At 39.8% G+C, this 57,671-nt stretch carries 58 protein-coding genes and 1 pseudogene (1 of these 59 running past the window's edge); 13 read left to right on the top strand and 46 right to left on the bottom strand.

All coding sequences use genetic code 11. The features are described 5' to 3' along the window. Positions 1-76, bottom strand: the beginning of a protein-coding gene (locus HMPREF0501_RS00765; protein WP_040455515.1) for a MerR family transcriptional regulator. The gene continues 722 nt to the left of window position 1, outside the view; the window shows 76 of its 798 coding nt (coding positions 1-76); it begins with the start codon at positions 74-76; its stop codon lies beyond the left edge, outside the window. A 75-nt stretch (positions 77-151) separates the two neighbouring features. On the opposite strand from HMPREF0501_RS00765, the gene HMPREF0501_RS00760 reads away from it, so the two are divergent. Beyond that, positions 152-1,012 carry an arginase family protein gene (locus HMPREF0501_RS00760; protein WP_006915872.1) on the top strand — a complete coding sequence of 287 codons (861 nt, stop codon included), beginning with the start codon at positions 152-154 and terminating at the stop codon, positions 1,010-1,012. A 172-nt stretch (positions 1,013-1,184) separates the two neighbouring features. Here the strand turns inward: HMPREF0501_RS00760 and HMPREF0501_RS00755 are convergent, their stop codons facing one another. The 10 genes from HMPREF0501_RS00755 to HMPREF0501_RS00715 form a co-directional block, all read right to left on the bottom strand. Further along, positions 1,185-1,706, bottom strand: coding sequence for a DapH/DapD/GlmU-related protein (locus HMPREF0501_RS00755; protein WP_006915871.1), 522 nt, complete (start codon positions 1,704-1,706; stop codon positions 1,185-1,187). A 162-nt stretch (positions 1,707-1,868) separates the two neighbouring features. Next, positions 1,869-2,393, bottom strand: a complete 525-nt coding sequence (locus HMPREF0501_RS00750; protein WP_006915870.1) for a flavodoxin — start codon at positions 2,391-2,393, stop codon at positions 1,869-1,871. A 42-nt stretch (positions 2,394-2,435) separates the two neighbouring features. Continuing rightward, positions 2,436-3,158: an alpha/beta hydrolase gene (locus HMPREF0501_RS00745; protein WP_006915869.1), complete on the bottom strand. Its 723-nt coding sequence runs from the start codon at positions 3,156-3,158 to the stop codon at positions 2,436-2,438. Positions 3,159-3,302: 144 nt separating this feature from the next. Next, positions 3,303-3,668, bottom strand: coding sequence for a nitroreductase family protein (locus tag HMPREF0501_RS09225; RefSeq protein WP_050755727.1), 366 nt, complete (start codon positions 3,666-3,668; stop codon positions 3,303-3,305). Then, a complete protein-coding gene (locus tag HMPREF0501_RS09220) occupies positions 3,661-3,942 on the bottom strand; it encodes a nitroreductase family protein (RefSeq protein WP_050755726.1) in 282 nt (93 codons plus the stop codon). Before HMPREF0501_RS09220 ends, HMPREF0501_RS09225 begins: the two co-directional genes overlap by 8 nt. A gap of 13 nt (positions 3,943-3,955) precedes the next feature. After that, entirely contained in the window at positions 3,956-4,774 is an 819-nt protein-coding gene (locus tag HMPREF0501_RS00735; RefSeq protein ID WP_040455511.1) for an aldo/keto reductase, read from the bottom strand. Positions 4,775-4,795: 21 nt separating this feature from the next. Next, positions 4,796-5,428, bottom strand: coding sequence for an SDR family NAD(P)-dependent oxidoreductase (locus HMPREF0501_RS00730; protein WP_040455508.1), 633 nt, complete (start codon positions 5,426-5,428; stop codon positions 4,796-4,798). A gap of 56 nt (positions 5,429-5,484) precedes the next feature. Then, positions 5,485-6,225, bottom strand: coding sequence for an aldo/keto reductase family protein (locus HMPREF0501_RS00725; protein WP_006915865.1), 741 nt, complete (start codon positions 6,223-6,225; stop codon positions 5,485-5,487). 2 nt (positions 6,226-6,227) lie between these two features. Continuing rightward, the gene (locus HMPREF0501_RS00720) at positions 6,228-6,749 is read right to left on the bottom strand and encodes a flavodoxin family protein (protein ID WP_006915864.1); all 522 of its coding nucleotides are present in this window, start codon (positions 6,747-6,749) and stop codon (positions 6,228-6,230) included. 100 nt (positions 6,750-6,849) lie between these two features. Then, a complete protein-coding gene (locus tag HMPREF0501_RS00715; protein ID WP_006915863.1) occupies positions 6,850-7,758 on the bottom strand; it encodes a LysR family transcriptional regulator in 909 nt (302 codons plus the stop codon). Between the two features lie 85 nt (positions 7,759-7,843). Between HMPREF0501_RS00715 and HMPREF0501_RS00710 the strand changes: the two genes are divergently transcribed. Together HMPREF0501_RS00710 and HMPREF0501_RS00705 are read left to right on the top strand one after the other, a co-directional pair. Continuing rightward, on the top strand, positions 7,844-9,244 hold the full coding sequence (locus HMPREF0501_RS00710) for a cation:proton antiporter (protein ID WP_006915862.1): 1,401 nt from the start codon (positions 7,844-7,846) through the stop codon (positions 9,242-9,244). Between the two features lie 546 nt (positions 9,245-9,790). Next, positions 9,791-10,543: a sulfite exporter TauE/SafE family protein gene (locus HMPREF0501_RS00705; RefSeq protein WP_006915861.1), complete on the top strand. Its 753-nt coding sequence runs from the start codon at positions 9,791-9,793 to the stop codon at positions 10,541-10,543. Between the two features lie 32 nt (positions 10,544-10,575). Here HMPREF0501_RS00705 and HMPREF0501_RS00700 read toward each other — a convergent pair whose 3' ends face one another. The 3 genes from HMPREF0501_RS00700 to HMPREF0501_RS09285 are packed head-to-tail and all read right to left on the bottom strand — an operon-like array spanning position 10,576 to position 12,272. Beyond that, the gene (locus HMPREF0501_RS00700) at positions 10,576-11,739 is read right to left on the bottom strand and encodes an MFS transporter (RefSeq protein WP_040455506.1); all 1,164 of its coding nucleotides are present in this window, start codon (positions 11,737-11,739) and stop codon (positions 10,576-10,578) included. A gap of 1 nt (position 11,740) precedes the next feature. Next, positions 11,741-12,028 (bottom strand): MGMT family protein, encoded by a 288-nt coding sequence (locus HMPREF0501_RS09290; protein WP_318175562.1) that lies wholly within the window; start codon positions 12,026-12,028, stop codon positions 11,741-11,743. After that, entirely contained in the window at positions 11,949-12,272 is a 324-nt protein-coding gene (locus HMPREF0501_RS09285; RefSeq protein WP_318175561.1) for a hypothetical protein, read from the bottom strand. Before HMPREF0501_RS09285 ends, HMPREF0501_RS09290 begins: the two co-directional genes overlap by 80 nt. 106 nt (positions 12,273-12,378) lie before the next feature. Between HMPREF0501_RS09285 and HMPREF0501_RS00690 the strand changes: the two genes are divergently transcribed. Next, entirely contained in the window at positions 12,379-13,242 is an 864-nt protein-coding gene (locus HMPREF0501_RS00690) for an AraC family transcriptional regulator (protein WP_050755725.1), read from the top strand. Positions 13,243-13,277: 35 nt separating this feature from the next. Here HMPREF0501_RS00690 and HMPREF0501_RS09060 read toward each other — a convergent pair. The 3 genes and pseudogenes from HMPREF0501_RS09060 to HMPREF0501_RS00680 all read right to left on the bottom strand — a co-directional run. Continuing rightward, positions 13,278-13,460 (bottom strand): annotated as a pseudogene (locus tag HMPREF0501_RS09060) (GNAT family N-acetyltransferase); the annotation flags it as partial. Between the two features lie 26 nt (positions 13,461-13,486). After that, the gene (locus tag HMPREF0501_RS00685) at positions 13,487-13,927 is read right to left on the bottom strand and encodes a GNAT family N-acetyltransferase (protein WP_006915857.1); all 441 of its coding nucleotides are present in this window, start codon (positions 13,925-13,927) and stop codon (positions 13,487-13,489) included. 46 nt (positions 13,928-13,973) lie between these two features. After that, positions 13,974-14,552, bottom strand: a complete 579-nt coding sequence (locus tag HMPREF0501_RS00680; protein ID WP_412047818.1) for a YdeI/OmpD-associated family protein — start codon at positions 14,550-14,552, stop codon at positions 13,974-13,976. A 192-nt stretch (positions 14,553-14,744) separates the two neighbouring features. Here HMPREF0501_RS00680 and HMPREF0501_RS00675 point away from each other — a divergent pair, with 192 nt between their 5' ends. Both HMPREF0501_RS00675 and HMPREF0501_RS00670 read left to right on the top strand, forming a co-directional pair. Continuing rightward, positions 14,745-15,533, top strand: coding sequence for an SDR family NAD(P)-dependent oxidoreductase (locus HMPREF0501_RS00675; protein WP_006915855.1), 789 nt, complete (start codon positions 14,745-14,747; stop codon positions 15,531-15,533). Between the two features lie 8 nt (positions 15,534-15,541). Then, positions 15,542-16,525, top strand: coding sequence for an AraC family transcriptional regulator (locus tag HMPREF0501_RS00670; RefSeq protein ID WP_006915854.1), 984 nt, complete (start codon positions 15,542-15,544; stop codon positions 16,523-16,525). A gap of 126 nt (positions 16,526-16,651) precedes the next feature. Here HMPREF0501_RS00670 and HMPREF0501_RS00665 read toward each other — a convergent pair whose 3' ends face one another. Together HMPREF0501_RS00665 and HMPREF0501_RS00660 are read right to left on the bottom strand one after the other, a co-directional pair. Further along, on the bottom strand, positions 16,652-17,140 hold the full coding sequence (locus HMPREF0501_RS00665) for a MarR family winged helix-turn-helix transcriptional regulator (protein WP_006915853.1): 489 nt from the start codon (positions 17,138-17,140) through the stop codon (positions 16,652-16,654). A 39-nt stretch (positions 17,141-17,179) separates the two neighbouring features. Next, entirely contained in the window at positions 17,180-17,863 is a 684-nt protein-coding gene (locus tag HMPREF0501_RS00660; RefSeq protein ID WP_006915852.1) for an FMN-dependent NADH-azoreductase, read from the bottom strand. A 180-nt stretch (positions 17,864-18,043) separates the two neighbouring features. On the opposite strand from HMPREF0501_RS00660, the gene HMPREF0501_RS00655 reads away from it, so the two are divergent. Continuing rightward, positions 18,044-20,191 carry a mucin-binding protein gene (locus tag HMPREF0501_RS00655; protein ID WP_006915851.1) on the top strand — a complete coding sequence of 716 codons (2,148 nt, stop codon included), beginning with the start codon at positions 18,044-18,046 and terminating at the stop codon, positions 20,189-20,191. A gap of 154 nt (positions 20,192-20,345) precedes the next feature. On the opposite strand, the gene lepA is transcribed toward HMPREF0501_RS00655, so the two are convergent. The 5 genes from lepA to hrcA form a co-directional block, all read right to left on the bottom strand. Then, a complete protein-coding gene (lepA, locus tag HMPREF0501_RS00650; protein WP_006915850.1) occupies positions 20,346-22,181 on the bottom strand; it encodes a translation elongation factor 4 in 1,836 nt (611 codons plus the stop codon). 113 nt (positions 22,182-22,294) lie between these two features. Continuing rightward, positions 22,295-23,446: a molecular chaperone DnaJ gene (gene dnaJ, locus HMPREF0501_RS00645; RefSeq protein WP_006915849.1), complete on the bottom strand. Its 1,152-nt coding sequence runs from the start codon at positions 23,444-23,446 to the stop codon at positions 22,295-22,297. 95 nt (positions 23,447-23,541) lie between these two features. Further along, positions 23,542-25,407 carry a molecular chaperone DnaK gene (gene dnaK, locus HMPREF0501_RS00640; RefSeq protein ID WP_006915848.1) on the bottom strand — a complete coding sequence of 622 codons (1,866 nt, stop codon included), beginning with the start codon at positions 25,405-25,407 and terminating at the stop codon, positions 23,542-23,544. Positions 25,408-25,438: 31 nt separating this feature from the next. Beyond that, positions 25,439-26,011, bottom strand: a complete 573-nt coding sequence (gene grpE, locus HMPREF0501_RS00635; protein ID WP_006915847.1) for a nucleotide exchange factor GrpE — start codon at positions 26,009-26,011, stop codon at positions 25,439-25,441. A gap of 10 nt (positions 26,012-26,021) precedes the next feature. After that, complete coding sequence (gene hrcA / locus HMPREF0501_RS00630; protein ID WP_006915846.1) at positions 26,022-27,071, bottom strand: heat-inducible transcriptional repressor HrcA; 1,050 nt, start codon at positions 27,069-27,071, stop codon at positions 26,022-26,024. Between the two features lie 111 nt (positions 27,072-27,182). Between hrcA and HMPREF0501_RS00625 the strand changes: the two genes are divergently transcribed. From HMPREF0501_RS00625 to HMPREF0501_RS00605, 5 genes are all read left to right on the top strand, one after another. Further along, the gene (locus HMPREF0501_RS00625; RefSeq protein ID WP_006915845.1) at positions 27,183-27,551 is read left to right on the top strand and encodes a hypothetical protein; all 369 of its coding nucleotides are present in this window, start codon (positions 27,183-27,185) and stop codon (positions 27,549-27,551) included. 27 nt (positions 27,552-27,578) lie between these two features. Beyond that, complete coding sequence (locus HMPREF0501_RS00620; RefSeq protein WP_006915844.1) at positions 27,579-28,265, top strand: response regulator transcription factor; 687 nt, start codon at positions 27,579-27,581, stop codon at positions 28,263-28,265. Further along, a complete protein-coding gene (locus tag HMPREF0501_RS00615) occupies positions 28,255-29,214 on the top strand; it encodes a sensor histidine kinase (RefSeq protein WP_006915842.1) in 960 nt (319 codons plus the stop codon). The genes HMPREF0501_RS00620 and HMPREF0501_RS00615 overlap by 11 nt, the downstream gene beginning before the upstream one ends. A 154-nt stretch (positions 29,215-29,368) precedes the next feature. Beyond that, positions 29,369-30,124, top strand: coding sequence for an ABC transporter ATP-binding protein (locus tag HMPREF0501_RS00610; protein WP_006915840.1), 756 nt, complete (start codon positions 29,369-29,371; stop codon positions 30,122-30,124). A gap of 2 nt (positions 30,125-30,126) precedes the next feature. Next, entirely contained in the window at positions 30,127-32,049 is a 1,923-nt protein-coding gene (locus HMPREF0501_RS00605) for an FtsX-like permease family protein (protein ID WP_006915839.1), read from the top strand. A gap of 55 nt (positions 32,050-32,104) precedes the next feature. On the opposite strand, the gene HMPREF0501_RS00600 is transcribed toward HMPREF0501_RS00605, so the two are convergent. From HMPREF0501_RS00600 to HMPREF0501_RS00495, 22 genes are all read right to left on the bottom strand, one after another. Then, positions 32,105-33,571, bottom strand: coding sequence for a UDP-N-acetylmuramoyl-L-alanyl-D-glutamate--2,6-diaminopimelate ligase (locus HMPREF0501_RS00600; RefSeq protein WP_006915838.1), 1,467 nt, complete (start codon positions 33,569-33,571; stop codon positions 32,105-32,107). 24 nt (positions 33,572-33,595) lie between these two features. Then, positions 33,596-34,366, bottom strand: a complete 771-nt coding sequence (locus HMPREF0501_RS00595; RefSeq protein ID WP_006915837.1) for an aspartate kinase, monofunctional class — start codon at positions 34,364-34,366, stop codon at positions 33,596-33,598. A 28-nt stretch (positions 34,367-34,394) separates the two neighbouring features. Further along, a complete protein-coding gene (asnB, locus tag HMPREF0501_RS00590; protein WP_006915836.1) occupies positions 34,395-36,269 on the bottom strand; it encodes an asparagine synthase (glutamine-hydrolyzing) in 1,875 nt (624 codons plus the stop codon). Positions 36,270-36,385: 116 nt separating this feature from the next. Next, positions 36,386-37,339 (bottom strand): riboflavin biosynthesis protein RibF, encoded by a 954-nt coding sequence (gene ribF / locus HMPREF0501_RS00585; RefSeq protein WP_006915835.1) that lies wholly within the window; start codon positions 37,337-37,339, stop codon positions 36,386-36,388. Positions 37,340-37,347: 8 nt separating this feature from the next. After that, the gene (truB, locus tag HMPREF0501_RS00580) at positions 37,348-38,247 is read right to left on the bottom strand and encodes a tRNA pseudouridine(55) synthase TruB (RefSeq protein ID WP_006915834.1); all 900 of its coding nucleotides are present in this window, start codon (positions 38,245-38,247) and stop codon (positions 37,348-37,350) included. 74 nt (positions 38,248-38,321) lie between these two features. Further along, positions 38,322-38,684 (bottom strand): 30S ribosome-binding factor RbfA, encoded by a 363-nt coding sequence (gene rbfA, locus HMPREF0501_RS00575; protein ID WP_006915833.1) that lies wholly within the window; start codon positions 38,682-38,684, stop codon positions 38,322-38,324. A gap of 11 nt (positions 38,685-38,695) precedes the next feature. Then, positions 38,696-41,011, bottom strand: coding sequence for a translation initiation factor IF-2 (infB, locus tag HMPREF0501_RS00570; RefSeq protein WP_006915832.1), 2,316 nt, complete (start codon positions 41,009-41,011; stop codon positions 38,696-38,698). Between the two features lie 4 nt (positions 41,012-41,015). After that, the gene (locus HMPREF0501_RS00565; protein ID WP_006915831.1) at positions 41,016-41,333 is read right to left on the bottom strand and encodes a L7Ae/L30e/S12e/Gadd45 family ribosomal protein; all 318 of its coding nucleotides are present in this window, start codon (positions 41,331-41,333) and stop codon (positions 41,016-41,018) included. Beyond that, positions 41,326-41,622: an RNase P modulator RnpM gene (gene rnpM, locus HMPREF0501_RS00560; RefSeq protein ID WP_006915830.1), complete on the bottom strand. Its 297-nt coding sequence runs from the start codon at positions 41,620-41,622 to the stop codon at positions 41,326-41,328. The genes HMPREF0501_RS00565 and rnpM overlap by 8 nt, the downstream gene beginning before the upstream one ends. 19 nt (positions 41,623-41,641) lie before the next feature. Further along, positions 41,642-42,799, bottom strand: a complete 1,158-nt coding sequence (gene nusA, locus HMPREF0501_RS00555; protein WP_006915829.1) for a transcription termination factor NusA — start codon at positions 42,797-42,799, stop codon at positions 41,642-41,644. A gap of 19 nt (positions 42,800-42,818) precedes the next feature. Beyond that, positions 42,819-43,298: a ribosome maturation factor RimP gene (gene rimP / locus HMPREF0501_RS00550; protein ID WP_006915828.1), complete on the bottom strand. Its 480-nt coding sequence runs from the start codon at positions 43,296-43,298 to the stop codon at positions 42,819-42,821. A 110-nt stretch (positions 43,299-43,408) separates the two neighbouring features. After that, the gene (locus HMPREF0501_RS00545; protein WP_006915827.1) at positions 43,409-47,755 is read right to left on the bottom strand and encodes a PolC-type DNA polymerase III; all 4,347 of its coding nucleotides are present in this window, start codon (positions 47,753-47,755) and stop codon (positions 43,409-43,411) included. A gap of 83 nt (positions 47,756-47,838) precedes the next feature. After that, positions 47,839-49,572: a proline--tRNA ligase gene (locus tag HMPREF0501_RS00540; RefSeq protein ID WP_006915826.1), complete on the bottom strand. Its 1,734-nt coding sequence runs from the start codon at positions 49,570-49,572 to the stop codon at positions 47,839-47,841. A gap of 15 nt (positions 49,573-49,587) precedes the next feature. Continuing rightward, positions 49,588-50,862 (bottom strand): RIP metalloprotease RseP, encoded by a 1,275-nt coding sequence (rseP, locus tag HMPREF0501_RS00535; protein WP_006915825.1) that lies wholly within the window; start codon positions 50,860-50,862, stop codon positions 49,588-49,590. 12 nt (positions 50,863-50,874) lie between these two features. Continuing rightward, the gene (locus HMPREF0501_RS00530; protein ID WP_006915824.1) at positions 50,875-51,663 is read right to left on the bottom strand and encodes a phosphatidate cytidylyltransferase; all 789 of its coding nucleotides are present in this window, start codon (positions 51,661-51,663) and stop codon (positions 50,875-50,877) included. A gap of 18 nt (positions 51,664-51,681) precedes the next feature. Further along, positions 51,682-52,449 (bottom strand): isoprenyl transferase, encoded by a 768-nt coding sequence (locus tag HMPREF0501_RS00525; RefSeq protein ID WP_006915823.1) that lies wholly within the window; start codon positions 52,447-52,449, stop codon positions 51,682-51,684. Between the two features lie 132 nt (positions 52,450-52,581). After that, positions 52,582-53,142, bottom strand: coding sequence for a ribosome recycling factor (frr, locus tag HMPREF0501_RS00520; protein WP_006915822.1), 561 nt, complete (start codon positions 53,140-53,142; stop codon positions 52,582-52,584). A gap of 5 nt (positions 53,143-53,147) precedes the next feature. Continuing rightward, positions 53,148-53,873, bottom strand: a complete 726-nt coding sequence (pyrH, locus tag HMPREF0501_RS00515) for a UMP kinase (RefSeq protein ID WP_006915821.1) — start codon at positions 53,871-53,873, stop codon at positions 53,148-53,150. An 85-nt stretch (positions 53,874-53,958) separates the two neighbouring features. After that, entirely contained in the window at positions 53,959-54,834 is an 876-nt protein-coding gene (tsf, locus tag HMPREF0501_RS00510; RefSeq protein ID WP_006915820.1) for a translation elongation factor Ts, read from the bottom strand. A 104-nt stretch (positions 54,835-54,938) separates the two neighbouring features. Beyond that, a complete protein-coding gene (gene rpsB / locus HMPREF0501_RS00505; RefSeq protein WP_006915819.1) occupies positions 54,939-55,721 on the bottom strand; it encodes a 30S ribosomal protein S2 in 783 nt (260 codons plus the stop codon). A gap of 153 nt (positions 55,722-55,874) precedes the next feature. Continuing rightward, on the bottom strand, positions 55,875-56,156 hold the full coding sequence (locus HMPREF0501_RS00500) for a GIY-YIG nuclease family protein (RefSeq protein ID WP_006915818.1): 282 nt from the start codon (positions 56,154-56,156) through the stop codon (positions 55,875-55,877). After that, entirely contained in the window at positions 56,146-56,898 is a 753-nt protein-coding gene (locus HMPREF0501_RS00495; RefSeq protein ID WP_006915817.1) for a tRNA1(Val) (adenine(37)-N6)-methyltransferase, read from the bottom strand. Before HMPREF0501_RS00495 ends, HMPREF0501_RS00500 begins: the two co-directional genes overlap by 11 nt. A 99-nt stretch (positions 56,899-56,997) precedes the next feature. Between HMPREF0501_RS00495 and HMPREF0501_RS00490 the strand changes: the two genes are divergently transcribed. Beyond that, complete coding sequence (locus HMPREF0501_RS00490; RefSeq protein WP_006915816.1) at positions 56,998-57,633, top strand: lysophospholipid acyltransferase family protein; 636 nt, start codon at positions 56,998-57,000, stop codon at positions 57,631-57,633. Positions 57,634-57,671: the final 38 nt, after the last annotated feature.

The following is a 57,671-nucleotide window of genomic DNA, read 5'->3' as shown; positions in this document are numbered from 1 at the left end:
AATTTAGACGGTCATATAAGCGTAGTGTTTGAACAGACGTCTGACCTAACTTGGCCATTTTCCCAATCGAAAACATAATTTTTCTCCTTGACTCTATTTTTACTATAGACTTTATCATGTACCCATAGGAAATTCAAAGGAGTTGACAACAATGGAAAAAACACTTCGATTAACTGTTCCTGATTGGCAAGCAGGACAAAATCCAGTCTATCGACTTGGTGCCGAAATTCTAACAACAATCGCACCAGAAAATTCTGAACAAGACTCTGCAACAGTTCGCATTCCTGACCAACCAGCCAAATTAGAAAAAGAAAATGGTGTCTTTGGGCAATCAATCGTCAAACAAAACGTGATTGATACAGCTGAAGTCATTCAAAAACACCATCCCAATAAAATTATTACTTTAGGTGGTAACTGTTTAGTATCACAAGCCCCCGTTGATTATTTAAATGGTTATTATAATGGTGATCTTGCTGTAATCTGGGTCGATGCCCATCCAGATATTTCAACACCTGAAATGTTTTATAACGAACATGCAATGGTGTTAGGAAATTTACTAAATGCTGGTGATCCCGCTTTAGCCAGCCTTGTTCAGCATCCAATTTCAGCAGATCAAGTCTTTTATCCAGCCTTGTCGGAACCATTACCGCATGAAAAGGACGAACTAAAGCGGCTCGGTATTTCATATCAACCGCAAGTCACTAATACAATTGACTTCTCCGCAACTGTAGACTGGCTTGAGAAGCATAATTTTAAGAAGGTCTTCGTTCACTTTGACATTGACGTAATGGATCCAAAAAGCTTTTATGCAACTTTCTTTAATGATCCAGCACTTAGCCAAATTGAAATTCCAGATAATGCAGCAATTGGTAAAATCACTCAGAAAAGCGCCTGGAACTATGTCAGCCAATTAAGTCAAAAATACGACCTAGTTGGTTTAACGATTGCTGAGTACATGCCCTGGAGCGCACTGCAAATGCAGAATTTAATGAAAAATATCCAAATATTCTAAATAAGACATCCAACATAATCTTTTTACGTTATTCATTGAAAATATGAACAGTTTGTTATATAAATGGACTCTAGCTCGCTTTTGTGAACTAGAGTCCATTTTGGTTTAAAGTTCAACAATCTCTCCGGATTATCTCTGCTTGTTGATTAAAGTAATAATGTCCTTAATTTTTCTAAATTCTTTTAATTACTTTTGCTGGTACTCCAGCGACAACCGTATTTGCAGGGACATCCTTTGTTACAACTGCACCAGCCGCAACTACTGCATTCTGTCCAACTGTCACACCAGGTAGAATCGTTGAATTAGCACCCAACCATGCATTTTTATCAATATATACCGGCTTCATTTCAACAGTGTGTCTCTTTTGTGGATCTAGCGGGTGGTTAACCGAAATAATCGTGGCATTGGGACCAACTAAAACATTATCGGCCAATTCAATCCCGCCAAGGTCGGTAAACATTACTCCACTATTGATAAAAACACCTTTGCCAATTTTCAAGTTTGCGCCGTAGTCACTACGAATTGGCAGACGAATTTCAACCGAGTCGTCAATTTTATGCCCTGTAATTTTACCAATAACTTCACGAATTTCTTCTTGAGTTGCTGCACTACTATTTAATTTTTGAAGGATGTCCTGCGTTTTTAATGCTGTTTTAGTAATCTCTTTTATTTGTTCAATATTTGCTTTCTCCATTTATATCCCTCATTTCATTGATTGTATATATCATACTTGCTCTCCTCAAAGATGTTAAATACTTATAATTTATGTTCAATAATAACTATAAGGAATGTTAAACTTTGAAATTATAAAAATAGGGCTACTGACCGAGAATTTACCGAATCAGTAGCTATCTACTTATTTAAAATTTAAGTTATCTACCCACGCATCAATTTGTCCAGCATTATTTAATACCGCTCCTTGATTAACATGTGTATCATAATTATTTTCTTTGACCGTTCGTTCAATAAAGCTTTGTGAACGATCATAGTTGGTCCCGCCAGAAGTAGCAAACATCGCCAAGTTCTTGCCATTTAAGTCCAACTTATCAACTAGATCCGCAATCATTCGTGGTGGGATCGCCCACCAGACTAGATCCGCAATCATTCGTGGTGGGATCGCCCACCAGATTGGATGACCAATCACGATATTATCATAAGCCGTGATATCAGGAAGATCATCTTTCACAGCGACCCGACTATTATGCTGATGTTGTTCAATCGATGTCCGGCTAGTCGGATCATGCCAATCTAAATCAGCCGCTGTATATGGTTGCGCAGCATGAATTTCTACAATATCTGCGTTCAGTTTTTGAGCAACCTTTTTTGCAATTTTCTTGGTCGTATTGGTCGCGGAATAATATAAAACCAGTGTCTTTGCCATTTGAATCACTCCTTTAAAGATTGATCTAACCTAATTTTATCATTAGATTCGTTTTAAAAATTCAACTATCTTTTGACTGACATCAGCTTGCGTCCGTCCACCATAAATGCCATGACCAGCTTTAACCATCACTAACTCACAATTAGGATAGAGTTTTGCTGCTCTCTTTGCATAACTAATCGGAACAATTCGGTCTAATGAGCCATGGATTAGTAAGACTGGTGTTTGATCATTTTTAATTTTTTGAAATGGATCAATTGATACTGCGTCAGTTAGATATTGATGTCCCAAAGTCATCCCCATCAATTGGAAAGTCGGTGCAGAGCCATACTGTTTCAAAAGCTCTTTCGCACTATCCTGAATCAAGAATGCCTGATAGAGTAATATTAACCCGGTAATGTCATTTCGCTGAGCCGAAACCATCGCTGCAACATAGCCACCCTGGCTTTCACCACCAATGATTATTTTTTGTTGAGGGTTTTTGCTATAAAAGTGGTCAATGACATCATTTAATTCGGCTATCTCGGTCTTAACAGTCATTTCTTTCATCGAGCCACCACTTAAACTAAAGTCTGACCCACCAATAAAATCAAAGGTAAATACATTGTAATTATTGTTACTTAAGTCGACACCATAGTTACTTAATAAACTGGCACTGCTCCCTAATCCGTGACATAAAATCACCAGCAGATTATTGTTCTCTGCTGAATAAAAGGTTCCTACCACTTCACCGTTGCGAGTTGGAATTGCTAAAGTTGTAGTCATGGTAATATGCCTCCTTCACTACTTAATCTAAACATCAAGCCATCAGCATGTAAAATACCTATTATTACTAATTATTGATACTTAAATTGAATAAAAATGATATAAATTAAGCCAACCACCTGACATCGGTAGTCGGCCTTTTTATTATCGGTGAATAGTCAAAATATCATCTAAATCCATCCGGTTTGATTTAATTGTGTTAACCAACGCACTATCATCAGGATAGCCTAGGCCAATGCCGATAATAATCTCTTCATCGTCAGCAATATTTAGTTCTTTACGTAACATGTCTGGATACTTAATGAATTGGTAAGCAGTCATTGAAGCCAATCCCTGGTTGGTTGCTGCTAATACAATGCTATTGCCAAATGAGCCCAAATCATACAGTGACCAAAGTGAATACCCCTTAGGCAATGTTAAATACAGGATTGCTTGGGCATTATAGAGCTTAGCGGACGCAGGACCCATTTCTTTACCGGCCGCACCAAGGCCATTCGTCCACTCAGCCATGTTTGCCTGCGGCTTGAGTTGGCCAATCTTTTCGTGACATCATTGGTAAATCAGGGTTCCCCTTAGCACCACTATTATCAAACTTTTCTTGTTGTGCGCGAACCTTTTCTAGGGAATCTCCCACTGCCAAATGAATATGATAAGGTTGGGAATTAACCCACGAAGGTGCTAACTGCGCTTCTTGTAAAACTTTCTTAATTGTCTCAAGCGCTATTTTTTGATCAGTAAATTGACGGGTTGATCTGCGATTTTTAATTACCTGTTCAAAATCCATTGCTATTTACCTCCTAGTAATTACGTTCAATTAACATTGTGCTTGGCCAACCACCTGCTTGTCTGCGGTCTTCATTTTGAATATCAGCAATGTCTTGATCGCTTAGCTCAAAATCAAAAATATCTAAATTAGCTTTCAAGTGTTCTGGATTAGTGGACTTTGGAATTGCCAGGATATTTTCTTGCACATAGAAGCGAAGCATTACTTGCGCAGGTGACTTACCATACTGTTGTCCAATTCGTACTAATGTTGGATTACTCAAAATATGGCCGGTTCCTTCACCAAGTGGTGCCCATGACTCATGAAGGATTCCATGTTCCTGCAAGTATTCGTGCATCCCCCATTGTTGCCAAAGGAGGTGGGTTTCAATCTGATCAACCGCCGGAACAACTTCACTATTGTTAATAATCTCTTGTACTTGCTGATGGTTGAAGTTGCTCAAACCGATTGCCCGCAATTTTCCTTCATGATATGCGTCTTCTAAGGCCCGGTAAGTATCAAGGTCATTACCATTTGGCCAGTGAATAATCATCAAATCAAAGTAATCAAGGCCTGCTGCTTTAAGTGAAGTATCAATACCTGCTTTTGTACTACGATAGCCGCTCGTTTGGGTCTTAGATGTCACAAAGATTTCTTCACGATTAATACCACTATTCCGAACAGCTGCACCAACTTCACGCTCATTTCCATAGTTTTGCGCGGTATCAATTAAGCGGTAACCAACTTTTAATGCTTGTGCAACCTCCTGCTCTGTTACCCGTGGTGAAGTAAGGTAAGTTCCATAACCAATTGCTGGAATCTTAACATCATTATTTAAAGTATAGTATTTCATTTTTCGTTCCTCCATCTTTACTTATTGATAATTAACTTCCCAAACATTCCGTTCTTGCGCTAACTCAACAAACTTTTCTGCAATTAAATCTGGTGCAAAATGGGTGTCTGGCTTAATCACTCCACCAACAGTGATAGTACCCGCAAAAATTCCACTAGTCTTCAAAGTAGTATTCAGTAGTTGAACCATATTACGTAAGCCTGCCTTGGCAACACTGAGCCCCATAAACCCTGGAAATGGCGTAACTCCAGCAATCCCACCAGTAAATAGTGCAAAACCCTTTGTTGCTACTAGATTATCGTGTAGAGCAACTACTGTTTGATAAGCACCAGCAACATCCGCTTGGAAATGCTTTTCTAAATCATCACGGGTGAAATTATCATTATCCGGCGCCGTAATACCAACATTGTAAATAAAACCAGAAATTTCTTCTTGCTGAATAATAGTTAAAACACGTGCATAGTCTGCTTCATCAGTTACATCCGCAGCATATGTTTGGATGTCAACTCCAGTATTAACTTCAGCAGCTATTTTCTCAAGATTTTCCTTTTGCCGTGCAATAAGAATTAAGTCATTTCCTTCTTGTGCAAATTTAGTAGCAAGGCTTTTACCTAATCCACTACCTACACCGATAATTAAAACTTTTTTACTCATAATAATCACCCCTCGTACTAAATACTAAGTTTTTTCAAGTTTTTTAGGCCATCGCTTTAAATTGAGAAGTCTATTTGCCAATTTTCAATCATGTGGTCAGCATTGGTTGTTTGCCGCCAAACTGCTAATCCCTGTTGAACAACATACCATATACACAATTGGTTAACTGACACCTGATATTTTCTAGCGAGTTGTCCTACTATTGGTGCCCGTAACAGTAAGCCATACATTACCGGGGAATATGCTTCAACCGTTATATTATGTTCTTTGCAAAAGTCTAATAATGAAGACGGTGTATTGCCAATTTTTACAATATATTGGTCAATCATTGGTGTTTCATCGGTCGAATTCATTAGTTTCTGTAATTCATCTTGATTGAAATCAACAACCCCAATTGCTCGAGCTTGCCCTTTCTGTAAAACTTGAATCATTTTATGCCATGCTTCAATATTTTTACCTGTTGACCTCAGATTTCTCATTAATAAAGCATCCACATATGATGTTTCAAGACTATTTAAAAGTCTGTCAATTGTTTTCTTGATTCCATAATGCTTAACAGCTTCTATACTGAGCTTACTAGTTATGAATACTTGTTCACGATCTAAACCAGCCATATGTATCGTTGAATTAACTCCTGCAATCCCTGCAAAATCCTGATCTACAGCAACATGACGATATCCGATTTGAAATGCCGTTACGATTGATTGCCTAACAACTTCAGGATCATCAAAAAATGCGGTCCCAATTGCTAACTGTGGCATCAAACAGCCATTACGTAGTTTAATATTTTGTGGCATCTTTAATCACCAAATTCCAGCAGTTGGTTTAAGCTTTGTTCTAGATGTTCTGGATTATCTGAAATTTCAGAATCAATGCAAAGATCTTTCCGATATTTAGCATCAGCTGGCAGTAATGACTTAAAGTCTACTTCATAGTTGTAATCAGTATTCACACATGTCCAATAAGCGTAGACATCCTTCCCAGATAAGTTGGCAGAAGTCAAGAAGGTCATAATCGGGTTCGCCATCGTCCAACCCCAAACTGGCCCACCGATGATTACCCGCTGATAGCCAGCTAAATCAGGCAATGATCCTTTGAGCTGTGGTGCCTTGCTAATATCTGGTAGTGGCTGTCCGTGCTTAGGGATAGAACCAACGCCACGCCACTTCCGCACAATGTCCCAGCATGAATACATTGCTTTCGGGTAGTTAAAATCTGGTTCTAGCTTAACTACATCAGCGCCAGTTTTCTGTCGAACCCGATCTGCAATTACATCATTCAAACCAGTTAAAGAATAATAAATTAGTACTGTGTCTGCCATTATTGAACCTCCTCATCAACTTGTCGATTTTATTATAGGAGGCAGTGACCATTGACAGAAGATAGTGTTTAGTTAAGTCAGTTTTAACTTTAAGTTAATTCTAATTAGCTCGTTGGTTTAAATACTCCTGACCGACTAAGCTGATAAATTCCTTTACTTGTGAATTGGCATGGCTTGACGATAAAATTCCGTAACTAATTGCATAGTCCCAATCCATCGGGATGCTAATCATTGAGGGATGAACATCATGCCACTGTTCGAGTGCTTCCATTAAATAATTATGGTGAACACAATAATTAAACGTATCAATATCATAAAAATAATCAGTGTTAACAATGGTAATGTCTGGATGGTGGTTGACAATTTCATTCCTTAATTCATCAATTTTAGGTGACAAGCCTGGCCGAATTAATAATATTTTTTGCCCTGCTAGATCCGCCCACGTTAATTTTTCCTTACTGGCAAGCTTGTTTTGCCGTGAAACCATAATATTGCAGCGTTGATCGCCGAGATTAAAGAAATCAAACTCATTATCCATTAAATAATTAGCATTGGTTGGCCCTACAAGTAAGTCAACTGTCTTACCAAGTTGATTGGTAATCCGCCGCAATGAAGCCGCATCATCATTAAAGGGTACAATTTGTAGTTGGTAATCTTTTTGTTGTTTACCCATCCGCTCCCAGACCTCCATTAATGGTCGCGCTGACCGTAACATTGATGTCGCAATCCGAATAGTTGTCTGCCCTTTCTCAGCGATCGCTTGGGCAGCACTGATCGCCTCCCGTGAATCGCGAATAATTTGTTGAGCTGAATCGTATAATGCTTTCCCTGCTGGGGTTAGGATAATTCCCCGTGGCGAACGATTAAAAATTTTGAACCCTAATTCACTTTCAAAATTATTCATCTGTTTCATGACGGAAACTGCAGACATGAAGAGACTACTAGTTGCTTTAGAAAAACTTCCTTCACGAACAACCGCAATAAACGTATCTAACACTTGACCATACATTTTTAAACCACCTTTAACTAATTGTTAACTCTCAAATCTATTATATAATAATCAAAAATAACATTGCTAAAAGGAGTGTCTTCTAATGTCAATCCTCATTTCTACAGTAATTATTCTTTTGGCAGTGATTCTAAGTATTGTAGCCAGTCGCTGGATATTTACTAAAATCTCTGTCAACTATGTTTATATCTTAATGGGAATGATCGTTGCTGTGATCCCGTTTCTTAACCAAAGCATCATTAGATTTAACGCTGACTTTTTTATGGGAATTATCGTTGCCCCCTTACTATTCTTTGAGGGTCAGAATACACGAATGAATTTGGTGTTACGCAACATTAAAACTATCCTTAGCTTAACAGTGATGATGGTCCTTTTAACTACTATCTTTGTCGGTTTCTCAACGTCCGTAATTTTAGGAGTAAGCTTGCCACTCGCTTTTATTTTAGCGGCAATTAGTACCCCAACCGATGCAACAGCTACTGAATCAGTTACTAATGGTTTAATCATGCCTGACCAACAGAGTACCAATTTAAAGCTCGAATCCCTTTTTAATGATGCTTCTGGAATTGTTCTTTTAAATATGGCAATCCTGTGGTACGTTAATGGGACCATCAAATATGGTGCTACTCTTGGTAACTTTGCCTATTCAGCAGTGGGTGGCGTCATTACTGGGATCGTAATTGCTGGAATTCTTGTATCAATCCGGCAAGCAATGCTTCATTCCAAAGTTAACTTTATCGGTAATACTTACAATACCGGGATCCCATTAAAATTAATCTATCTTTTAACTCCTTACTTGATTTATTATCTTGCAGAAGCGATTGAAGTCTCTGGAATTATTGCAGTAGTCTTTGCGGGCTTGGTTCATAATGCTGAAAGCCAGCGAAGCGAATTGAGTAATCCACGGTTGGCCTATGACACTATTCACTTAACAGCCCTAATCAATAGGGCCTTAAACGGAATTGTTTTTGTAACATTGGGAATTATGTTTGTTCGTGTGATTAAACAACAAATAATTGGCATCCATGATTCTTACATTTGGCTTGTCATTGGAATCATCCTATACTTGGGTAACTTACTTGTTAGATATCTTTATGTTCGGACCATTCACCATCAGAATAATAAAAACGCTTGGTTATTTTCACTGGGTGGTATCCATGGGGCAGTGACATTTGCTTTAGCAGTTACCGTTGCGGAAGCGGCTGTTCAGACACAAGACTTTCGAACAATTGTTCTAGCTGAAAGCACCTTAATCATTCTCAGTATGATTATCCCAACAATTCTTTTCCACTTTTTACTACCAGCTAAACATACGGATAATGAACGCCAACAAAAAATTGCTAATATGCGGCAAGAAATGGTTAACAATGCAATTAACATAATTCACCACAGTAACATCCCAGCAGAAATTAAAGCAGCAGTGATTTTCGATCTCCGTGTGCTCATAAAAGCCCCGGGAAGTCGGGTTTTGTTCATTCACCGCTAATTCGTTCGCTCTCTAAACATGGGCGAACCGGACAAAATTATTTGATAAATTTTAAATTATCTTACCACGATTAAAGAGCTAGCCGATAATATATCACTAGGAATTGTAGTAGCTTCGAAAATAATTTAATGAAAAGATACCTACTAAAACAACAAGCGTAATAATTAGGAATAGGTCTTGACCACAAAGTACCAGGCAGACGATAGCGGTTAGCATCCTAATAAAAGCATTCAGTTTAGACTGGGCAGTAGTTAACTACTCGACAAAGAGAAGAACAGAATTAGCATTAGATATATAGTTTCTTATCTCCATATTGTTTAAACATCTAAGTCAATATCACTCTTTGTATGCCTTCCGGAATGATGCAGAGAGCTAGCACCTGAAATTGAATCGCCTTGTCAACGCTGGTTATCGAATATTTAAAAAGTAACGGCAAACTTGACCGTTAAGATGATAATATTTTGATATTTTTTGATTGATTAGTCATACAATAGCCTTCTTTATGAATCTAATATAATACTCAGTAAGCATAAGGGAGGAATCTTAATGACTATTAGTCTCGGGTTGTTGATATTTATTGGTGGGATTATCGGTGGAATCATTTCCTCAATCGCCGGAGGTGCTTCAATTGTTTCTTATCCGGTATTGTTGTTCTCCGGAGTTCAACCACTTTTTGCTAACATTACTAATCACGGAGCCTTGATTTTTGATTATGCTGGAGCAATTGCGTCTTCCAAGCGAGAACTAAGAGGCCACTGGAGCCAAGCTGGTTTTTACGCCACTTGTTCAACCATTGGTGCCATACTGGGAACTTATCTTCTATTAGCCTTTCCTGCTAAGGTATTTGAGCGAGTTGTCCCAATTCTCTTATTAGTCTCTGGTTTGTTATTTATTTTCGGTAAGAAAAAGTCAGCACACCAATCAGCCACAAGAAAAGAGCTACCAAAGACTTTAGTAGCAATTATTATGCTCTTAATGGGCTGTTATACGGGCTATTTTGGTGGCGCTAATGGTGTCATTGTCTTGGCCGTATTACAATACATGACTCGAAATGATTTCTTGGTTGATAATGCTATTAAGAACGTTATTTGTGGCTGCGGAAATCTAGTCGCCTTTATCATCTTTGTTTTTCGCACAAAAGTATATTGGACTCAAGGAATTATCCTAGCAATCGGAATGCTTATTGGTGGTTATCTTGGTCCCATGTTACTACGTCATGTTTCAGTCAAAGCAGTGCGACTAATCGTTGGTTCACTGGCTTTTATTCAGGCAATTTACTTCTTTATTACTGCTTATTAAGTAAAAGAGCTCGCATCAAGGCGGGCTCTTTTTTATTTTGGTTCACGAATAAGAAACGAGAAAACAAGCGGAATCAAACCGATCCCTGCTAATATTTGGAAAACCTTGACTAAGTTTGTGGCATCCCCAATGTAACCTAAAAATGGCGTGGCAATTCCCCCAATACTAATGGCTAGTCCTAACGTTACACCTGAGGCGAAACCCATATTATTTGGTAAATAACGCTGACCCAAAATAACGATGGCACTATACGGTAAAAAGATTAGTAAGCCAATCGGTAACAGAAACAAAGACCCGATTAAAACATTTCTAGTTAAAGAAAGAGCTAAAATCAGGAATGGCAAAATACAAAAGGTGAGCCGGATTACTTTAATTGAACCAATATTGTCGGCTAAGCGACCACCAAGTAACGTTCCTAAAGAACCAATGACAAAGAGAACACTCAATGCAATACTACCGTTAGTGTTGCTTTGCTTTAGAATATGCATCCAATACAGGGCCAAAAAGGTATTTAATCCATAGAAAATAATTGAACGTCCAAATAACACCATTGAAAGCAGCGAAAAATGAAACCAGTCATTGTGACCATGGACAGCTATTTTGGAATTGCGGTCCTTTTTTGAACTCGACCAAAAGGCGACCGATTGACGATGCATGATTGGGTAAAGTTTCAACAAAATTAACATGATAATAATCGCAATTATCAAGAAAATACCAATTCCATGAATGCCAAAATGATTAACAGCCAAAGTCAACGTAATCGGTCCAATGGCAAAGCCGATATTCCCACCAAATGAAAAAATACTCATCCCTTGCCCAGGATTATATCCAGCAAGGCCATTAACCAATTTAGCTGCGTCCGGGTGATAGGCCGCAATTCCAATCCCACAAACTAAGCATCCCATAACTAATAGTGCATAAGTTGGCACATAGCCCAAAGAGCTAAAACCAACCCCCGTAATTAAAACCGCCAAAATAATAATCCAACCGGTATTGTACTTATCTGAAAGAAAGCCAAATAAGGGCTGGACAACAGAAGATACCAGATTCATCGCAAAAACTAAGGTTGCCGCGATAGCATAATTGTAATGGTGTTGCGTAATCAGGGTTGGCAATAAGGCCGCTAATGCTCCCTGACTGAAATCAACAAATAAATGTCCCAGGGATAAGCTATAAATATATTTTGATACTTTCAAACTAATTCTCACTTTCTTTTGGGATTCTGAACTTACTCACATCAATTTTTTCTAGCTGCAATAATTTCTTCTTAATTAATAACCCTGCAGCGTAACCTGTTAAGCTCCCGTTAGAACCAACTACCCGGTGACACGGTACAATAATTTCAATATGATTACGACCAACCGCCCCGCCAACTGCTTGCGCTGACATATGCTCTTTATGAAGCTTAGTAGCTGCAATATCGGCAATTTCTCGGTAAGTCATTACTTGCCCATAAGGAATAGTTAGCAAAATTTGCCAAATCATTTTTTGAAAATCGGTTCCCATTAAATGGAGGGGGGAGCATAAATGAAGGCTGACGTTGCGAAAAGTATTCATCTAACCATTGCTTAGTTTGCTTTAAAATTGTTGTTTCCATCGATATATTCTCCACTCCAAGACTGTCCGCATAATATTTATCATTTTCAAACCATAATCCAGTTAATCCTTGATAATCACTCGCCAGTAGTATTTTTCCTAAAGGTGACTGATAGCTAGTGGTATACTGCATAAATCAACGTTCCTTTCTTTCACTATTATGATTATATCTTCACTAAAAGCTCTATATTATGTTAATATGTCCATGAATTATCTAAATATTATCAAAAGGAATGTTTATGAATAAATATATTAACTCCAAAAATGTTAATGCCCAGTCTGACTTCCCGTATTTAGTACTAGACGTCATTAATCACCATGCGAACCCGATTAACCCCGGATTTAGCGTTATGCACTGGCACAGTGATTTACAATTTATTTACGTATTGAAAGGAACGGTTCAGATTAAAGTGCTAGAAAAAACTAAATATCTCTCAGCCGGAGATGGCGCTTTTATCAATCAAAATGTTGTTCACCAGGTAATCCATCAAAATAACTCTCATTATCGTTCGTTTATTTTTCCATCATATTTCTTAGAGTTCTACTTCGGTGGACCAACTCAACGACTAGTTGAAGACTTAACATTAAAGTCTAATCTGGAACTAATTAAATTTAAGTCAGCAGGTAAGTGGTCAACCATATGTAAAGAATTAAATAGATTATCCCTACTATTTGTAAATGATCGCCATCAGCGCTTATACCCTTACGAAGTTTTAACAACTTTAGTTAATATTTTCTTAGAACTACAAAAAAGGGTCTCACTGCCTCAACAGCAGCAAGACTCCATCTCTAAGATTAGAATAACAGCAATGTTAAATTATATTCAGGAAAATTACCCACAGAAAATTACACTAGCGGAATTAGCAAAGAGTGCCAACATTAGCAAAGCAGAATGCAATCGGTGCTTTCATAATATTTTGCAAACTTCACCTTATAAGTATCTACTGGAATATCGATTGTCAAAAGGCGCTGAATTATTGAAAAGGACAGAATTGCCAATAAGTGTAATTGCTAATCAAGTTGGTTTTGGTCAAGCTAGTCAATTTGGTAAGTATTTCAAGGCTAAAACTAACCTAACCCCTTTTCAATTTCGTAAAGAATAAATTTACATATTCTATCCATTTTTATACTGTCAATTTTAATTAACTCGGTTCATTTTTAAAATTGGATAAGGATTCACCTGATCATCAATTGGTGAGTGAGAAACAACTTTAAATCCCATATGCTCATAAAAGCCTCAAGCAGCAGGATTCTGTTCATTCACTGCTAATTCATTGATATGATACTTGTCAATCCCTAAGCTAAGTAATTTTGTTCCAACTTCTTGAACAGCTTCAAACGATGGTGTTAAAACGGTTGGTGAACCATCTTAATATGCGGTGTTGACTTGTAAATAAATGGTTTCCCTTCACTAACAAAACCAGCTCGCTCATAAAAGCCCTGCACTTGTTTCTGTGCTTCGATCTCAATTGATTTACCGGGAAATTTGCGCTTAATAACTTCCATAATTTTATCAAGAAGTTGTCCACCAACGCCTTGACCACGAAACTTATTACTGGTGACCACCCGACCAAAAGTTACTGTCCGTTCGTCAGTTAAAAATACTCGAGCATAAGCAACAACTTCTCCATCTTGATCATACTTAAGAATATGGATAGCCTGTTGATCTCGGTTATCTGGATCCTGATAAATTCGTTTTTGATCAACCACAAACACCTTAGCCCGCAGCACCATAATCTGGTATAGTTCAGAGACTGTTAATTTATCAAATTTTTTTACTTCCCACATTATTTATTCTTGTCCCCTTTAAAATAGATATTCATTACTAATATAACTATAATAACCGTCCATAATCATTCCATTCACCAAACATCTTGCCCTCTTCTGCCTTATCGATCAACTTTGCTAATCGCCGATCAAAGACTGCCCGATCTTTCTTTTTATCACGTTGGATACTATCAATTCGCACTCGCTGATAAAGTTTCGGGAATGCCTGAAAATTCTGCCAAGCTTGGGGATGTTTATTAAAAGTAGCTTGAATATCCTTATCAATTTTAAAAGAGTCTTCGGACATATCTGGCAGCTCTTTGCGTCCTGCATCGGTCATTAATCCCAACTTTTCAAGTCGACGACAACGCTCTTTGTTTAACTCCGACCACTTACTTCGTTTAGTTCGTGGTGTAAATCGTTGCATATCGACACCATTAATTCGCTTATGAGTAGTATCAATCCAGCCAAAACAAAGCGCTTCTTCAACTGCATCTAAATACCAAAGCTGGTTTTCAGGCTGCTTTTTCCCTTTCTTAGCAACCGCCCAACACTCAGTTTTTGTGGCATGATTTTCTTGAAGCCACTGGCGAAATTCTGCTCGACTCGTGATCGTTAAAATATTTTTTGGTTCCAATATATTCATCCCTTTAACTAGTTAATTATCACAGCTTATAGTATCATTCATTTGCAAAATAAGTATCTGAAATTTCCTAAGTAAATTTTAATGGCACCATCTGATAATTTTTTGGCACTTTATGATGTTAAACTATTGCTGTTCTTCTCATATAATAACTACAACATCAAACGAAAGATAGTATTTGAGGAGGAACTTATTATGTCAAAGAAAACTGCTTTAATTACTGGTGCAACTGGTGGACTTGGCCAAAAATTTGTGCGGATTCACGCTGAAAAAGGTGGCAACCTAGTATTGGTTGGTCGAAGCCCTCAAAAATTAGCACAGCTTCAACAAGATATGCAAAATAAATATCACGTTAAGGCAATGACGATCACTGTTGATTTTACTGAATTTGATGCCGCTGAACAAATCTTTAATGAACTTCAAAAAGCTAATGTTCAGGTTGATTACCTAATCAACAATGCTGGCCTTGGTGGTCAAGGAACATTCCTTAAGCGAACAATGGAACAAGATATTAACATGGCGAGAGTTAACATGATTGTTCCAACAAAATTGATGAAACTAATTCTGCCACAAATGGTCAAGCGCGGAAGCGGACGAGTACTAAATGTTTCATCTTCTGCCGCCCTCATCCCTGGACCGCTTCAAGCTGAGTACTACGCTACGAAAGCTTACTTTACTTCCCTTAGTGATGCACTTTGGTACGAACTAAAGGATACTGGGGTAACCGTGACTACCCTCATGCCTGGTGCAATGGCGACTGACTTTGCAAAAGCTGGCGGGCTTACTGATACCAAGATGTTTGCAAACGGTGTTAGTCCAGTAAAGGTTGCTGAAGAAGGGTATCAAGCAATGCTCAATGGTGAAATGAATGTCTTTGCTGGATTACCTGGTTGGCAACGTCCATTTGTCGGCATGATGCCAATGATGCCTAAGAAAACTATTATGAAGTTTGTTGCCGACCAGCAATCAATCCAAAAGAAATAGGTGATTTTGTGGAAAAGTTTATTATTGATGGACGTTATGGAAAATTACTTGCTGCTAATGGCATCAAGCCACAGATGGTACTAACTAAGGCTAATTTACCACTTGATACTTTTGCTCATGAATCGCTCAAGCTAAGCGAAGAACAGTATTTTTCGATGATTTCAGCAATTGATGAAATTACCGATGACCCACTATTGCCAACTAGATTAGTGGCAACAGATAATATTGAGACCTTTTCTCCAGCAATTTTTGCAGCTTACTGCAGTAAGGATGGCTTTCATTTTCTTCAACGACTCGCCCATTATAAGAAGTTAATTGGTCCAGTTACTTATAAAATCACCGAAGACCAAGATGCAGTAACTATCACCCTCTCAATGATCAATTCTGGTAATCCTTTACCACCATTTTTTGTCAAAGGTGAATTTGCATTTATGGTTCAATTACTATCGAAAGCCACTAACCATAATATAAGACCAACTAAAATTACAACAATCTTTACTGAACATGACCGTGCAATCCAAGATTACTTTGGCCTTTCTTTTATCCCCAAAGCTTATAATAGAATTAGCTTTTCCAAGACCGATTTACAAATTCCATTTACTAGTGAAAACACATCGCTTCTTGATTACCTCGAACCAGAGCTTAAAAAGCGACTTGCTGATTTAGATGTAGATGATTCTTACAGCAAACGAGTCCGAAACACCCTCGTTGAGCTCTTGCCACGTGGTGAATTCACAATTGAAGATGTTGCTAGTTCATTAGGTATTAGTAAAAGGACACTTCAACGAAAGCTGAAGGAAGAAACCACCAACTTTCAGCAACAATTAAATGCCACTCGTGAAATGTTAGCTAAAAATTACTTACTAAACACTTCGATGACTACTGATGAAATTGCCTTTTTACTTGCCTATCAAGAAACCAATTCGTTCCTGCGAGCATTTAATGTTTGGACAGGAATGAGCGTCCAACAATATCGTCAATCGCATAAATAAACCTTTAGATCCCGATGTCGTGCGTTATTAAAATTAATTCTTATAATTAAATAATTAAAAGAATGAGCTCCAATAGCTAGAGTTTTTTGTCTCTAGCTATTGGAGCTCAGTTTGGCTAATTGTTTATTAATCGATGCTTTTTTCCAATTCATATAAATCATTCAAAAAATCTGCAACAATTTGTAAATCTTGCTCTGAATACTTAGCAACCAATTCAGTAACAACTTTTTTCTTAATCGATTCATGCATCTCATCATGAACTAAAGCCAATTTTTCCCCTCGATCTGTTAGGGAATAATAAATGTTTCGCTGATTATCGGGATGCTTTTGAGCGATAATTAATTGGTTTTGCAATAGTTTTTTTGCTGCTCTTGTCACTCCGCCACGGGTTACACCAATTCTTTCAGAAATTTCAATTCCCGTTAGTTCACCGCTTTCCAGCGCAGATAATACGTGAAAAGAGACAATTGATAAATCTAAAATAATTTTACCTAACTCTTGATCATCAAGATGAGATTTAATCCATTGCTGTTCCTTGGACCCATGAATATTATTATGCTCTGCTCTCAGTAATTGGATTGTTTGTTGAATTTTATCAATGGTTGCTTCACTCATACTTTTATCCTCGCTATTAGATTTACTAACTTGATTATATCAAAATTTGGGAGCAAGATTTTTAGCTTCTGTTAACGCATTATCAAGAATTTCTTGTCGTTGATCACGATAAGCATCGGCCCCTTCAATAAATATTTTTTCAATGTCGGTAATTCCATAGAACTTCATCACATTGGTCAAATATATGTCACCAAGATCCATTAAAGCTGAGCTTTCTTTACTCTTTATTCCAAACATCTTTCTAACTAATAATTTTACAATACCCCACTTACCACTCTTATGGTATTCACTTCCAGCTGCTTGAATATGTAAAGCTTTTTTCCCATTTAATAATCCTACAGAACCATGTGAAGTGTACTTAAATGTTTTATGTGCTACAGCGGTTAAATCCAGGTATTGCTTCATCTCTGCCGGTAAAAAGTGATTATACATTGGGTTAATAAAAACATACTTATCTGCATTGATAAATTCATTTAACCATGCTTCATGACGTTTCAGTAAATTATTTTCTTCTGTCATTACTTCACCAAACTTCTGCTTTCGCCATGCTTCCATCGTGACATCATTTAACGGTGGAACACCTTCGCCTTTATAAAGTTCTCGAACAATTACCTTGTCATTTGGATGTGTTGTTCGGTATGTTTCAATAAATTTATTACCAACAGTTAATGACAAACTATTTTCAGTGTGGGGGTGTGCTTGGATTACTAATAACGTACTCATAAATTCATTCTCCTTTTTGTTGCTTATCAACATTTTATCATCAGGTTACACCTTTTTATGTTGCTTGTCAACAAAATAAATTAAGAACTTTTGTGGCACGAATCAGCCAAATTACCTACCGTTTTCTGATTGTAAGCGATATAATATCATCGCAAATAAATTAGATAGCGAGGTTTCATAATGGCTACCCAGAATAAGCAAAAACCAAAACAACTTTTCCGGCAACAACCACATTATGGTTTACGGAAACTATCAATTGGTGTGGCTTCTGTCCTACTAAGTACTTCTTTTTATTTAGGAGTAACCGCTCATGCTGCCACTTCTGATAATGGAGTAACGAGCCCGGTTACACAAAAGCCTCAATCAGAATCATCTTCTGACGCAAGTGCCAGCTCAGTGATTCTTTCTAACCCGACACCTGATGACTCACCTACTCCAACCCAAAAGGTCGTTAGTAAGCAAATTGTATTTAAATACAATAATCCAGATACCGGGAAAACTGATACAGTAGCAACTCAACAAGTCAACGGTCACTCTGGTGAAATCAAGATGGTGACTGACACAGGCGCAGATGAGTCGATCAAGCTGGCAATCCCGACGAATTGGGAATTAAGCGGCGAATATAATGGTCATTTTGCCGATCAGTTAAACTTTTCAAATAACGCTCCCCTCGAAGTTTTCCTGAAGCACCAAACTAAAGACACACTGCTGACTTCAACCAAAAATTTGACGATTACCGTTAATGGTTTACCTGACCATTACCAAAATAGCGTTTATAATTGGGACTTTTCTAACAATCAACAATCACTGGTTGGTAGTGGTCACCAATTAGTACTACCAATTGAAATAGAAGTTACGAAATCGATTGACCTTGTTACTAACGAAATTTATTATAGCTCACCTGCATACATTATCGACGGTTATAAACTTCTTTATAGTGCTGGATCGCCCGGACTAACAGGGCTTCCAGTGGAAATTCCGTGGGGATATGTGGCAACCATCAGCACTTCATCCAGCGATGTTACTCATAGTTATTCTGATGCAGGATTATTTGCGATTAAAGGAACCTTAGTTACACTTGTAAACGTTAGTCAATATGATTTTTTAGACTATCAATTCGATTCTCAAAAATTAACTGATTATGCGCAAGCGATGAATAGTTTTCTTAACGGGGGACTTGATAATGAGCCTAAATCAAAGGTTATTTTTATTGGCTTACAAGGTTACCAAGATGGTAATTCAGTCAATCCACTCGATCAATTTGTTGATGAAAATCTGACCATCAACGTTAAACCGATTGAATTGACTAAAGACTACTACTTTGTTGATCAAGATGGAAAACCAGTCGGTAACGGCACACCACAATCGTTTAAGGGAACAATGGATTCAACGGTTATCGTGCACCCTAAGCTTCCTGCTGGCTGGGAATTAGTGGATCCAGCACAAGCTAATTTTGATTATTCATTTAGTTTTCCATATGAACTGTCTAATAAAAAAGATGATTCCTCTGGACTTAAACTTCATAAGACGGTTTTAAATTCTGAACCGCTTTTGATTCAAATTCGCCACAAGATAACCCAAAGTTCGGAGACGACTACGATAACGCGTCCGATTACAGTTCACTTCCCCAACGGAACAATCATTGACGCTACTCAATCTCTGACCCTCTCCCGACCACTAAGCATTGACGAAGTTACTAACAAGCCGACTTCCAAAGGTGTTTGGTCCACAGGTAGTTTTGATCAATATGATGCACCAGTAATTCCGGGCTACACTGCAACTCAGAATGCAGCTGCAACTAATGTGACCATTAATAGCAGTTTCAGTCCAATCGACATTTCATACTTGCCTAATAAACAAACTGGTAAGATTTCCTACCTTGATCATGGTCAAGAAGTTGGATCGACACCGCTCTTCGGTAAAACGGATGAACTTGTTGCAATTAATCCAGTGATCCCCGATGGTTACACCATTATTCCTGGTCAAACCATTCCAACCAGCATTCAAGCAACTGCTGATGGTATCCCGACAGTAGTAATCCAAGTTCAACATCCCACTCCTGCGGTAACTGACCACTCAACAAATCCTGAAATGCCGAAAACAACACTAGTTACTTCTGACCCAACGATTTCAAATACCACTCAATCTGATATTCAAAAAAGAAATAATGAAGTTGCTACTAAGTTAACAACAACTCCATCAAATCATCATCAATCGCAATTACCTCAAACCGGTACGAACGATAATCAGGTAATCATTGGGTTAGCACTTGCTGGTCTGGCTAGTGTTCTCGGCCTAACTGGTATTCAGAGAAGAAAAGATAATTAGAATAATATGTAACTAAAAAAATAAACAGAGTTAGATCAAACTTTGGCTTGATTCTAACTCTGTTTTAATTTTCGTGGTAAATTTGTGGGAAAAATCAATTAAAATTGGTCTAATATAAATTTCTATAAATTAAAGAATGCGGGTATATCAACGTTTACTTATCGTCAACTTCTTCATCCGTCTTCAAAACGGCCATGAAGGCTTCTTGTGGAATATCCACTTTACCAACAGCCTTCATCCGCTTTTTACCACGTTTTTGCTTATCCAATAGCTTGGCACGCCGATCCGGATCACCAGTGTGAATCCGTGCGGTAACATCCTTCCGGTAGGCTTTAATGTTGGTCCGTGCAATAATCTTGGACCCAATGGCAGCCTGAATTGGAATTTCAAAGTTTTGCCGCGGAATAATCTTCTTCAGCTTAGATGCAATCTCCCGACCACGTTCCGCTGCAAAGTCACGGTGCGTAATGAAACTCAGCGCATCCACTTTATCACCGTTCAAGAGAATATCGATCTTAACCAAGTCGGAAACTCGATAATCATCAATCTCATAATCAAGTGAAGCATAACCCCGGGTGCTAGATTTAAGTTTATCAAAGAAATCAAAGATAATTTCTGCTAACGGAATATGGTAGATCACGTTCACCCGCGTATCGCTCAAGTATTCCATCGTATCAAATTGTCCCCGCTTGCGTTGACACAATTCCATCACCGCACCAACATAATCATTTGGCACCATAATGGATGCCTTTACAAATGGTTCTTTAATATCCTTGATTTCCGTTACATCTGGCATATCCGCTGGATTTTCGACTTCCTTCATCGAACCATCATGCATATCCACATGGTAAGTTACCGACGGCGCCGTGGTAATCAGGTCAAGATCAAATTCCCGCTCCAATCGTTCTTGAATAACGTCCATGTGCAACAAGCCAAGGAAACCACATCGGAATCCAAAGCCTAACGCTTGTGATGATTCTGGTTCAAAAGTTAAGGCGGCATCGTTCAATTGTAATTTTTCAAGTGCATCCCGCAAATCGTTAAACTTAGCATTATCAGTTGGGTATAAACCAGCATAAACCATTGGTGTCATTTGACGATAACCAGATAATGGTTTCTCAGTTGGGTGAGTAGCACTCGTTACCGTATCACCAACTCGCGTATCTTTAATATCTTTGATGGCTGCAGTAATGTAGCCAACATCGCCGGCCATTAAAACATCTCGTTCCAGTGGCTTAGGTGAGTTAATTCCAACTTCAGCCACTTCGTATTCAGTACCGCTATTCATCAAGCGAATGCGGTCACCCTTCTTTACCGTTCCCTCAAACACGCGAACGCTGAGAACAACCCCACGATAATCATCATACTTAGAATCAAAGATTAAGGCCTTCAGGGGAGCCGTCAGATCACCAGTCGGTGCAGGAACATCTTTAACAATCTTCTCAAGTACTTCGTCAACGCCAAGCCCAGTCTTAGCACTAATATCCACAGCATCCTCTGTATCTAAACCGATCTCGTCCTCAATTTGTTGTTTAGTACCTTCGGCGTCCGCTGATGGTAGATCGATCTTATTAATTACTGGTAAAATCGCTAGGTCATTATCAAGTGCCAAATAAACATTCGCCAGCGTCTGTGCTTCAACCCCTTGGGTGGCATCAACAACCAGAACCGCACCTTCACAAGCCGCAAGTGAACGCGAAACTTCGTATGAAAAGTCCACGTGACCAGGAGTATCAATTAAATGGAAAATATAGTCCTGACCATCCTTAGCATGGTAGGTTAACGCCACCGCGTTCAGCTTAATTGTAATCCCACGTTCGCGTTCTAGCGGCATGTCGTCCAGGATTTGGTTCTTCATTTCCCGCTTAGAGATTGAATCCGTCATTTCCAAAATACGGTCAGCTAACGTTGATTTCCCATGATCAATGTGGGCAACAATGGAGAAATTCCGAATTCGCTTTTGCCGTTCCTTCATTTCATCTAAGTTCATTTTGTCACTACTCGCTTTCTACATGCATACTATTGATAATTATAACAAAAATCCCGTTGAACACAAAGAAAGCCCGAGCTTTTCACCACTCGGGCCTTCTTAATCTGAATTCACTATTTTTCATCAAAGGCATCTTTGAGTTTATCAAAGAAACCGTTTTTCACACCCTTCACATCTTCGCCAGAAGCAGCAGCAAATGCCATCATTGCTTCTCGTTGACGCTTATTCAAATTCTTCGGCGTCTTAACGTGAATCCGGACGTGTTCATCACCATTGCCTTTACCATTCAGGTGTGGAACCCCCTGACCACGTAATCTAAAGTTAGTTTCTGATTGCGTTCCAGCTGGAATCTTCAGGTCAACATTGCCATGAACCGTCTTCACTTTGATCTTGTCACCCAAGGCTGCTTGTGAGAACGAAATATCGCGGTCAACAAAAATGTTCGAACCGTCACGTTTGAATTCTCGACTTGGCGTGACCCGGAAAACAATGTATAAGTCACCATATGGTCCACCATTAGTTCCCGCTTCACCTTGACCTTGCAAGCGCATTTGTTGACCATCATCAACTCCTGCAGGAACCTTAACTTTCAGTGCATGTCGTTCAGCAACGTGGCCAGTTCCATGACACTTGGTACATTGATCTTCAGGCTTGATTTCCTTACCTGTACCGTGACAAACCGGACAAGTTTCTTGGGACTGCATCATTCCCATCATAGTTTGCCGTTGCCGAAGAATGTAGCCCCGACCCTGACACTCATGACATGTAACTGGGGACTTACCAGGCTTAGCTCCGGAACCATGACAAACATCACATTCTGCTTCCCGATGATACTTAATTTCGGTTTCTTTACCATTAATTGCATCCATAAATTCAAGAGTCATGGTATATTGGAGATCACGTCCTTGCTGAGGCGCAGTTGGGTCACGCCGTGAACGACCACCACCGAAAATGTCACCAAAGATATCACTAAAGTCGCTAAAGCCTTGCGCACCGCCGAAGCCTTGACCACCAAAGCCACCAAAACCTTGACCACCAGCGGCATTGGGACCAGCAGATCCAAATTGGTCATATTGTGCCCGCTTTTGCGGATCCGTTAATACTTCATGAGCTTCATTGATCTTCTTGAACTTTTCTTCAGCTCCCGGTGCATGGTTAACATCCGGGTGGTACTTTGCAGCTAATTTACGGTATGCACGATTGATCTCTTGTTCTGAGGCATCTTTTTTTACCCCTAAAATATCGTAATAACTTTCTTCAGCCATCAATCTTCCCTCATTCTTTAATAATTGTGGTTAGTATACCATAAGTAAAAGCCAAAGTCCGGTCACCCGGCCTTTGGCTTTTTCATGGCCGACAATTACTTCTTGTCGTCAGGATCAACTTCTTGGAAGTCGCCATCAACGGTGTTGCCATCGTTGCCTTTCTTATCGTCATTATTTGAAGCACCGCCAGTTGGGTTACCTTGCGCACCACCATTTTGTTGTTGTGCTTGTTGGTAAAGCTTAACGGTTAAGTCTTGAACGATCTTATTCAAATCATCCTTCTTGGACTTCATTTCTTCAATGTTATTATCGTCCTTTGCCTTTTGCAAAGCAGCCTTGGCATCTTCAGCCTTCTTGATTTCGTCTTCAGAAACCTTACCCTTAAGTTCCTTCAACGTCTTATCAGTTTGGAAGAGCAATTGGTCAGTTTCATTCCGCACATCTGCTTCTTCCTTCTTCTTCTTATCGGCATCAGCATGTTCTTCGGCATCCTTCTTCATCCGTTCGATTTCTTCGTCCGAAAGGCCTGAACTGGACTTGATCGTAATGTTTTGCTTCTTGTGGGTTCCTTGATCTTCAGCAGAAACATTTACAATCCCGTTCTTATCAATATCAAAGGTAACCTTGATTTGAGGAACCCCACGTGGTGCAGGCGGAATGTCCGTAAGTTGGAAGTTACCAAGCGTCTTGTTATCGGCAGCCATTGGACGTTCACCTTGGAGCACGTGAATATCAACAGCTGGTTGGTTATCTGCTGCAGTTGAGAAGACTTGACTCTTGGAAGTTGGAATCGTCGTGTTCCGATCAATCAACTTCGTGAAGACGCCACCCATGGTTTCAATCCCTAAGGAGAGTGGGGTAACATCCAAAAGAACAACGTCCTTAACGTCACCAGTTAAAACCCCACCTTGGATAGCAGCACCTAAAGCAACGGCTTCATCAGGGTTAATTGAGTGGTTTGGTTCCTTACCAGTTAATTCCTTAACCATTTCTTGGACCGCAGGAATCCGGGTAGAACCACCATTTAAGATAACTTGATCAATATCACTAAATGATAATCCTGCATCCTTCAAAGCATTCATAACTGGTTGCTTAGTCTTTTCAACTAAGTCATTAGTTAATTGATTGAATTGTGCTCGGGTCAGAGTCTTTTCCAAGTGCAGTGGACCATTTTCACCAGAAGTGATGAATGGTAAACTAATTTGGGCTTCTTGAACACCAGAAAGATCCTTCTTAGCCTTTTCAGCAGCATCCTTCAACCGTTGTAATGCCATCTTGTCTTGTGAAAGGTCAATTCCATGTTCTTGTTTGAAACCATCGATTAACCAATCCATGATCTTTTGGTCAAAGTCGTCACCACCAAGGTGCGTATCACCATTTGTGGAGAGAACTTGGAAGACCCCATCACCTAATTCAAGAATGGAAACGTCAAATGTCCCACCACCAAGATCATAAACTAGAATCTTTTCATCTTTGTCTTCTTTATCAAGACCATAAGCTAGTGATGAAGCAGTTGGTTCGTTAATAATCCGCTTAACATCTAATCCGGCAATCTTACCAGCATCCTTCGTCGCTTGCCGTTGGGCGTCATTGAAGTAAGCTGGAACAGTAATGACAGCCTTATCAACTGTATCACCAATGTAGTCTTCAGCGTATTTCTTCAAATATTGAAGAATCATTGCTGAAATTTCTTGTGGAGTATACTTTTTACCTTCAATATCAACCGTGTAGTCTTTTTCACCCATGTGACTCTTAATTGACTTCACAGTATTAGGATTTGTAATTGCTTGCCGCTTAGCTACTTCACCAACTTGGGTTTCACCATTCTTAAATGAAACAACTGAAGGAGTAGTCCGACCGCCTTCAGGGTTAGTAATAATCTTTGGTTGATTACCTTCCATAACGGCAACCGCGGAGTTGGTAGTCCCTAAGTCGATACCAATAATCTTGTTACTTGCCATAATTATCCCTCTTTTTATTAATTAATTTCCATTATTGAGCTACAACAACCATTGCTGGGCGTAAAACCCGGTCCTTCAGAACATAACCAGCCTGGAGAACTTGAACAACGGTGTCGGCTTTTTGATCACCACTTGCTGCGACCGTTTGGACCGCCTGCTGAGTGTTCGGATCAAACTGCTTACCTAACGCATCAACTTCCTTAATGTTATGATCAGCCAACGCTTTTTCCAAATGATCATGGACCATTTGGATACCTTTCTTCAGTTGCTGACCATTTTCATCAGAAACATCAATGGCTAATGCACGTTTTAAATTGTCGAGCACTGGTAAAATACTGGTTGCTAAATCTTGCCCATCGTACTTTGCCATTTGACTACGTTCTTTTTCAAAACGTTTAGTCATATTCTGGATTTCCGCTTCAGCTCGTAAAAATTGATTATCCTTTTCTTCAAGCTGTTTTTTAAGATCTGTAACCTGTTTCTTTAATTCATCAGTCGCTGAAGGAGCTTGCTCCTTTTTTACTGATGAAGCTTTTTGAGTTTGTTCAGTAGTTTTCTTTTCTTTCGCTGAACTACGCTCGTTTGCCTTTTCTTGCTTGGCCATTTAATCCCTCCTAAGAGCCATAATAATGATGATAATAGTTAAGCAACCGCTTGGCTAGTTCCTTGCGAAAGGCATCTACAATCCCAATCGTCCGTGAATATGGCATGGCGGTTGGCCCCAATACAGCAATCATTCCTTCACCATATTGATCAACATTATACTTAGCAGTAATTAACGAGTAGTTATTTAAAACATCACTATTCGCAATCTCATTACCAATTTTGATAGTAATCCCAGATCCCTCACTATCCGAATCAATAATTCGCGAAATCCGGTCATTTGTGTCTAACAGTTCATACAACGCCTTCATTTCACTAGGACTTTGCTTACCAGCAATTCCCATTAAATTAAGTTGACCACCAACAAAGAAGCGTTCACGTTCCGCTTGGGAAATAATGTTGTCGAAGATATCCAAAAAGCCTTCCGGACTCTCTAAATAGTGATGAACCTGAATCGGCAAGTCCGTCTGCAGTCGTCGAACAACTTCAACTAAAGTCTTGCCGGTCAGTTGATCATTAATCATCCGGACAACCGCTTCTAGTGCATCGGTATCCATATCACGTGGAATACGGAAAGTTTGGTTTTCAACATCACCAGTATCGGTCACCAAGATTCCCATTACTTTTTGGTTACCCAACGGCACCAAACGGAACCCACTCAAACGGGCATCCTTTTGTTCCGGCTTAATTGTAAATGCGGTTAATGAAGTCAACTGTGATAAAATATCAGCAGAGTGCGAAATGATCTCGTCAAGCTTAGCAAAGTTCGTACCTAGTGAATTCTGAATAACAACTAAATCGTTATCAGAAACACTATCTGGATCAAGTAAATGGTCGACATAGTACCGATAACCCTTTTTTGAAGGAATCCGGCCCGAAGAAGAATGTTCTTTCGTAACCATTCCTTCATGCTCCAAATAAGCCATTTCATTACGAATCGTTGCTGAACTGACTTTCATTGGCAATTGGTCAACGAGCACCTTGGAGCCAACGGGCTGACCGGTGTTCGTGTACTGTCGAACAATTGCTTTTAAGATTGCTTCTTGACGCTGTGTTAGCATTTTGATCACTTCCTTTTAGCACTCTTCATGGCTAAGTGCTAAACACACTTTATAATATACCAACCATCTTTCTAAAAGTCAAGAATAGTCAAACATTTTCTAGGAGAAGTAATGTCAGAACGTCATAACTATATTCAACCCAAAAATACCCATGAAGCAATGGTATTAATTCAAAAATTATTTAATGAGTATCGTCACGCCCCATTAACTGATGTTTTGCTAAACTACCATAATGATTTAATTCACCGGTTGCGCTCCGATATTCATGATGCTGCAGTTCAGGAAGGCAACCGTGAGCAACTCCACAGCTTAGAGCAAATGATTCACGCGATGGAAACCTGGACAAGAATTCGACTTAGTAACCAACCCTTTAATGGTAAAATGAAAAACTTTCAGTTGGTGGTCAGTCAACACCCGCACTTTAAACGCCGTGTTCATAAAATTAAAGGTTCGAGCAGTTACCGTGCTAGCCGCCATTAATTTGTAAATTCGTACAGGGAGAATACCATGACAACTATTTTTATCGTTGAAGATCATCAGCCACTAATTCAACAAATCCAAAACGCATTGCAAAGATGGCAATACCAAGTGCAAACTGTTCATAATTGGCAAAACGTCGCCAATGAAATTCATAACACTAAACCGAATCTAATTCTTTTTGATCTGACTTTACCAACTTTTGATGGTTATTACTGGATTCACGAGGTCCGTAAACAAACCAACGCTCCAATCATTGTCATTTCGGCTGGGGATATCGACCAAAATATTATGCGTTCGATTACAACAGGTGCTGATGACTATATTATGAAGCCTTTTTCAATGGCAGTCTTATTAGCAAAAATTCAAGCGCAATTACGCCGATTCAAAGATAAAAATGTCCTCAATAGTAACTTAACTTGGGAAGATAACCAATTTAATCCACTCACTAATGTGTTAAGTAATCCGGCAGGACAGATTAAATTATCACCGACCGAAGGAGCAATGATGACAGTTCTCATTAACCATCTAGGACAGACTGTTAGTAAAGAGCAATTGCTGGAGTGGCTCTGGCAAGGTGGTAAATTCTTAAATCAAAACACGTTAAGTGTCAATATCAGCCGCCTTCGGGCCAAGTTAACAACCATTGATTTGGCTGATACATTACGAACTGACCGCGGCCTCGGCTATCGTTTGGTGAAGACCAATGAAGAATAATTACTTCATTAGGCAAATTATGCCAACCGTAATTGTTTATCTCATTGTAATCAGCTTAGCCTTTCTATTAAGTTTGCTATACCACCTCAAATTTAGCTTAGCTATTGACTTGGTACGATTTTCTTGCCCATTCTTAATCATTTATCTAATCAATAGTTTTAAATATACTCGACACCGAGTACATCTTCTCCAACAGAGCCAGCCGTTTTCGCCGAAGACACCAGTTGAATATCAACTAACGGTTAACTACCAAACACTAAGCAAAACAACCCAACTTCAAATTCATCAATTACGTCACGATGAGCAAGAACAATTAGACCATCTTGAACTCTACGCCCATGAAATGAAAAATTCACTTGCAGCCTTACAATCGCAAGCGGCAGATCACAATCAACTAGATCGTGCCTTTGTTTTATCAGCAGTCCATGAAACAAACTATTACTTAGATTTAATCTTAAATGAAGATCGGCTATCAATGGGAAACAACGATTTTAAATTTGAATGGATTAATTTATTTAAGTTGGTCAATGAGATCTTGAAACAGGACGCTAGTATCTTTATCAGTCACCAATTAACTCCAGAAACTCGTAACCTGGAGAACGTCCAAGTGTTAACTGACCGGAAATGGTTACGTTTCTGTCTCAGGCAACTCTTTTCGAACGCCATCAAATACTCCACTCCTGGTCAAAAAATTGAAATCGTGTGGCAAAGAAATGCCATTCTGATTAAAGATTTTGGATCAGGCATTACCAAACATGATTTACCCCGGATCTATGAAAATGGTTTTACCGGAGAAAATGGGCATCAAACCAGTCACTCGACTGGCATGGGACTCTATCTAGTAAAAGCAGTTACCCAAAAATTAAATTTTTCCGTTCAGATTACCTCCGAGCCGGATCAGGGAACCACTGCACAACTTATCTTTTCTCCTAATTACATTAATGTCTAGATTAAAAAATGGGCATCTCAATTAAAGTAAAATTGCTTTAATTGAGATGCCCTTTTCTTACAAAACTGTAAGGTTAATTAATAGACTGTAAGTATGAATTATAAAACTTTCTTTCTATAATTAAGGTAATCAAATGAATGAAAGGACAACCGTTATGACACTCTTACAACTCCATCATGTTCAACGAACTTATCAACCAAATTCTACCCATCCGGTTCAGGCACTCAAAGATATTAGCTTTGACGTTCAACTAGGTGAGTATATCGCAATTATGGGAGAATCTGGAGCCGGAAAAAGTACCTTACTTAATATCATTGCGACTTTAGAAAAGGCCTCCGGTGGTGAAGTAATTTTAAATAAGCAAAACTTAAGTCACTTCACGGCTGATGAAGCTGCACGTTTTCGCAGAGAACACCTTGCCTTTGTCTTCCAACATTTTAATTTATTAGACAGTTTATCTAATCGCGATAATATATACCTCCCCTTAGTATTAGCATCTCAGCCATTAAAACTAATGCAAGAACGGATTGTCCCGTTAATTCAATCATTACATATTGAGAAAATTATCGATCGTTATCCAAATGATATCTCAGGTGGTCAGCAACAACGAATTGCCATTGCAAGAGCATTAATTACTCATCCTAATTTGATTTTAGCTGATGAGCCTACCGGCGCGCTTGATTCTAATACTAGTCAAGAAATTCTAGCATTATTTGATCATATCAATAAAAAAGGTCAAACCATTCTTATGGTCACGCATAGTGCCGCCGCAGCAAGTCATGCTAAACGAACGATTTTTATTAAAGACGGGCGGATCTACCACGAACTCTACCGTGGTAATGATTCTTATTCTGCCTATCAGCAAAAAATTAGCAATACTATGATGGTTATGACAAATGGTGGTGAATAAACATGTTGTTCGTAAAATTAATTAATTCTAGCATGAGGCGCAATCGGCAAATCTACTCACCATATCTAACGGCCTCCAGTATGCTCGTATCCATTAACTATATCTTTTTAGCTATTGCTGCTAACAATAGTTTAAAACATCTAAATACTGGTGCGGCCACCACCGCACTACTAAAACTAGGAACTGAATTTATTCTTTTTGTCACAATTGCATTTTTAATCTACGTTAACCGCTTCTTATGGCAACAACGGCATCAAGAAATGGGACTCTACAGTATGCTCGGTATGACAAAGAGTAATCTGCAACGATTAATCATAATTGAAAAAGGCTCCTTATTAGCAGCTAGTTTATTAATTGGACTCATCATCGGTATTATTTTTGAAAAACTAGCCTTTCTGGGGTTGAGTTACCTACTGCAAATTGACCATCTTACTCAGCCCTGGGTGGTACCAAGCGCCATTTGGCAAACAATGCTTATTTTTTGTGGTGATTTCGCCATTTTAGTACTAATTGACTTAATCAAAGTTAAACACTTCACACCAACAGAATTGTGGCAAGAAACTACTGATCCAAATAAGCACCCAGGGCGAATGTTTAAAATCGGTGGTTTGATGGTTTTTTTATGCTTGGGTTATGCTTATTATTTAACCGTCACAATCAAACCCAAGATTTCTGCAATTTCAACTTTCATGCTCGCTGTACTATTTTTAGTAATTGGTTCCTATCTCGTCTTTATTGCTGGTAGTATTATCCTCCTCCGTTACTTACAAAATCGACGGCATTTTTACTATCAGCCACGTCACTTTATTGCAATTTCAGGGATGTTACAACGTATGCAGCAAAATGGTGCTAGTCTAGCAACCATTTGTCTCCTATGTTCATCAATACTAGTAATTCTTTTTACCTCAGTAACGCTCTACGCTGGCATTAGTAGTACGGTCAAATCCTATGCTCCTCGAGATATTGTGATGACTACCACCCAACCACTCAATCACCAACAACAATCAATCATCAAGAAAACTGCTCAACATCACCACGCAGAAATTAAAAAACCATTATCATTTCAAATGACAACCCCGCAATATGGCTATTGGAAAAATCGTCACTTTTACAGTCAAGGGAACATTGATCGCATGACTTCACAAACCACAAGTTCTGTAATTTTCATTAATACCAAAACTTATAACAAAATCACAGGGCATCACATTCAGCTCAATAATCGCCAAGCTTTGACCTATGCTTCAACAACAAAGCATCAAGGAAAAATTAAGCTGTATGGGCAATCATATCAAGCTAAACAATTAAGGCTTTTCCCATCATACTTCAATCCAGACCGTTCAATTTATTTACCAACATTTATTGTGGTTAATAAGCTTCCCACAAAATTACCAGAAACCACGGTAGCTAGTTTTAATTATAAAATCGCTCAATCAAAAATGGATCACCTAAAATTTGAAGCAGCATTACAAAACCAACTCCACTTGCAAAATAGTAATTTCACTGGACAACAGACCATCAAATCGTTAATTACGAGTCTCTATGGCGGCTTAGTATTTATTGGAATCCTAATTAGTCTTGCTTTAGCAATCACCACCACCGTTGTAATCTATTTCAAACAAATTTCTGAAGGCTATGCTGATCATGACCGCTTCAGAACAATGCAACAAGTGGGGCTAACCGAACACGAAACTGTGAAAAGTATTCATAGTCAAGTGTTAATGGTTTTTTTATTGCCTGTCATTGGTGCCCTAATCAATTTTGCTTTTGCGATTCCGGCTATTCACCAAATTATGATCCAATTAAATTTCTATAATTCTTCCTTGATGATGGTTATTGGTATCATAATTTCCGTTATTCTACTAAGCTTTTATTTAATTATATATGGGTTAACAACTCGGATCTATCGATCGATTGTTGAACAATAACTCTTCAAAAAAGGGTCGTGAGCAAATGCTCACGACCCTTTTGCCATCAATAATATTAATGTGAATGCCGATTTTTTAAAGCTTTTTCGGCTTCTTCATAATCATCAAAATGATGTTTAGTTTTACCAATAATTTGGTAATCCTCATGTCCTTTACCCGCAATGATAATAGCATCACCCGGTTTAGCACGGTTTACCGCATACTGAATAGCTTCACGACGGTTAAAAATAACCGTTGCTTGGTCAGAATCAATTCCAGCTAACATATCATCCATAATCTTGTGTGGATCTTCGGTTCGTGGATTATCCTCAGTCAGGATGGCATGGGTACTATTATCAACCGCAATTTTGGCCATCTGTGGGCGCTTCTGTGCATCTCGGTCACCACCACATCCAACAATACAATACGTATCCTGTTCCGCAAAATCATTGAGTGTTTCTAAGACATTCAATAGTCCATCAGGAGTATGGGCATAATCGACAATTACACTCACCCCAGTATTCGATGGCACTAATTGGAATCGCCCCTTGACTCCCTTTACACGACTTAATGAATCAACAATTTCAGCAACACTTGCGCCAGCTGCATAAGCGGCTCCTACAGCTGCCAAACTATTATAAACATTAAATTCACCAATTAAGTGAGTCTTAACATGTTTTACTTCATCAAAAACATGTAAATCAAATTCGGTCCCATGAATTGTGATCTTAATATGATCAGCATAGATATCCGCTTGGTGCTTGATTCCATACGTTAAAATATTGCTAGTTGTGTAATCAATAAATTCCCGACCCACCGGATCATCAATATTCATCACTGCAGTTTTACCAGAAAACGTGTTGCCCATTTGAGCAAAAAGCAAGCTTTTAGCTAACTTGTATTGACTCATCGTCTTATGGTATGCCAAATGATCTTCTGTAAAGTTAGTGAACACACAGATATCGTAATTAATTCCCCAGACACGCCCTTGAACTAAGGCAATTGACGAAACCTCCATTGAAACAGTTTTAACATTAGCATCACGCATTTCCGCCAAAGTTTTCTGGTTTGTAAGAACGTCAGGAGTCGTATTGGTCGTTGGATAGACTTGATCGTTGACTTTGCGATACAGGGTCCCAATTAATCCGGTCCCTTCACCTAAGTCATGAAAGACTTCTTCAATTAAATGTGTCACCGTCGTCTTACCGTTAGTCCCGGTTACCCCAATCATCTTCATTGATTGACTGGGTGATCCATAAAATTTATCTGCTAAAAAGGCCATTGCCCGATGCGTATCCTTAACGTAAACCACCGGAACAGTTGTCTCAACCGGCTCTTGAGCAATGATCATTTGGGCACCTTTGGCAATTGCCTGCGGAATAAATTGATGACCGTCAACATTGGCTCCAACAATGGCAATAAACACGGCTCCAGGAACAACTTGACGTGTATCTTGGGTTACCGTGGTAACCTTAAAGTCGGTAAATTCACTTTGAGATAATCGTTTATATTTAAGTGCTTGAATTAAATCACTTGCTAACACAGCTGCTCTTCCTTCCTCAATGGGTTATTTAATTAATCTAGAGCTGCCAATAATTGTACAACCCTGTTCAGTAACTCGGTAGGTCGACCGAACGCGGAATGGAATCTCCGCGTTCATCGCAATTTTGACTGCTCGTGGATGAACAACCTTTGCCCCATTTTCCGCCATTCTAACCATTTCAGTGTACGTTAAAAAGGGAATTACCTGTGCACTAGGATCTTGCTTTGGATCTCTGTTCATTACCCCGTTGACATCCGTAAAAATATCAACAAAGCACGCATTCAAGGCCGCCCCAATAGCCGTTGCTGATGTGTCTGAACCACCACGACCTAACGTGGTAACATGCCCATCAGTCGTGACTCCTTGAAAACCAGCCACAATTACAACATCCACCGTTTGAAAAGCTGTAAGAATGGCCTTTGGGTCAACATGATCAACTAGCGCACTTTGGTAATCATAATTAGTTATGACCCCTGCTTGCGCTCCGGTTAAGCCAGCAACTTTCATTTTTCTTTGACGGGCCTGATTAACCATGACCGACATCGAGATCAATTCACCAGTTGCCATTAGCTGGTCCAACTCTTGAGCAGTTAGTTGGGTTTGATGATTTTCACTAACTAAATTCAATAGCGAATCAGTCGCATATGGGTCACCCTTACGACCCATTGCCGAAACAACCATCACAACTTGATATCCTTGATCAACGGCAGCCTGAACATGGTCCAGTGCTAAATCTCGCGCAGAATGGTTTTGCACTGAGGTTCCACCAAACTTTTGCACAATAATTTTTCCCATTTTCCGTCCTCAATTTAATCCATTCAAATTAGAATGGAGACTTAAAACTAGAATCTGCATTGACAATATATTGTTGATACCAAGTCATAAACGTCAAAATCGTCCAAATCTTCCGTGAATTATCACGAACTCCTTTTCGGTGATCTTCCAATAATTGCAGGAAATATTGCTTATTAAAGAACTTGTCCGTTGGCGAATCAATAATTGTTTGACGTGCCCAATCATACATCTCATCCTTTAACCAGAACCGAATTGGTACTGGGAAGCCCAATTTCTTCCGATGAAGCACGTGACCAGGAATAACATCTTCAACTGCTTTACGCAAGATCTGCTTAGTGGTTCCATCTTTGATTCGTAAATGACTTGGAATTTGTGAAGCCACCGCAAAGACTTCCTTATCTAAAAATGGCGTCCGTAATTCAAGACTATGCGCCAAGGAAGTTCGATCGGCATTCCGGAGCAAATCACCATTTAACCAGGCATGAATATCAATGAATTGCATCTTGGTAATTGGATCATACTGTTGAGCTTCTGCATACCACGGCGCCATTGTCTTAGCATACGAATGCTCATCATTATAATCCTTAAAGAAGCGTTTCTTTTCTGCTTCATTGAAAATAAAGGCGTTTCCAACATACCGCTTTTCTAATGGAACGGTTCCCCGCATCAAGAAGGATTTACCTTTCATTCCTTCTGGCATTAGTTTACTAATTGCGTGCAGTGCCCCATTCAGTGGCTTAGTGTACTTAAATGGTCGTAGCGAAATTGGTTCGTGGTAAATAGTATAACCGCCAAATAATTCGTCTGCTCCTTCACCAGTCAATGCCACTTTAACTTGTTCCCGAGCAGTCTTAGTTAGGAAAAACTGTGGAACCGCTGCCGGGTCAGCCAGTGGATCGTCCATTGCCCATACAAAGTATGGAAAAGCCTTCATAAATTCTTGCGGTGTAATCACATGGCTATAGTTTTCTACCCCAAGGACATCCGCAGTCTCTTGTGCAACGTCTAATTCACTATATCCTTCACGTTGGAAACCAACTGAGAAGGTCTTTAAATTATCATTAAACTGCTTTGCAATCGAAACCACAATGGTGGAATCGATACCGCCAGATAAGAAAGCACCAACTGGTACATCTGAGCGCATGTGAATCTTTACGGAATCAAAAAGAACATCCCGAACTTCCTTAGCATACTCTTCTTCCGTTTTTTCAACTGGGTGAAAAGTTGTGTCATAGTATCGTTGCAACTTCAATGGTTCACCGACCTTTTTGATCAGTGACATCCCAGGTAGTAACGCTTTAATATTTTTGGATAACGTTTCAGGTTCTGGAACGTATTGGAACGTCATGTAATCCTGCAAAGCGTCATGATTAAATTCTTGTTCACGTAAAACTGGATACAAGGCTTTTTCTTCTGAACCATAGAACAATTGGTCACCAACTTCTGCATAGTAGAATGGCTTAATACCAAATTGATCCCGTGCCGCAAACATCGTTTTTTCTTGACTATCCCAGATTACAAATGCAAACATTCCGCGGAAATGCTTTGGCGCATCGACACCCCACTTATCATATCCAGCGAGGATCACCTCAGAATCGGAATCACTATTGAAAGTGTAACCATCCGTTTTTAGTTGATTACGTAATTCAATATAGTTATAAATTTCACCATTGAACGTTAACATGTACCGTTCATTATCATATGGCATCGGTTGGTGACCAGCCGCAGTTAGATCAATGATACTCAACCGCCGAAAGCCAATTGTAATATTATCGTCCTGAAAATAACCAGCATCATCCGGTCCCCGGTGAATAATCATATTATTCATTGTATGAACAGCATCGTTCATTCGTGCCGCGGAAGCGAGCTTTTTATCAGATAATGCACCTGCAAAACCACACACAGGAAATCCACTCCTTAATCTCTTTTTCTCGTTTGTATTAAATTCCGTTTTTTAGACCAGTTTTAATAGTAGCAAAAACCGTGTAAAAATCAATCATTCAGTTCAGATCTTACAATTTATTTTAATGGTTGCTGATTTAAAATTCGGCAACTTGCCACCTGATCTTTTTTCAGTTGTTCAACTAGATCATCAACATCAGCAAACTTAACCTCGTCTCGTAAGCGTTGTACCCATTGTACTTGGACATGCTCACCATAAATATGACGGTGGAAATCAAAAATGTTGACTTCAATTGTCTTATTCGTTTGTTTACCAAAGGTAACATTGTAGCCAACACTAGCCATCCCGTTAAACCATTGGTTCTGCACTTTTAAACGCACAGCATAGACGCCAACTGCGGGAATTCGTTCATTTTCCGGCCATTGAACATTGGCAGTTGGAAAGCCAATTGTCCGTCCCCGGGCAAATCCATGAACAATGATTCCAGAAGTCGTATATCGATACCCAAGTAATTGATTAGCATTGGCTACCGCTCCCTGGTCAATTAATTGACGAATTACCGTCGAGCTGATCTTAGTTTCATCGTTATCATTAGTTAATTTGCTAACCGTCTTAATAGCAAAGCGTCCTTGAGCATACTCCGGTAACTTAGCCATATTAGCAATCTCTTTGGGACCGTAAGTATGATCGAAACCAGCAACGACCGTACTTGGTTGTAACTTCATAATCACTTCATCAACAAACGTTTGGGGAGCTAATTCACCAACCATTGATGTGAAATCCATGACATAAGCAACGTCAACCCCAAACTCTGCCAATAAATGCAATTTTCTATCTAATGACGTAAGGTATCGAACTGGCTGCTCCAGCTGTTTAAAGACGATTGCCGGTAATTTATCATAAGTTAAGACTGCTAATGGTTGATTCTGTTGTTCAGCGATTCGCCTTGCCGTCGCAAGAACTTGTTGATGACCACGATGAACACCATCGAAGAACCCCATTGCTAAAACTACCGGCCCCGGCACCGTCTTCACTTCATCTACTGGATACTTCAACCGAATCTCTTTCATGTCGTCACCTACTTTACAGAAATCATGGTTGCCGGTTTATAATTGACGCCCACTTTTTGATAAACTGCTTTTGCTTGCCCGTCGTACAGTAATACAATTTCCTTTTCAGAATGGTGTAAGTCTTGCGCCTTCAACCAACCTCCATTTTGTACAAGTCGCCACTGTTGCGCAGTTAATGTAATCTGTGGATAAGTCTGGAGGACAAAACGTGGCGGATAAATGTAATTTTCAATTGTATTGTTATTCACTTCATCTTCCACGTCCGCTAAACTCAACGTTTGATCTAATTCAAAGCCGCCACTTTTTAATCGGGTTAACGAAGACATCGTCCCTGGGTATCCCAACTGTTTTGCCAGATCGACAGCTAAAGTCCGTACATATGTCCCCTTTGAACAGTGCACCTCAAAGCGGATTCGTTGTTGTTGCTGCTCTGAATCATAATTGGACGCCAATAGCTTAAATTCTTTAATGGTGATGATCCGTTGTGGACGTTCGACCGTTTCACCAGCTCGGGCATATTCGTAGAGTCGCTTGCCATTAACTTTCACTGCAGAATACATTGGTGGAATCTGCGTAATTTTACCAGTTAAATGCTGCATCGCTTCCTTAATCTGCTGATCATCGATTGGCTTCAACACGGCTTGGCGGTCAACGACTTCACCATCTAAATCTTCAGTTATGGTAGCTTGACCAATCAACACTTCTCCAGCATAAACTTTCCCTGAAGCCATCAAATACGGCACCAATTTCGTCGCCGTTCCAATACAAATCGGTAAAACCCCACTCACATTTGGATCCAGAGTACCAGAATGACCGATCTTTTTAGTATGCAAAAGTTGGCGAAGACGCCGAATGCAATCAAAGCTGGTCATTCCACGTTCTTTATAAAGCGGCAGTACGCCATTCATCGCTATTTCTCCCTTCTGCAAATTATAAAAAAACTCCAAAGCCCGGCGAGCCGAACTCTGGAGCCCTATTTAAATTATAGTTGATCTTCTCGATGTAATTTCCTTAACAATTCATCAATTCGGTTCCCATAAGCAATCGATGGGTCCCGTTCAAATTTAATTGCTGGAGTTTTAAAAATATTAAGCCGTGCCCCCAGTTCCTTGCGGATTAAACCAGTTGCCTTATCCAACCCCGCTTGCGCTTTTTCGCCATCAGAGGCTTTGTCTGATAACAGACTATAGTAAATGGTTGCTTGTTGCAAGTCACCAGTAACATCCACTCCGGTTACGGTAATGTCTTGTACTCGAGGGTCACGAACTCGTTTCAGGAGAATATCATCAACTTCTCGTTGAATTTCTTGAGCTAACCGTTCTGGTCGATAACGTTTATTCGGCATTGTGCGCCTCCTTACTTAACAGGAATTTCCTTCATTTGGTAAGCCTCAATGACATCGTTTTCTTTAATGTCATTGTAGTTTTGAATCGTCAAACCACATTCAAAACCAGCCTTAACTTCCTTTGCATCGTCCTTAAACCGCTTCAGACTACCTAACTCACCATCATAAATAACAACACCGTCACGAATCAAGCGTACTTTGGAATCACGGGTAATTTTCCCAGTCGTGACCATTCCACCTGCAATCGTCCCGACTTTGGACGCCTTGTAGATCTGCTTAACTTCAACTTCACCAATGGTTTCTTCCTTGTATTCTGGTTCAAGCATACCTTTCATGGCATCTTCAACTTCTTCAATCGCCTTGTAGATAACTTGGTGTAGCCGAATATCAATGTTATTTGAATCAGCCATAGATTTAGCTAGTGGCGTTGGACGAACGTTAAAACCAATAATAACCGCGTTTGAAGCTTCAGCCAACGTGACATCTGATTCACTAATGGCACCAACAGCCTTGTGAATAATATCTACGCGAACTCCATCAACATCAATCTTTTGCAAACTCTGTGCCAAGGCCTCAACTGATCCTTGAACGTCAGCTTTGATAATAATTGGCAAGGTCTTCATTTGACCCTTCTTCATGGTATCAAAGAGATTATCCAGAGTAACGTGTGAAGTCCGTGCTCGTTCTTCTTCTTGAGCCCGCTTAGCTCGTTCTTCACCAGCTGCCCGAGCAGTCTTTTCGTCTTCAAAGACGACGAACCGGTCACCGGCTTGTGGAACATCATTTAACCCAGTGATTTCAACTGGTGTGGATGGTGTTGCTTTCTTAATCTTACGACCATTTTCATTATTCATGGTCCGAACCCGACCGAAGGTGTTTCCGACAACGATTGGGTCCCCAACATGCATCGTTCCTTGTTGAACCAATAAAGTAGCGACTGGACCACGGCCTTGATCTAACCGAGCTTCGACTACAGAACCTGCAGCACGTTGCTCAGGATTAGCCTTTAGTTCCATCATTTCTGCTTGCAAAAGAATCATATCCAGCAGTTCATCGATATTCTTATCGAACTTCGCAGAAATCTTAACGAATATGGTGTCACCACCCCAGTCTTCTGGAACCAGGCCATACTCAGTTAATTGTTCCGTAACGTGATCTGGATTGGCACCTGGCTTATCGATTTTATTAACCGCTACAATAATTGGCGTCTTAGCTGCCTTCGCGTGATTAATTGCTTCGATCGTTTGAGGCATTACACCATCATCAGCCGCAACCACAAGGACAGTAATATCAGTAATGTTAGCACCACGGGCCCGCATTTCGGAGAAGGCCGCGTGACCTGGAGTGTCCAAGAAAGTAATTAATTGATCATTGTAACGAACTTGATAAGCCCCAATCGCCTGGGTAATTCCTCCTGCTTCATGTGCAGTAACGTGCGAGTGACGGATTTTATCCAGCAACGTGGTCTTACCGTGGTCAACGTGGCCCATTACTGTAACAACTGGTGGCCGTGGAACCATGTGTTCTTGATTCTTTTGTTCATCATCAAAGAACTTATCCAAGTCAGCAATATCTTCTTGAACCTTCTCCTTGGCTTCAATTCCGTAATCAGCCGCCAAGATTTCAATTGTATCCTTATCAAGAGATTGGTTTTGGTTAACCATTACCCCAAGCATGAATAACTTCTTAACAATTTCGGCTGCAGAACGGTGCAGAATCTTTGCTAAGTCTTGAGCGTTCATTCCTTCAGTGTATTCTAAGACATCAGGCAATGGCCGATCTTTCCGTTGAGTTGGTTGCTTTGGCGCAACATTCTTCATCCGTTGATTATTAAGGTTCTTCTTATTACGCTTCTTATTCTTTTTACCATTGCCAAACCAATGGGCACGGTTCTGGTTGTTTCCGCCACGTTGATTATTGTCATGACGATTATTCCGCTGTGGTTGATTATTTTTCTTAGCAGAATGTTGACTAGTATTAGCAGTTGACTGTTGACCTTGCGCATGCTTCTTGTTTGAATCACCATGATGATCATTTTTGGCTGCCTTTGGCCGGTATCCCGACTTTTGCTTAGGTTGACTAGCCTTCTTTTGTGAAGCATGGTTCGGGGTAACATCATGATGTTGTTTTACCGCATTACCATTTGGCTTTTTAGCTTGTTGGTTGTTACTACCCTTAGCAGCTTGCCGCAATTTGGCAGCTTGATCGGGCGTAACGGAGGACATGTGACTCTTAATGCTCATTCCTTGATCGTTAGCAATCTTTACTAACTGCTTACTTGGCATTTTGAGCTCTTTAGCTAATTCATAAATTCGTTCTTTGGCCATATGCTCACTCTCCTTCGTTTATTTGCTTGGTTAATTGTTGGAATTTTTTGGCGAATCCGCTGTTATTGATTGCCACAACTGAACGGGCTTGACCGATTGCCTGACTAATTTCCTGTCGACTAAAGACATCACAGGATGGAATCTTATAGAAAGTGCATTTATCGGTAAACTTTTTCTTTGTGCTAACCCCTGCATCACTAGCAATAAAAACAAATTGCGCCACCTGATGACGAATTTGATTTAATACTAATCCTTCTCCAGTGGTCAGTTGGTTTGCCCGGCGGACTAGACCTAATAACTGTAAAATTTGGTGCTTAATCATTACCAAATAACTTTTGTCGCGCTTGAGCATGATCAGCGTACTTGATTAATTCATCATAGAATTCATCATCAAGCGTCACATTAAAGGCCTTATCAAAGGTTCGCTCTTTTTTGGCTTGTTCAGCAATTTTCACATCAACTGCGACATATGCACCGCGACCCGGCTTCTTACCAGTTGGGTCTAGTGAAACTTCATTTTCTTTATTGCGAACTACACGAATCAACTGTCGTTTAGGCATCATTTCGCCAGTCACAATATCTTTCCGCATCGGTATTTTTCTCTTTTTCATTTTTTCACCCCGCTGCCTATTATTCGTCAGTCTCTAAGGAACTGCCTTCATCAAGGTCATCAGTATCAACTTCAGAAAGTGGCTTGATATCAATCTTATAACCAGTTAACTGAGCTGCCAGTCGAACATTTTGCCCCCGTTTACCAATGGCTAATGATAATTGGTCATCTGGCACTATAACGGTACAACCTCGGTGAACCCGTGGTTCACTTTCCTCACCATCAACTTTTGGTTGGTTTTCTTCAATTTCACCATTATTTTCATCAAAGATAACAGCCTTAACTTCGGCTGGATTAAGTGCATTGCGAATAAAGTCTTCTGGTTCTTCTTCAAACTTAACAATATCGATATTTTCACCGCCAAGTTGGTTCACAATTGTCTGCACTCGAGCTCCCCGCGGACCAACACAGGTACCAACAGCATCAACATTACTATCTCGAGAGAAAACCGCAACTTTAGCCCGATCCCCAGCTTCACGGACAATTCCCTTAATTTCAACAATTCCTTGACTAATTTCAGGAACTTCCTTTTCGAATAAGCGCTTAAGTAAGTCGGGAGCAGTTCGGCTAACAAAGACTTGTGGCCCTTTGGTATCTTTTAATACCCGTGTAACGTAAACTTGAACATGGTCATGAGTACGATAATGTTCATTTGGCATTTGGTCATGTTTATTCATCGCCGCTTCAACCCCACCAGTTAAATTAATGTAAATAAACCGGCTATCTTCACGAGCAACTTCACCATCAACCAGGTCATCCTTCAATTTATTGTACTTTTCGTACACGATTCGGCGTTCTTCTTCACGTAATTGTTGAAGAACCACGCTTTTTGCAGTTTGAGCAGCAATCCGACCAAAATCATTGGGGGTCACTTCTTCTTTAAAGTCATCGCCAATTTCATATCCATGACTCACATGCATTGCGTCACGTAAGCTAATTTGTTCAATTGGGTTGGTAACCTCATCGACAACCTTTTTGGTTGCAAAAACTTTAAAATCACCAGTTTGCTCATCAATTTTTACTTCAACGTTAGCATTATTATCATCGTAATTCTTTTGGTAAGCATTCGCTAAAGCATCCGTTAAAGCATTGACAATGACGTCTTTTTTGATGCCCTTTTCCTTTTCTAAGACATCCATTGCTCCTAACAATTCAGCTTTTTGTTTTTTTGTGCTCATAATTTATTTTGGCTCCTTTTTAAATTTTCACAGCTAAGCGAGCTTTTGCAACTAATTTTCGTGGAATCGTCAATGTTTTATGCCGAGTTTTATCAAGATAATCGATCGTTAATTCATCTGCCGTAACGGTCTTTAAATTACCTTCATAAACTTTTTTTCCTTCCAGAGCTTGATACAAAGAAAGGTGAATATATTCACCAATTGCCCGGTGATAATCTTCTTCCTTCTTTAAAGGCCGTTCTGCCCCTGGTGAGGACACTTCTAAAAAGTAAGCTTGGGGAATCGGATCAGGATCACAATTGTCCAGTGCTTCACTCAACTGATCACTAACGTTAACACAATCTTCTAATGTAATTCCGCCAGTTTTATCAATATAAACACGTAAGTACCAACTATGGCCTTCCTTCACAAATTCAGTATCAAAAAGATAAAAATCATATTGATCCAAGATGGGTTGAACCAACTCATTAACGGTTTTAATTACATCCTTTGTACTCAAATTGTCACCTCCAATTAATTGCAATAAAAAGAGCGAGCATTTCTGCTCACCCCTTTCCGAAGTCATTTACCGTTATTAATAATAACATTAACCACGATAAAACACAAATTTTATAATTGGTCAAATAAACTAAGTTGGTTTTGGTCGGGCAGGCCTTCGAGGACGTTATTAGCATCCATGAACTCAATAATAGTTTGAGAAACCTTCCCTCGCTCAGCCAGATCCTCCTTAGATAAGAACGGCTTTTCCTCCCGAGCAGCCACGATCTGTTTTGCAACGTTCATACCTAATCCTGGAATAGCACGGAATGGTGCAATTAACGTCTTACCATCTATTAACCAGTTTGACGCATCTGAACGCTCTAAATCAACCATCTTAAACTTGTAGCCCCGTTCCAACATTTCATTAGCTAATTCAAGAATGGTCAACAAGCTCTTTTCCTTTGCTGAAGCATCATTACCCTTATCAGTGATTTCTTTCATTGCGGCTTTAACCGCATTCTTACCACGCGACATCGCCACAACATCAAAATCATCCGCCCGGACAGAAAAGAATGCACAATAATAAGTTAATGGGAAATAAACCTTAAAGTAGGCAATTCGCAACGCCATTAAAACGTAAGCAGTAGCGTGGGCCCGCGGGAACATGTATTTAATTTTTAAGCATGAGTCAATATACCACTGTGGTACATTGGCCTCGTGCATTTTAGCCTGCCACTCGTCAGGGATTCCACGACCGTGTCGAACAGATTCCATTACCTGGAAAGAAGTTTCTGAATCCAGGCCGTAGTGAATTAAGTCAGTCATAATGTTATCACGACACCCAATCACGTTAGCAATCGTTGCAACACCATCCTTAATTAATTCTTGAGCATTATCCAACCACACTCCTGTTCCGTGTGATAACCCAGAAATTTGGAGTAATTGTGAATAATTCTTCGGATGGGTATCTTCCAGCATTCCCCGCACAAATCGGGTTCCGAACTCTGGCAACCCCAAAGTCCCCGTTTTAGAATTAATCTGTTCTTCAGTTACTCCTAAGGCCTTCGGACTAGAAAAGAGACTCATCACGCCTGGATCATCCATCGGAATGGTTTGCGGATTGATTCGGGATAAATCTTGCAAAGCACGAATCATCGTCGGGTCATCGTGGCCCAGAATATCCATTTTCAAAATATTGTCGTGAATCGAATGGAAATCAAAGTGAGTAGTTTCCCAAGCAGCATTTTGATCATCCGCCGGATACTGGACTGGCGTAAAGTCATAAATATCCATATCGTCTGGAACAATGATGATCCCAGCCGGGTGCTGACCAGTCGTTCGCTTCACTCCAGTAGCCCCTTTAGCAAGGCGGTCTTCTTCAGCACCCCGAAATTCCTGGTCAGTATCTCGTTCGTAAGCTTTAACGTATCCATACGCCGTCTTATCAGCGACAGTTCCAATTGTTCCGGCCCGGAACACATTCTTTTCACCGAATAAAACCTTCATGTAATTATGGGCGATTGGCTGATAGTCACCTGAGAAATTCAAATCAATATCAGGAACCTTATTTCCCTTAAATCCTAAGAAGGTTTGGAAAGGAATGTCATGACCGTCTTTAATCATTAACGTTCCACACTTTGGACACTTCTTATCCGGTAAATCATAACCAGAACTGTACTCACCCTTGGTGTAGAAGTGATTATATTGGCAATGTGGACAACGGTAATGTGGAGGCAGAGGATTAACTTCAGTGATCCCTGAAAGAGTTGCTACCACACTGGAACCAACTGATCCCCGGGAACCAACTAAGTACCCATCCTTATTCGACTTGGCTACCAACCGTTGAGCAATTAAATAAATAACTGAGAATCCATTTTTGACAATACTATCAAGTTCCAACTTCACTCGATCGTAAACTAACTTCGGTAACGGATCGCCATACCACTTTTTAGCGGTAGCCCATGTCCGATCCTGGATTTCCTGTTCTGCCCCTTTCATGTGCGGTGTATACAGCTTATCCTCAACTGGACTAATTTCTTGATCAACTTCATCCGCAATTTTGTGCGTATTTTCAACCACAATTTGGTGGGCCAAGTCGGATCCAAGAAAATCAAATTCTTGTAACATTTCGTCTGTTGTTCTGAAATGGACATCCGGTCGTTTGGTTTTATTTAACGGGTTAGCACCACCTTGAGAGTTAATTAAAATCTTGCGGTAAATTGCGTCTTCTGGATTAAGGTAATGGGCATCACCGGTCGCCACAACTGTTTTCCCTAATTCATCACCAAGCTTGATCATATTTTTTATGATTGATTCTAGATGATGTTCACTTGAAATTACTTTTTGTTCTAATAACGGTGCATAATTTGGTTTCGGCTGAACTTCAAGATAGTCATAAAAAGCTGCTTTCTGCTTTGCTTCTGCGTATCCCTTCTGCATCATTGCCGTAAAAACTTCTCCGCTCGAACAAGCGGAACCAATCAACAGGCCCTCGCGATACCGTTCCAGAACGCTTCGGGGAATCCGCGGAACCCGATAGAAATATTTAACGTTTGCTAGTGAAACCAGTTTATACATATTTTTTAAACCAGCTTGGTTTTTAGCTAATAACGTCACGTGGAATGGCCGCGCATGACGGTAAGCGCCATTGTCAGTCATATGCTTATTTAAATCGTCAACGTAGACTACTTGATACCGTTTTTCCGCATCTTTTAAAAAGATATGTAGCAAGTGTCCAGTAGCTTCAGCATCATAGTTTGCCCGGTGATGATGCTCCAGTGATACTTTAAATTTCTTACTTAATGTATTCAACCGGTAACCACGCAAATCAGGATAAAGAAATCTGGCTAATGGCAAGGTATCAATTACCGGCTGCGTGATTTCTGGAAGATGATGGCGCTGATAACCGGTATTCATGAAGCCCATATCAAAGGAAACATTATGCCCGGCAATAATACTACCTGCACAGAAATCTTGAAACATCTTAAAAACTTCTTCTTCTGACTTTGATCCCTGAACCATATCATCAGTGATGCTGGTCAATTCAGTGGTCTGTTCAGATAATGGAAACCCGGGATCAATAAATTCATCGAAACGGTCTAATACTTTACCATCTTTCATTTTGGTTGCCGATAATTCAATGACTTTATCATAAATGGCAGATAGTCCCGTCGTTTCTACGTCGAAAATAACGTAAGTACTATTTAATAAATGATCATGATTTTCGTTATAGACTAACGGAATGCCATCATCAACGACATTCGCTTCCAGCCCATAAATCATTTTAATATTATATTTCTGATGTTTACCATCATAAGCAGCTTTATAGGCTTCTGGGAACCCTTGAACACCCGCATGATCAGTAATCGCAATTGCTGGTTGTCCCCATTTGATGGCCTGCTTGACATAGTCACTAATGGAATTAGTTGCATCCATTGTCGACATATTAGTGTGTAAATGTAATTCAATCCGCTTCTCATTTTCGGGAGCATTATCTTGGCGAACTGGGTGTGATACCACATTGATATCATACGCATTCATGGTCAGGTCCCGCATAAAGCTGTCTTCCTGGACTGAACCACGAACTTTTACCCATTGACCTTCACTAATTGCTCCAAATTGCGCTTCATCTTTTTTATCGCGGGAAAACTTCTTAACAGCAAATGAAGAGGTGTAATCCGTAATTTCTAAAATCATCAACTGACGACCAGAGCGCAATTCCTTAACCTCTTTGGAGAAGACGTAACCCTCGACAATCACGTTTCGTTCCTCTTCGGTAATTTCGACCATTTGGGTGACATCAGCCTGTGGATTGATCTCTTTACCAATCCGAGCTGGTCCGTCCACTTTCAAACTACCTGCTTCTTGTTTTTGGCGGTTCGCCTGATCTGATTTGATTTTTGCCAGTGCCTTCTTAACCAACGCAGCATCTGCAGCCTGCTGTTTTTCTTTCAGCTCTTTGACTGTTGCAGCTGAAGCTGTTTGATCAACCACTGCATGGATCCTAAACGGAGCAAAACCTGCCTGCTGATAGGCTTGTTCGATTTTACCAAGAAACTTATTAGCAACAAAATCTTTAACTTGGTCATTTTCCAAGGCTAATTCAATTCTGCCATTATGCTCTTCAGGCATTGTTTGTTCCGCAATTTCAAAGCCCATTCCCCGGTCACCGACTTCTTGTTGGGCCAGAAAACGCCAATAATCACCAATTAATTTAGCATCATTGGTTTCGTCAGCTGTTTGAATTACTAACTGAACCCGTGCATTAGCCAGGCTTTGAAAACTCATCTGTAAACTGTGTAATAATCCGCGGTAAGTATCTGCCGGAACAACATGAGGAAGTTGTAAATGAATTTCCCACACACGTGATTTTTGATGAACAATCACCGTTTTTACCTGACCATCAGCTAATGATTCATCCTGGTAGTTAATTTGTTCAAGTAATTTCTGAAATTTTTCTTGTGCGTTTAAGGCCACTGAATTTCCTCCTCAAAATTAAAAAATGTGGTTAATTTTGATTATTCATCTTAACCACATTTTAAATCTACTTATTCGAATAATTACTCTTGATGATCACCGTTCAATTGTTTTAACAGAATTTGAACCGTATTAGCGACTTCTTCGGTCTTCACTTCAACTGTTTCACCAGTTTTCCGGATCTTGATTTCAACAATTCCTTCACTCGCTTTTTTACCGACCGTAACGCGTAATGGAATTCCAATCAAGTCTGAGTCCGCAAATTTTACACCAGCCCGTTCTTTCCGATCATCAACTAAGACTTCAAGACCAGCTTTTTCGAGTTGTTCACTAATCTCGTTGGCCATCTTCATTTGATCAGCTTTTTTAGCGTTAACTGGAATAACGTGAACATCAAATGGTGCAATACTATCCGGCCAAACCAAACCATACTCATCCGCATTTTGCTCAGCCACCGCCGAAAGCAAACGAGTAACTCCGATTCCATAGCAGCCCATGATCATATCAACAAGGCGACCATTTTGGTCTAAGACCTGTGCCCCTAGTTTTTCGGAATAACCAGTTCCAAGTTTGAAAATATGACCAATTTCAATTCCGTTAGTAAATTTGATTGGATTACCATCCGGAGCAATTTCACCTTCTTGAACAGTTCGGAAATCGCCAAATTGATCAACCCGGAAATCACGGCCAATATTCGCATTGACATAGTGATAACCATCATCGTTAGCACCACAAGCCATGTTGACTAAGACTTTAACGTAGTTATCAGCTAAAATTTTCACTTCTTCACCAACGCCAACTGGTCCTAAAGAACCTGGATGAGCGCCCAGATACTTTTGCGCCTGTTGCTCAGTTGCTAATGTGAGCTCTTCACAGTCAACCGCGTTTGTGACTTTCGTTTCATTAACTTCATCGTTACCACGCATTAAAACCAGTACTGGTTGATACTTATCTTCACCCATTTTAGCCATGTATAGCATTGACTTAATAATTTGCGTAGCATCTATTTCTAAGGCTGTGGCCGCTTCATCAACGGAATGAGCACCTGGAGTTGGCTTTTTAGCTAATTTGGCTGGTTCCGCAGTTTGTTGTACACCAGTAAATTTACCTGTAGCTTTTTCAAGGTTAGCAGCATAGTCACCATCAGTATAAACAATCGTATCTTCACCAACTTTAGCCGGTGCAGAAAATTCTTGCGAATTGTCTCCACCAATCGTGCCTGAATCAGCAAGAATGATCTTATAGTCTAAGCCAATCCGGTCAAAAATGTTTCGGTAAGCTTGTGCCTGCTGATTGTAAGCTTCATCTAAGCCAGCTTGATCAGCAGCAAATGAGTAACCATCCAACATGGAAAATTCCTTGCCCCGTAATACACCAAATCGTGGTCGTGGTTCATCACGGAACTTATCGGTAATTTGGTAAACGGTTAACGGCAGCTTTTTGTATGACTTAATGCTATCTCGCAGAATCTCAGTCATCACTTCTTCGTCGGTTGGGCCTAAAATATGTTCTCGATCATTACGGTCTTTAAATTTAAATAGGGTATCACCATAAGCTTCATAACGACCAGTTTGTTGCCATAAATCCGCTGGAAGCATCGAAGGAGTTTCCATTTCAAATGCGTCAGCTTTTTCCATTTCTTCTCGGATAATCGCCTTAACTTTACGAATTACTCGGTAAGCTAACGGGAGATATGACCAAACCCCAGACGAAACTTGGTAAATATACCCAGCCCGAATCATCATTTTATGGCTAAGCGCTTCAGCATCACTTGGTGCTTCTTTTTTAGTTGGAATTAAAATTTTTGATTGTTTCATCAATCTATCCTCCACTTATTTAATAAAATACCGTTGAATATCGTTCCACGTAACCAGAATCATTAATAGCATTAAAAAGCCGAAACCAATTAACGTTACGATTCCTTCCGCCTTTTCTGGAATTGGGCGACGGATAATCCCTTCAATAATATTCAATACTAACTTACCGCCGTCCAGGGCGGGGATTGGTAACAAATTAACGATTCCCAAATTAATAGAAAGCATTGCTAAAAATGCAAGAACACCATTAACTCCTAGTGAAGTTGCCTGTGAGGTCCCCGCATAGATGGCAACTGGCCCGCCCAAGTCGTTCAAACTAAAACCGTGGGTAAACATGTGACCTAAAACACTAAATATTAACGTACCAGACAAAATAAATTGGTGCCAGCCATATTGAATTCGTGATGCAAAGTCTTTCTTTTGCTGTTCCATGACCCCAATTTGGCCAACCGTTTGTTTGCCACGCCGAACCTTCTTTGGAATCAACTTGATCGTATACTCCTGGCCAGCCCGCTTATAACTAATTGTTAACCGTTGACCCGGCTTACTGGAAATTGCAGTTGTCATTGACTGCCAATTGCGAGTGGAATGTCCGTTAACTTTGACAATTCGATCACCAGCCTTTAGGCCTGCTTTAGCGGCAACTGAAGATGATTGAACTTGTCCAAGTTGATTACTATTTGTTGGAATACCTGGTAAGGTAAAGCCTAAAATAATAAAAACCACTAACGCTAAAATAAAGTTATTCATCGGACCCGCAAAATTAGTCATCATCCGATGTGGTAAACTAGCGGAATTAATTTGTACATCTCGCGGAGCAATCCGTAGTTCAGTCCCATCACGTTCGATTACATTAGCATCATGATTAACACTGAACTTTTTGACAACACTTTCGTCGCCATTAACATAACCACTAATCCACAAGTCATCAACCAAATCTTTGTCAACAATCTGTAATGGCAGCCCCTGAAACAAAGTTGTCTTTTCACTGGCATTAATCGTTGTCACTTCATTTTGATCATTAAGCTGAATGGTAACTGGCGTCCCAGGACGCAGTGTTTCATCATCATCTTCATCCGCTCCAGCAAGGCGAACATAACCGCCGAGTGGTAATAACCGAACTGTATACGTAGTACCATTACGACGACTCCACCAAATCTTTGGCCCCATCCCAATCGAAAATTCGCGAACTAAAATTCCAGCTCGTTTTGCAAAATAATAGTGACCAAATTCATGGACTAAAACAAGAATCCCAAAAACAATTATAAAAGTTATGATTGTGATTAACAAAGAATCACCTCATTAAACAATCCCTAGTAAGTATAGGGATGGCATGACCATTAACATACTATCAAATCGATCTAAGATACCACCATGACCAGGTAAAATCTTACCTGAATCTTTGACACCATAGTAACGTTTAAGTGCTGATTCAATCAAATCACCAAATTGACCAAAGATGGACAACAAGAGGGTTGCTAAAACCATCATGTAGTAATTGTCATAACCAACATGGAAGAACAACAGGTAAATCGCTAATATAACTGTGGCAAAAATCGTTCCTAATACTGAACCTTCAATTGTTTTGTTTGGGCTGACTTTAGGAGCCAATTTGTGCTTACCAAATTGACGACCAAAAATATAAGCCCCACTATCCGTCAACCATACAATTAACATGCCATATAGTAACGTTGTGAAACTAACTGCCCGAGCTTGGATAAAGGCATTAAAGCCCATGCCGATATAGAGCATTCCAAGAATTAAAACTCCAGCATCATCAAAACTAAACCGTCCTTTATGAACAACAGTATGCAACAGGATTAAAATCACAATTAAGTAAAACGTTGTTAATCGATTAAAGTGGTCTGGTAACCACGCCAGCCACGATTGCGGAACCGTCACAATTGCAACTCCTAAATATGACATAATTGCTGCAAACGACGTTAAAAACATCTTTTTCATAATTAAAATTTCACTCATTGCAACGATGGCTAAGGCTATTGCTGCAATGGTTAAAGGTAAGTGACCAATTAAAATTAATGGAATAAAAATCGCCAGAGCAACGATTGCAGTTATTACTCTTGTCTTCAAAATTAACACCCGTCCTCTTTACTTATTTTTTAGACCACCGAAACGCCGATGTCGATGCTGAAAAATACTAATGGCCTTTTTCAAAGATTCACCGTCAAAATCTGGCCAATGTTCATCCATAAAAACGAACTCACTGTATGCAACTTGCCAAAGCATGAAATTACTTAAACGCTGTTCACCACTCGTACGAATTAATAATTCCGGATCTTCATAGGGAGTTAGTGGTGCAGTCATTAAATATTGACTCATAGTCTTTTCAGTTATGTCCATTGAAGAAAGCTTGCCATCCTGAACATCCTTAACCATATCAGTCGTCGCGCGAACAATCTCATCTCGACCACCATAATTAAGGGCAAAGTTCAGGACCATTCCTGTACACTGCTCAGTATCATGAATTGCATTCCGAACAGCAATACGAGTTTTCTCGGGTAACTTTGTAATATCACCCATTACAGTTACTCGAACATTATGTTCAACTAAATCAGGAACAAACTTTGTGAAAAATTTAATCGGCAAATTCATTAAAAAACTAACTTCACTTTGCGGACGTTTCCAATTTTCAGTGGAAAATGCATAGAGTGACAATACCTTCACACCAAGCTTACTAGCTGCGATCGTAACCTTTTTAACGGTTTCCATTCCCTGCTGATGGCCCGCAACCCGTGGTAAGTGCCGTGCTTGTGCCCATCGTCCATTACCATCCATAATTATGGCAATGTGGTGCGGGATTTTTGCTAAATCAATCTGGGATGAATTTGCATCCGTCTCTTTTTTTTGGGAAAACAACTTAATCCTCCAATGAACATTATTTACAATCTTTCTTATTCTACCAGATCTACCATAATTTCTCTACAATCGTTACTTATAAAAAAAGGTGAAGCACCACGGTACTTCACCTGAAATTAAGGGAAACTACTATTACTTACCCATTAATTCGTCTTCCTTATCCTTCGCAATTGCTTCCAAATTCTTGATTCCAGCATCAGTTTCTTTTTGAACTTGGTCTTCTAGATTATGGAACTCATCATCATTAAAATCGCCATCTTTGTTCCCCTTCTTAAGGTCATCCATGGCCTCACGACGAACGTTTCGAACAGCAACTTTAGCATTTTCCAGTTCTGCTTTAACGTCCTTCACTAATTCTTTCCGCCGTTCTTCAGTGAGTTGCGGAATCATGATGCGGATTGCTTCACCATCATTTTGAGGAGTTAAACCTAAATCCGCTTCATAGATTGCTCGTTCAATGTCCTTTAGCGTGCTCTTATCATATGGGGACACAAGCAATTGCCGTGCTTCAGGAACCGTAATGGAAGCCATCTGGTTAAGTGGTGTTAGCGCACCATAATAATCAACCTTAACCGGATTTAAAATACTGGCATTTGCCCGTCCCGCACGAATATCAGCTAAGGTCCGTTTTAACGCCTCACCTGATTTAGCCATTTTTTCTTTTGCATTTGCTAAAATTTGCTTACCATCCATTTTAACTATTCTCCTTCGATTGTTGTTCCAATTTTTTCACCCCGTACAACCTTCATGATGTTGCCAGGTGTATTTAAGTTAAAGACTACCAATGGAATATCATTGTCCATTGACATAGAACTAGCTGTCGAATCCATAACGTGGAGATGTTTATCTAGAATATCCATGTGAGTTAAATGATCAAATTTAACTGCTGATGAATCTTTATTTGGGTCTGCTGAGTAGACACCATCCACCCCGTTCTTGGCCATTAAAATAGCATCTGCATTCATTTCGGCTGCCCGTAATGCTGCGGTTGTATCCGTTGAGAAGTATGGACTTCCAGTACCACCGGCAAAAATCACTACCCGGCCCTTTTCAAGATGTCGAATTGCTTTCCGTCGAATATATGGTTCAGCAATCTGCCGCATTTCGATGGACGTTTGAACCCGGGTTTGCACACCTAATCCTTCTAAAGCATCTTGAAGAGACAAGGCGTTCATAATGGTTGCCAACATTCCAATGTAGTCAGCTTGGGCACGTTCCATTCCAAGTTTCTCACCAGTGACTCCACGCCACATGTTACCGCCACCAACGACAATACAAACTTGAACCCCTAAATCATGAACCTCTTTTAACTCTTTTGCCACTGTTTTTAGTTCCGGCGGATTAATTCCAAAGCCCTGATCTCCTGCCAAAGCTTCACCACTTAATTTCAAAACAACCCGGTTGTACTTAACACCATTTGCCATTCGTTGAACCTCCTCAGGTTAAGTTGTTTGCAAACTATTAAAAAGACGTACTAACTACCATAGTACGTCCCAAACTAAAAGCAAATTAACGGTTTAGTTCTTGTTGAACTTCATCAGCAATGTTACTTTGCTTCTTTTCGATTCCTTCACCAACTTCGTAGCGAATGAATGACTTCAACTTACCACCCTTGGAAGCAACGTATTCAGCAACTGTCTTGTCACTGTCCTTAACAAAGGCTTGGTCTGCTAAACAGATTTCTGATAAGAACTTGTTAAGACGACCTTCAACAATCTTATCAACAATCTTAGCTGGTTTGCCTTCATTCAATGTTTCTTCCTTAAAAATCTTCCGTTCGTGATCCAGACGTTCAGCAGAAACATCATCACGCGTCATAAATTCTGGATTAACTGCAGCCACATGCATAGCAACATCCTTAGCAGTAGCCTCATCAGCACCTTCCAGAACAACTAAAGCAGCAATCCGACCACCTTGGTGAAGGTAAGCACCAAAGTTATCGCCATCAGCCTTGTCCACAACAGCAAACCGCCGTAAACTAACCTTTTCTCCGGTTTGTCGAGTGGTTTCAGTTAAGTCTTCACCAAGCGTACCGTTATCAGTTTTGATTTCTAAGGCAGCATCAACATCAGCTGGCTTGTTTTCAACAATCTTCTTAGCAACATCATTCAAAGCAGCTTTGAATGGATCAGAAGCAGCTACGAAGTCGGTTTCTGAGTTTAATTCCACAATTGCAGCTGTATTACCATCAACCACAATGTCAGTTAAACCTTCAGCGGCAATTCGATCGCTCTTCTTAGCTGCTTTAGCAATTCCCTTTTCACGAAGGTAATCCATTGCCTTATCCATATCACCATCGGTTTCAACTAATGCCTTCTTAGCATCCATGATGCCGGCACCAGACTTCTTCCGTAATTCCATAACTTGTGAAGCTTTGATAGCCATAATTCGATCTCTCCTTAGTTTTGAATGTTTTTAAATAAAAAACTGTTTCGCACTCAGGCCACCACGGTCCAACTGCAAAACAGCCTAAGTATTAACTATTTTAATTATTTGCTTTCAACGTTTTTCTTTAAATCTTGTAAAGAATCTTCAGAAACTTCAGCGTTGTCAGCAACATCATCGTCTGATGCTTGTTGTTGGTCATCTTGACCTTGCTTACCTTCAATAACAGCGTCAGCCATCTTAGAAGTGATTAAGCGAACGGCACGAATAGCATCATCGTTTGATGGGATGATAACGTCAATGTCATCAGGATCCGTGTTAGTGTCAACCATCGCAACGATTGGAATGTGAAGCTTGTGTGCTTCACGAACTGCAATTTGTTCCTTGTGAGGATCAACGATGTAAATTACATCTGGAATTCGTGGCATATCTTCAATTCCACCTAAGAAACGTTCAAGCTTTTCACGTTGCTTAGTTAAAACAGAAACTTCCTTCTTTGGAAGAACATCAAAAGTTCCATCTTCTGACATCTTCTTTAATTCCTTCAAACGGTTAATCCGTGATTGGATAGTCTTCCAGTTAGTCAAAGTACCACCCAACCAACGATGGTTAACGTAGTATTGACCTGCACGAGTAGCTTCTTCTTCGATTGAATCTTGAGCTTGCTTCTTCGTACCAACAAAAAGAACTACACCACCATCAGCAGCAACGTTCTTAACGTAATCGTAAGCGGAGTCGATCATCTTGACCGTCTTTTGCAGGTCAATAATGTAGATACCGTTCCGTTCAGTAAAGATGTATGGTTCCATCTTTGGGTTCCAACGACGAGTTTGGTGACCAAAGTGGACACCGGCTTCAAGTAATTGTTTCATACTTACAACAGACATGAAATAATACCTCCAAAATAGTTTTTTCCTCCTCACCGGTCCTCTGGTCCGAACACCTAACGGCACCATTCAAACCATTGCGGTGAGTGTGAATTGTGCAAATAGCACCAACAAGTATTGTACATAAAAACTATTGTGATCGCAAGCAGAAAATTATAATTCTTGAATATTCACACCATGTTGTCTTAAATATGCTAACTTATGCTGACGAGTTTGATGCTTAAAGTGATATTCGGCACTTAATGCACTTCTCTTATCATCAAAACGTTCTTGATAAATTAATTTTAGGGGATGGCGACTTTTAACCCGCGTATATTTTGCGCCACGATATGTCTGGTGAGTCTTAAATCTCCGTTCAACATTATCTGTAAATCCGCAATATAGTGTTTGGTCGGCACACAATAATACATAAATATAATATGGTTTAGTTTGCATGGAGCATAGCCTCAACTTGTGACGTATAGTTACCTTCTTGATCACCGACCACAAGTGGCGGTTCAATAATTGTGCCCCCTGGACGACCGTCCTTAATGGTTTCTATTAGGACCATGTTCGCGGCCTTACCTGGCTTAGGGTAAACAAAGCAAATCCGCTTAACCATTAGTCGATGTTCATTCAAAACTTGTAAAATTTCTGTTAACCGGTCTGGTCGGTGTACTAGATAGCCCTTACCATTCATTTTTAATAACCCGGACATTTTTTCAGCAACTGTTGGTAAATCAATAGTTAGTTCATGACGAGCAATCGCCAAGTAACGATGAGGATTCTTTTTACTCGTCGGTAAAGATTTAAAATATGGTGGATTGCAAGTTACGATATCATATGCATCTTTGTGAACATAATCATAAATATTTTTGACATCCGCATTGATGACCCGGTAGCGCTCCGTCAAATTATTTAGAGAAATACTTCGTCTAGCCATGTCGGCCAAGCGTGGTTGTAATTCTACTTCAGTAAACTGTCCCCCTAGTTTACGGTTTAAAAACAAACCAATAGCCCCATTGCCTGCGCATATATCAATTGTTTGGAGTCGCTGACGATGATTGGGCCGTACAAAATCAGCTAATAGCACTGCATCTAGAGAAAAAGCGAAAACTTCACTGCTCTGAATAATTTTAATTCCTTGACTACTAAGTTGATCGATACGTTCATGCGGTTTTAAAATTGATTTATCCATGCTTACTCCTTTGATCAAACTGAAGATTCAACTTGCATGTTCAGTTTTTCTTGCTCATAATAACCATATTACACAAAAATAATTTGAGGTAAATAAAATATGTATGACTTCCTTGTTCATTTAGTAAAGCCGTTTTTGAGTATGATTAACGGCCGGCCAATCATTACAAACAAAGAGAACTTACCAGCTGGTAACTATATTATTGTTGCTCCGCACCGAACATGGATGGATCCGGTCCTCCTCGCCTTAGCTATTTATCCTAAAAAATTCAGTTTTATGGCCAAAGAGGAGCTCTTCAAAAATAAGTTTGCAAACTGGTTTTTAAGAAAATTAAACGCTTATCCTGTCAATCGAGTTCACCCTGGTCCCTCAGCAATTAAGGTTCCTGTAAAAGAACTTCGCCAATCAGACCTTTCGACCATTATCTTTCCATCTGGATCACGGTATTCTTCAGAACTAAAGGGCGGTGCTTTAATGATTGCAAAATTAGCAAATGTTCCTTTGGTACCCGCTGTTTACCAAGGGCCGTTGTCATTTAGTGCTCTTTTTTCAAGAAGGAAACGTAAGATTGCGTTTGGAAACCCCATTTATATTGACCGTAAGCAGCGCTTAACCGATGAAGTTCAAAAAGAATATGAACGGCAAATGCAAGCTGCTTTTGATCAGTTAGACAAACAGTTAGACCCTAGTTTTCACTATGATATGCCAGAAAAGCCAGCTGATGACCACTTTTAATGTAAATAAAAAAGTCGACTTTTGTCGACTTTTTATTT

The sequence above is a fragment of the Limosilactobacillus coleohominis 101-4-CHN genome (assembly GCF_000161935.1).
Lineage (GTDB): Bacteria > Bacillota > Bacilli > Lactobacillales > Lactobacillaceae > Limosilactobacillus > Limosilactobacillus coleohominis_A.
This window is presented reverse-complemented; position numbering and strand designations above follow the sequence as displayed.

Excerpts from the sequence above, each read along its gene's own strand:
- HMPREF0501_RS00490 (WP_006915816.1), top strand. The coding sequence starts at position 56,998 with ATGTATGACTTCCTTGTTCATTTAGTAAAGCCGTTTTTGAGTATGATT.
- rpsB (WP_006915819.1), bottom strand. The coding sequence starts at position 55,721 with ATGTCTGTTGTAAGTATGAAACAATTACTTGAAGCCGGTGTCCACTTT.
- hrcA (WP_006915846.1), bottom strand. The coding sequence starts at position 27,071 with ATGCTAACACAGCGTCAAGAAGCAATCTTAAAAGCAATTGTTCGACAG.
- HMPREF0501_RS00745 (WP_006915869.1), bottom strand. The coding sequence starts at position 3,158 with ATGACTACAACTTTAGCAATTCCAACTCGCAACGGTGAAGTGGTAGGA.
- frr (WP_006915822.1), bottom strand. The coding sequence starts at position 53,142 with ATGGATGGTAAGCAAATTTTAGCAAATGCAAAAGAAAAAATGGCTAAA.
- HMPREF0501_RS00625 (WP_006915845.1), top strand. The coding sequence starts at position 27,183 with ATGTCAGAACGTCATAACTATATTCAACCCAAAAATACCCATGAAGCA.
- dnaJ (WP_006915849.1), bottom strand. The coding sequence starts at position 23,446 with ATGGCTGAAGAAAGTTATTACGATATTTTAGGGGTAAAAAAAGATGCC.
- HMPREF0501_RS00715 (WP_006915863.1), bottom strand. The coding sequence starts at position 7,758 with ATGTATGGTCAAGTGTTAGATACGTTTATTGCGGTTGTTCGTGAAGGA.
- HMPREF0501_RS00595 (WP_006915837.1), bottom strand. The coding sequence starts at position 34,366 with ATGGGAAAAATTATTGTGCAAAAGTTTGGTGGAACCTCAGTGCAAAAC.
- rnpM (WP_006915830.1), bottom strand. The coding sequence starts at position 41,622 with ATGAAAAAGAGAAAAATACCGATGCGGAAAGATATTGTGACTGGCGAA.
- HMPREF0501_RS00655 (WP_006915851.1), top strand. The coding sequence starts at position 18,044 with ATGGCTACCCAGAATAAGCAAAAACCAAAACAACTTTTCCGGCAACAA.
- HMPREF0501_RS00660 (WP_006915852.1), bottom strand. The coding sequence starts at position 17,863 with ATGAGTACGTTATTAGTAATCCAAGCACACCCCCACACTGAAAATAGT.
- HMPREF0501_RS00685 (WP_006915857.1), bottom strand. The coding sequence starts at position 13,927 with ATGTGGGAAGTAAAAAAATTTGATAAATTAACAGTCTCTGAACTATAC.
- HMPREF0501_RS00725 (WP_006915865.1), bottom strand. The coding sequence starts at position 6,225 with ATGCCACAAAATATTAAACTACGTAATGGCTGTTTGATGCCACAGTTA.
- tsf (WP_006915820.1), bottom strand. The coding sequence starts at position 54,834 with ATGGCTATCAAAGCTTCACAAGTTATGGAATTACGGAAGAAGTCTGGT.
- rbfA (WP_006915833.1), bottom strand. The coding sequence starts at position 38,684 with ATGCCGAATAAACGTTATCGACCAGAACGGTTAGCTCAAGAAATTCAA.
- HMPREF0501_RS00705 (WP_006915861.1), top strand. The coding sequence starts at position 9,791 with ATGACTATTAGTCTCGGGTTGTTGATATTTATTGGTGGGATTATCGGT.
- HMPREF0501_RS00760 (WP_006915872.1), top strand. The coding sequence starts at position 152 with ATGGAAAAAACACTTCGATTAACTGTTCCTGATTGGCAAGCAGGACAA.
- HMPREF0501_RS00540 (WP_006915826.1), bottom strand. The coding sequence starts at position 49,572 with ATGAAACAATCAAAAATTTTAATTCCAACTAAAAAAGAAGCACCAAGT.
- HMPREF0501_RS00565 (WP_006915831.1), bottom strand. The coding sequence starts at position 41,333 with ATGATTAAGCACCAAATTTTACAGTTATTAGGTCTAGTCCGCCGGGCA.
- HMPREF0501_RS09290 (WP_318175562.1), bottom strand. The coding sequence starts at position 12,028 with ATGATTTGGCAAATTTTGCTAACTATTCCTTATGGGCAAGTAATGACT.
- HMPREF0501_RS00755 (WP_006915871.1), bottom strand. The coding sequence starts at position 1,706 with ATGGAGAAAGCAAATATTGAACAAATAAAAGAGATTACTAAAACAGCA.
- HMPREF0501_RS00680 (WP_412047818.1), bottom strand. The coding sequence starts at position 14,552 with ATGAATATATTGGAACCAAAAAATATTTTAACGATCACGAGTCGAGCA.
- HMPREF0501_RS00710 (WP_006915862.1), top strand. The coding sequence starts at position 7,844 with ATGTCAATCCTCATTTCTACAGTAATTATTCTTTTGGCAGTGATTCTA.
- grpE (WP_006915847.1), bottom strand. The coding sequence starts at position 26,011 with ATGGCCAAGCAAGAAAAGGCAAACGAGCGTAGTTCAGCGAAAGAAAAG.
- HMPREF0501_RS00675 (WP_006915855.1), top strand. The coding sequence starts at position 14,745 with ATGTCAAAGAAAACTGCTTTAATTACTGGTGCAACTGGTGGACTTGGC.
- HMPREF0501_RS09220 (WP_050755726.1), bottom strand. The coding sequence starts at position 3,942 with ATGGATTTTGAACAGGTAATTAAAAATCGCAGATCAACCCGTCAATTT.
- HMPREF0501_RS00620 (WP_006915844.1), top strand. The coding sequence starts at position 27,579 with ATGACAACTATTTTTATCGTTGAAGATCATCAGCCACTAATTCAACAA.
- HMPREF0501_RS00735 (WP_040455511.1), bottom strand. The coding sequence starts at position 4,774 with ATGAAATACTATACTTTAAATAATGATGTTAAGATTCCAGCAATTGGT.
- HMPREF0501_RS00615 (WP_006915842.1), top strand. The coding sequence starts at position 28,255 with ATGAAGAATAATTACTTCATTAGGCAAATTATGCCAACCGTAATTGTT.
- HMPREF0501_RS00750 (WP_006915870.1), bottom strand. The coding sequence starts at position 2,393 with ATGGCAAAGACACTGGTTTTATATTATTCCGCGACCAATACGACCAAG.
- HMPREF0501_RS00665 (WP_006915853.1), bottom strand. The coding sequence starts at position 17,140 with ATGAGTGAAGCAACCATTGATAAAATTCAACAAACAATCCAATTACTG.
- HMPREF0501_RS00495 (WP_006915817.1), bottom strand. The coding sequence starts at position 56,898 with ATGGATAAATCAATTTTAAAACCGCATGAACGTATCGATCAACTTAGT.
- HMPREF0501_RS00690 (WP_050755725.1), top strand. The coding sequence starts at position 12,379 with ATGAATAAATATATTAACTCCAAAAATGTTAATGCCCAGTCTGACTTC.
- HMPREF0501_RS00610 (WP_006915840.1), top strand. The coding sequence starts at position 29,369 with ATGACACTCTTACAACTCCATCATGTTCAACGAACTTATCAACCAAAT.
- infB (WP_006915832.1), bottom strand. The coding sequence starts at position 41,011 with ATGGCCAAAGAACGAATTTATGAATTAGCTAAAGAGCTCAAAATGCCA.
- truB (WP_006915834.1), bottom strand. The coding sequence starts at position 38,247 with ATGAATGGCGTACTGCCGCTTTATAAAGAACGTGGAATGACCAGCTTT.
- nusA (WP_006915829.1), bottom strand. The coding sequence starts at position 42,799 with ATGAGCACAAAAAAACAAAAAGCTGAATTGTTAGGAGCAATGGATGTC.
- lepA (WP_006915850.1), bottom strand. The coding sequence starts at position 22,181 with ATGAACTTAGATGAAATGAAGGAACGGCAAAAGCGAATTCGGAATTTC.
- HMPREF0501_RS00605 (WP_006915839.1), top strand. The coding sequence starts at position 30,127 with ATGTTGTTCGTAAAATTAATTAATTCTAGCATGAGGCGCAATCGGCAA.
- HMPREF0501_RS09225 (WP_050755727.1), bottom strand. The coding sequence starts at position 3,668 with ATGGCTGAGTGGACGAATGGCCTTGGTGCGGCCGGTAAAGAAATGGGT.
- pyrH (WP_006915821.1), bottom strand. The coding sequence starts at position 53,873 with ATGGCAAATGGTGTTAAGTACAACCGGGTTGTTTTGAAATTAAGTGGT.
- HMPREF0501_RS00720 (WP_006915864.1), bottom strand. The coding sequence starts at position 6,749 with ATGGCAGACACAGTACTAATTTATTATTCTTTAACTGGTTTGAATGAT.
- ribF (WP_006915835.1), bottom strand. The coding sequence starts at position 37,339 with ATGAAAGAGATTCGGTTGAAGTATCCAGTAGATGAAGTGAAGACGGTG.
- HMPREF0501_RS00730 (WP_040455508.1), bottom strand. The coding sequence starts at position 5,428 with ATGAGTAAAAAAGTTTTAATTATCGGTGTAGGTAGTGGATTAGGTAAA.
- HMPREF0501_RS09285 (WP_318175561.1), bottom strand. The coding sequence starts at position 12,272 with ATGCAGTATACCACTAGCTATCAGTCACCTTTAGGAAAAATACTACTG.
- HMPREF0501_RS00500 (WP_006915818.1), bottom strand. The coding sequence starts at position 56,156 with ATGCAAACTAAACCATATTATATTTATGTATTATTGTGTGCCGACCAA.
- dnaK (WP_006915848.1), bottom strand. The coding sequence starts at position 25,407 with ATGGCAAGTAACAAGATTATTGGTATCGACTTAGGGACTACCAACTCC.